Here is a 57,671-nt window from a genome sequence, read left to right on the forward strand (position 1 = left end):
CTGCGCCTTCGACCGAGACCGGGACGGCACCCGCTACTTCGAGCTGCAGGCGGACGTTGTTGCTGATGTTGCGCACCAGCCCTTGCGCCAGAAGGCGTCCACGAAGGGCTATTTCGACCGCTTGGCGCACTTGGCCCGACGCGGGAAGATCAGCGACGTCGGTGACGACGAGGCGACCGTTCGCGCCCACGACATAGCTGCCCGTCAGCACGTCCTTGTCGCCGCTTACGACAAGGCGGAGGCGATCGCCCGGCGCCAGAACATCCGGCATGGCTGTGAAGGCTGCGACATCAACCTTGCGAAATGAGTCGAGGCCAAAAGGCGCAGAGGCTGGCAGGCAGACGGGTTGCGACACGGTGCCAGCAAGACGCTGCTCGCGCTGGTACTGTGCGCCGGGTCGATTGGCTGGAACGGGCATGGTCGAGCAGCCCGCGACGGCGAGGCAGGCAGCTAGAGCGAAAAAGGAACGTTGCATGGACATGGTCAACTCCGGTTTGCCCGGTGTTGAGCAATGCGCGTGCCAATCGGCCCCAGCGCACGGGATCGTGGCAGAATGCATCGCTGGCCGCTGACCATTTTTGCAGATTGCGACCAAGGCCTTTGCAATTTGCAAACCTTTCCGGATGCATTATGCAAAACTACGTAAGTATGTTGCCGTATACCGCCGTTTAACAGTTGGCATGATCGTTGCTGCGGTCAGGCCACCACTCAACGTTTCTGGCAAAAGAGCATGACCCGCACACGCATCCTGATCGTCGAAGACCTTGCTTCCCTCTCGATCGCCTACGCCGCCAGGCTTGAGCAGGCGGGATATGAGGCGGTTGCGGTGGAATCGGGGGCGGCCGCCCTGCGCGCACTGGCCGAGCCCGGCGAGTTCGGCGCGGTTCTGCTCGACCTGCAACTTCCCGACCTCAACGGACTGGACCTGCTGCGCGCCAATCCCGAGATTGTCGAGCGCCAGCCGGTCATCGTTGCCACCGCGGACGGTTCACTTTCGCGCGCAATCGAGGCGATGCGGATCGGGGCGTTCGATTTCCTCGTCAAGCCGGTAGGCGCGGCCCGGCTCGTGTCGGTGGTAAACAGTGCGGTCGAGACCGGGCTTTCACGACCCGCCAGCACGCCCGCTCCGGCAATCGAGGCGCTGCCCGAGGCGACCAGTCCGGCAAAGCCGGGCGACGCGCCCCGCCCCGGAACGTTCGTCGGTTCCTCGCCGGTCATGCGCGAAGTCTATCGCCAGATCGATTGCGTCGCCCGCAGCCGCGCCACGGTGTTCATCACCGGCGAAAGCGGCACGGGCAAGGAAGTCTGCGCCGAGACGATCCATCGCAAGAGCGGTCGCGCCAAGGGGCCTTTCGTCGCGATCAATTGCGGCGCGATCCCGGAAAACCTGCTCGAATCCGAACTGTTCGGTCACATCAAGGGGTCGTTCACGGGAGCGGTCAGCGACCGTATCGGCGCGGTCCAGGCGGCGCACAAGGGCACGCTGTTCCTTGACGAGATCTGCGAGATGGCGCTGCCGTTGCAGGTCAAGCTGCTGCGTTTTCTCCAGACGGGCACCGTCCAGCGCGTGGGCGCCAACGGCACCGAGGACGTCGACGTGCGCATCGTCTGCGCCACCAATCGCAATCCCGAACGTGAAGTGGCCGAGGGTCGCTTCCGCGAGGACGTCTATTATCGCCTCGCCGTGGTTCCCGTCCACATGCCCCCCTTGCGCGAGCGCGGCGACGACATTGGCGAACTGGGCGAAGTTTTCCTGCAGCGTTTCGCGCGCGAGGAAGGCAAGCATTTCGATGCGCTTGGACCGGCGCAGCTTTCGGCGATGAAGGCGCACACCTGGCCCGGCAACGTGCGCGAATTGCAGAATGTGCTGCGCCGCGCCGCGGTTCTGCACGAAGGCCCGACCCTGCCGAACTCCGCCTTCCCGCTTGCCGCGCAACATGCGACAGGCGCGACGAGCGTGGCGCCGCTCCCCTCGGTGAGCAATGCTCCGGCAGCCGCTGCGCTGCACCTGGCGCAGGCTCTCCACGGCCTTTCGCTCGACGAGATCGAACGCATCGTGATCGAAAATGCCATCGACGTAGCCGGGGGCAGCCTGCCCGCCGCCGCGCGCACTCTGCGCGTCAGCCCGTCGACCATTTACCGCAAGCGTGAGCGCTGGGCCGGAAAGAGCCTCGACAGCTAGGGGCAGGTTAGACGCCTGCGGGCCGGTAGTCTGCGAAGTTGCCCGTGCAGGCATCGAGCATCGCGCTTGTTGCGGCGATGTCGGCACTGAGTGCGTTGGGCGGGAGCGGTTGCAGGCGGTCGGCCGGCGGAAACGTGCCGTAGCCTGCGAAGATGCAGTTCCAGCTCATCGCGGCGTAGTGCGGCTCATCGTAGGCAGCCTGATTGGCGGCAGCCATGTCCGCTTGCGTGAACCATGCGGTGAGCATTGCCTTGAGTTCGTCGGACAAGGCCTGGTTGGCGGCGTTTTCACGCCAGTAGGCGGTGTCGCGGCGCTGGTTGAGACGGTAATGCGCGACGATGTAATCGCGGATGCCCTCGTAGCGAACTGCGGCCTTGCGGTTGAAGTCCTCGCGATGGCGTGCGGAGAAGCCGCCGGCCTCGAAGGCCCGGACAAATTCCAGCGCCGTGGCGATGACGATGTGCAGAGCTGTCGCCTCCAGCGGTTCGATGAAACCCTGCGACAGGCCGGCCGCGAGGCAGTTGCGGCTCCAGCTGTGCTCCACCCTGCCGACATTCATCTGCAGGAACCGGGCGGGCTGGTCGCTTTCCTCCATGCCGATCGCTGCGCGCAGTTCGGCTTCGGCCTCATCATCCGAGATGTATTTCGACGAGTAGACGTAGCCGTTGCCGACGCGCGTCGTCAGCGGGATCGACCAGCGCCACCCGGCGCGCATGGCGATGCTGTCGGTCTGCGGGCGCGGCACCGATGCGTGGGGCGTGGGCATGACCACCGCCCGGTCATTGAACAGGTTTTCGCCGAAGGACCGGAACGGCACGCCCAGCGCCTGGCGGATCAGGACCGCGCGAAAGCCAGAGCAATCGACGAACATGTCCCCAGCGATCCGTTCGCCGCCTTCGCAGAGCAGCGCGGCGATATCGCCATCGGCCTTGCGTTCCACCTCGACGACCTTGAGCGGCAGATGGCTGACCCCGCGTGCGCAGGCGAAATCGCGCAGGTATGCGCCGAGTTTGTAAGCATCGAAATGATAGCCGTAGCTCGGGGCAAAAGGAAAGGTCGGGGCAGCGTGCGGCCCCTTCCCCGCGTCGGCCAACCGGCAGGCGAGGAACCACGGATCAGGATGGGCCGGCACATCGAAACCGCGGCGCGCGAGCGTGGTATTGAGCACGAAGCCCGGTTCGCTGTGGAGGTCGGTCGGGCCGGGAAAGGGATGAAAATAGGACTCGAATCCCGCTCGCTCGCTCCACCCCGCGAAGCGGATGCCCAGCTTGTAGGTGGCATCGCAAGCCGGCATCCAATCCGCTTCGGCGATACCGAGGTGATCGAACAGCGCCTTTAGCTGCGGGGTCGAGCCCTCGCCCACGCCGATGATGCCGATGTCCGGACTTTCGACGACGGTGACCTTGCCGCCGCGCGCGCCCCATTCCTTGTGCAGGAGGCAGGCGGTGATCCAGCCTGCGCTGCCGCCGCCGAGAATTACGACGTGCGGCGGCGTGGGTGCGCTCACCGGCGGACGACCATCGCAGCAAAGGGTGGCAGGGTGCCGGTGTCTGCGCCGTTCACGCTCATCAGAAGCTGCCCTTCCGCCATGCCCTCGGCGAGGCTAACCGACTTTTCGCCAAGATTGAACAGGCAACGCACCGTCTCGCCCGGAGCCTTGCGATCGATGATCAGAAGGTCGCCCTCTGCGCGGCAGTCTTCCACTTCACCGACGCTCAGCGCGGGATGGGCTTTGCGCAGGGCAATGACGTGACGGGTGTGGCACAGCAGCGAGCCCGGATCGCGTTCCTGCACGTCGGCGGCAAGCGCGTGGTTCGCCTCGCCCACCGGAAGCCAAGGCATGGCTGAACCGAAGCCAGCGTCATGCGCGGCAGCGACCCACGGCATCGGCGTGCGCGCGCCATCGCGCGAAAGCGTCAGCGGCCAGTTGGCGATGGCCTCGGGGTCCTGCAGCAGTTCGAACGGGATTTCGACTTGTTTGAGGCCCAGCTCCTCACCCTGATAGACGATTGCATTGCCGCGCAGGCACATCAGGAGAAGCGCTTTCATCCGCGCGAAGACCTCGCGATGCGGCGGTTCGATCCAGCGAGAGATAGCGCGCGGCGCATCGTGATTTTCGAACGCCCAGCTCGGCCAGCCGACGCCGGGGGTCGCCGGCCAGGCGGCAAGCGCCGCGCGGACGAGGCCCGGCGTCAGGCGATCGGCATAGAGGAAGTCGAAGCCATAGGCCGAATTGAGGCGCGTTTCGCCCGCCGTGAACAGCTTCATCTCGCGCTCGGCATCGTCGCCGCCGACTTCGGCGACGGTGAAGGTCGCATCGTATTGATCGGTGAGCGCGCGGATCCGCTCGATGAACGCCGGTATGTCGGCATGTGACTGGTTGTAAATCTTCGACTGGAAATCGAAGGGGCGTGTGCGGATCTGATCGGTGGCTGGCGCGGGCGGATTGTCGCGCAGTTGGGGATCGTGCATCGCGAAGTTCAGCGCGTCGATGCGGAACCCGTCGACGCCGCGCTCGAGCCAGAATTCGGCGACACCCAGCAGCGCCTCCTGCACCGCCGGGTTGTGGCAATTCAGCTGCGGCTGGCTGGCCAGGAAATTGTGCATGTAATACTGCCGGCGCCGGGCGTCCCACCGCCAGGCGGGGCCCCCGAACACCGACTGCCAGTTCGATGGTGGCGACCCGTCGGGCTTGGCGTCGGCCCACACGTACCAGTCTGCCTTGTCGTTATCCTTCGAGGACCGGCTTTCGACGAACCACGGGTGTTCGTCGGAGGTGTGGGCATAGACCTGATCGATCAGCACGCGCAGGCCGAGGGCATGGGCGCGCGCGATGAGTGCGTCGAAATCGGCGAGGGTTCCAAAGATCGGATCGACATCGCAATAATCGGATACGTCATAGCCGAAGTCGTTCATCGGCGACTTGAAGAACGGCGATATCCAGATCGCATCGGCGCCGAGACGGGCGATATGATCGAGCCGGCGCGTGATGCCGGGAAGGTCGCCGATCCCGTCGCCGTTGGCATCCATGTAGCTGCGCGGATAGATCTGGTAGATCACCGCCCCGCGCCACCACGGATGGTCCGCGAGCACTGCGGGCTCTTCGAATGAGGCGTGCGTATTCATCGTTCTCGTCACTGTCTTTCTTTGACGCGGCAGACCATCCAGCCAAAGGCCGGCAGGGCGACGCGCACACTGCCCGGTGCCTCGACGGAGGCAGGGCATGATCCTGCGAGGGTCTGGAGTGCGCCGGCCCGGTAGCCGATCGTGCTCCTCACATCGATCGGGTGGTCGGCGGTGTTGAAGGCGATGAAGTATTCCGCGCCGGTCGTGGGATCGAAGCGCGATACCGAGAACAGCCCCGGCCCTTGCGCATAATCGCGCACGACCTGTCGTCCGCGCGCAAGAGCGGGATTGGCGCGACGGATCGCGGCAAGGCTGGCGATCGTGCGGAACAGCGGGTGCTTCTCGTCGAAGTTGCTGGCCGCCGTCGTGGCACTCGTGCCGATCAGCGCATTGTCGTTGTAGGACGCGACCTGCGAGGGCATCATGTCCTCTCGCGAGGCCTGATCGCCACCATCGCCAACGAATCCCTGTTCATCGCCATAATAGATCACCGGCGCGCCGCGCAGGGTCAGCAGCATGGCATGGCCGAGCGTGACGCGGGCGAGCAGCTCGTCGGCGCCGATGCCGGGGCGGTCCTCGCGAAGCAGCGTTGAGAAGCGTCCCATGTCGTGATTGCCGAGGAACGTGGGCAGCGCGCGTGCGGCATCCTCGCCGCCTTCATAAAGCACGTCGCCATCGAACAGTTCGGCGAGCAGCACAGTGCCCTTGCCCTTGCCCAGCACTTCGCGGACGGCGGCCTGAAAGGAAAAGTCGAGCACGGCGGGAAGCATGTCGCGCCGCGTGTACTGCGCGATATAGCCGCTGTCGGGCGAGGAGCGGTAGACTTCGGCGAAAATCGCGAAATTGGGCACGCCGCGCGCCTTGGCAGCACTTTGGATGGCAGGCACGAAGGCCTGCCAGAAGCCGGGGTCGACGTGGCGGGCGGTATCGATGCGGAATCCGTCGATCCCGTAGCGGTCGATCCAGCCCTTGTAGATTTCGATCATGCCTTCGCGCACGCGGGGGTGCTCGGTGAACAGATCATCGAGACCGGAAAAATCGCCAAAGCGCGCGTCCTCGCCGGTGAAGGTGGAATCGCCGCGATTGTGATAGAACAGCGGATCGTTGAGCCACGCCGGGACTTTGACGCCGCGCTCGGCGTCCGGAACATAGGGCGTATAGGCCGACGCCGGATCGCTCAGCCTTGCGAAGTTTGCAGCGCTGCTGTCGGTGTCACCTGCAAAGCCAGAATTGATGGCCGCACCGCCCGCGCCGCCCTTGCGCGAATACGGATAGTCAGCGCGAGAGCGGTAGGCGTATTTCGTCGCCTCGCCTTCGCGATAGCGGATCACGTCGGCGGTGTGGTTGGTGATGATGTCCATGTAGACCTTCATCCCCATGCCGTGCGCAGCGGCGACCAGCGCCTTGAAGTCCGCCTCAGTGCCAAGGTGAGGATCAGGTCGCGTGAAATCGGTGACCCAGTAGCCGTGGTAGCCGGCGCTTTCCTGCCCGGCCGGCCCCTGCACCGGCTTGTTCTGGAAGATCGGCGCAACCCAGATCGCGGTGATCCCGAGCTTCTGCAGGTATGGGAGACGCGCGGTCAGTCCCTTGAGATCACCCCCGTGGTAGAAGCCCTTGTCGGCCGGATCGAAGCCCGTGCTGAGACGATCGCCGGTCAAACCGCCGCGATCGTTGCTCGGATCGGCGTTTTCGAAACGGTCTGGCAGGAGAAAGTAGACGACCTCATCCGAGGCGGTGCGTGCGCGCAAGTCCGCTTCGGGTTGCGCGGTGGCGCAGCCGGGCAGCATCAGTGCAGCAGCGAGTGCCAGAAGCGACGTCTTCATGCAGCAGCACTCCGTACCATCTGATCAACCACGTCGATGTGGCGCGGCATCTGACGCACCTCCTCGACGAGCTCCGCCTCGGTGCGGCCGAGCAGGTCGCGCAAGGCGTCTTCAGGCAAGCTCAGTGCCATGGGGTTGTAAGCGCGCGCCTCGACCCCCTGCCCCGCAAGAACCTGGAACCAGCCGACCTCGGTGAACAGTTCCTCGTGCTCGCGATGGATGAAGCCGCTGGCCTGCCATTGCGCGAGCTTGGCGGTGAGCGTTGCGGGCAGTTCCAAGTTGCGCATGGCATCCCAGAAGGGCTGTCCTTTGCGTTCGTTGGCCCAATAGTGGAGGACGATGAAATCGCGGATGCGCGTCCATTCGAAAGCGGACTGCGCATTGAAATGATCGACCATGGCCGGATCGGGACGGCCATTGGGCAACATCGCCAGAAAGCGACTGATTGCGCTTTGCACGAGGTGGATGCTGGTCGATTCCAGCGGTTCCATGAATCCTGCCGCCAACCCGATGGCGAGGCAATTGTGGTTCCAGTGCTTGCGCCGCATGCCAGTGGTGAAACGCAAGGGGCGCGGATCGCCGAGCGGTTCGCCGTCAAGATTGGCAAGCAGCGTTGCCGCGGCCTCGTCGTCCGAGATCATCGCGCTGGAGTAGACATGCCCATTGCCGATGCGGTGCTGCAGCGGAATGCGCCATTGCCAGCCGCAGGCGCGCGCTGTCGAACGGGTATATGGCGTGAAATCACCACCGCTGGCGCACGGGACGGCCAGCGCGCGGTCGCAGGGCAGGTAATGCGTCCAGTCGTCGTATCCGGTTTCGAGCGCACCTTCGATCAGAGCCCCCCGAAAGCCTGTGCAGTCGATGAAGAAATCGCCTTCGATCCGGCGTTCGCCATCGAGCAGAAGGGCGGAAATGTCACCGCTCCGGGCATCGCGCTCGACGGTCTGGATCAGGCCCTCGTGGCGCACGACGCCGCGCGCCTCGGCCTTGCGGCGCAGGAAAGCGGCATAGAGGCCGGCGTCGAAATGGTAGGCGTATGGCATCTCCGCCGATTGCGGGGTGCGACGACCACGCTGCATGCGCATGGTGCGGGCGGCGAGTTCGTTGAGCGAGTAGCGCTGAAGGGGCTTGGCAAAGCCCAGTTCCTTCGCGCGAAGCCAGTAGTGCTGGAATGGCAAGAGCCCGACCGGACGACCGATGGCGCCGAAGGCATGCATGTAGCTTTCGCCTTCGCGCTGCCAGCCCGCAAACTCGATGCCGAGCTTGAACGTGCCCTTGGTCTCGCGGATGAATACCGCCTCGTCTATGCCGAGTGCGGCGTTGAACAGATGGATTTGCGGAATCGTGGCCTCGCCAACGCCCACGGTACCGATCGCGTCGCTCTCGACCAGATCGATCTGCGTGCCCGGAGGCGCGAAGCGTGACAGTGCGGCGGCAGTCATCCAGCCGGCGGTTCCACCGCCCGCTATGACATAGCGCATGCCGCCTTGGCCTGAATTGAGCACGAACCTCTCCCGCCAGTTTGCGGTATCGTTGCCGGAGCCGGTTTACGGATCAAGCCTGCGTAGCGCTCCAAAGCGTAACGGCGGGCCGGAACTGATCCGGCCCGCCGCTTCGGAGGGAACTTAGAAGCGGTAGGAAACACCCAGCAGGTAGGTGCGGCCATAGCGCTCGTAATCGATGACGTGCGACTTGTCCTGATCGGCATAGTTGATGAACGGCTCGTCCGTCAGGTTCAGCGCCTGAACGGTGAGCGACAGACCGTTGAGGCTGCTGTTCTCACCAAAGCGATAACCGATCTGGGCATCGAAAATCGATTCCGGATAGGTCTGGCGGAAGTCGCGGCTGGCCGAGATGCCGATGAATTCGGCCAGATAGCTCGACCGGTAGCGGTGGCTGACGCGGGCTTCGAACCCGGACTTTTCGAAGTACACCGTCGAGTTGACGACCCACTTCGACAGGCCGGGCACCGTGGCGGTGAAGGTGTTGCCGGTCTGGCGATCGGTGATCGTCAGTTCGCTGCTGGTGTACGATACGCTGCTCTGGAAGCCGAAGCCTTCGAGAGCGGGCGTGAGCGAACGGAACGGCAGCGCAAGGCTGGCTTCGAAGCCGTAGATGTGGCCCTTGGCGGTGTTGTCCGGACCCGACACGAAGCCGGTCGTGTTGCTGCCTGTGGCAAGGAACGCCGCCCGCTGCGCCGCATTCAGGCTCGACACGAGGTACGAGAAGTCACGCGTGACCGAAGCGTTCGGGTTCACAAAGTCCTTGAGGTTCTTGTAGTAACCCGCGAGCGAAAGGTAGCCCTCACCGCCGAAGTACCATTCGTAGCTCATGTCCACGCCGTCTGCGAGGTACGGGCGCAGGCGCGGGTTGCCACCGCTGCCGCTGAAGATGGTGTTGAGCGGAAGCAGCGGCGAGTTCGAGATCGACGCATTCTGCGAAGCGTTGAGCTGGTCCATGCGCGGACGAGCCAGAGTCCGGGCAGCGCCGAAGCGCAGCTTCATCTGGTCGTTGAGCGCAAGGTTGAGGCTCAGGCTCGGCAGGACGTGGGTGTACTTGTCGCCATCGCTGACCGGGGTCTTGACGCTGCCGACACCGCCCGGCGAGTTGAAGCCGTCCGACGACTGATCGGTGCGGACAACCTGGACGCCGACGTTTCCGGTCAGCTCCATCGAGCCGACCATCGACTTGATGTCGGCGCGAACGTAGCCGGTGTAGACCTTCTCGTCGACGGTCCAGTCACCCGGGAAGGGCAGGCTCGAGCTTTCGACGCTGGTCTTGATGTAAGTGCCGTTGTTGAGCAGCACGAACGGATCGTAGGCGACTTGCGGGCCAATGCCGAGGAACGAGAGGGCATCGACGGTGCCGAGCAGCGCATCCTGCGGGATCGGCAAGCGGGTGACAGCACCCTGCGCGACAAAGGCGGACGGGCCCTTGAGGCTCAGGAAGTTCTGCGTGATGTCACGCGACTTCTGGCGATCGGCATAGGAGACACCGGCCACGATGCGGTCGAGGAATCCGCTCTCGATCTTGCCGACGGCTTCGAGCTTGCCCGACCACAGTTCGTCCTTGGTCTTGGTGTCGTTGATGAAGCCGGCCTGGACGATGCCGCCACCCCAGCCACGCGGATCGGTCAGCTGGATGAGGTTGGTGTCGCCATAATTGATCTGGCTGGCGAACGAGTATGGGAAGCCATTGCCGCTGCCGTTGCGCGTCGCGACAATGACATCGGACGGCGCTGCCGGGTTGGCGGCATAGCTGAGACCCGAGTAGCTCTCGATCTGCTGCAGGCGGCGATCCGACTTCGAGTAGGAAATGTCGGCCGTCAGGATGAGATCGTCGTTTTCGTACTTGGTGTTCCAGCCCGCGGCGAACGTGGTCGTGTCCTTGCGGTCATAGTCGTTGCGGACGACCGGCTGGACGCCGCTGAACGTAACACTGTCAGGGAAGCTGCCTGCCGAGTGCGAGGTGATCGTGGTGCCAGCGCCCCAGCCGGGGTTCAGCGGGAACTCGATACCGCGCTGCGGCTGCTTTTCCTTGTAGTCGGCATAGAACACGTCGAGCGAGCTGTTCCATTCGGGGCTCGGCTGCCATTCGAGCGTGCCGAACGCGCCGAGACGGTCAAGGAGGACCGACTTGGCGAAAGGCTTCATGCCGCCAAGGACGGTGTAGCCGGCATCGCTCGGGTAGCCCCAGGCGCGGAAGCGTTCGACCTGGCTCGGGCTCGACTGGTACGACAGACCGAGCGCGAGGCCGAGCGTGTCGTCGGCGAACTGATCGACGTAGGTGCCGGTGGCGCGATAGCCGTAGCCGCGGATATCAGGGTTGAGCGAGCCGCCTTCGTTGATTTCGGCGCGGGCCGAGAGCGCGACAATACGCTTCTTCTTCGAGAGCGGGCGGATCGTGCGCAGGTCGACCGTACCGGCAAGACCCTGGCCGATCAGGCCGGCATAGGGAGTCTTGTAGACCACGCCCTGGTCGATCAGTTCAGAGGGATACTGGTCATATTCGACGGCGCGGTTGTCGCCCGAGGATACGACTTCGCGGCCGTTGAGGAGCGAGGTCGAGTAGTCGGGGCCGAGGCCGCGAACCGACAGGCTCTGGGCGCGACCGTCGATGCGCTGCACAGCGAGGCCCGGCAGGCGGCCGAGCGTTTCGGCGATCGAAACGTCAGGCAGCTTGCCGATGTCTTCAGCCGAGAAGGCTTCGACAATGCCGATCTGCTCTTTCTTGAGGTTGACTGCGGTCTGCAGTGCCTGGCGGAAGCCGGTGACGACGATGCCGGGCTCTTCGGCCGCAGCTTCAGTCGATGCCTGGTCGGCAGAGGCGGCTGCGTCCTGCGCCTGTGCGACGGCGGGCAGGCTCACTGCCAGGGCAATGCCCAGAGCCGCGAAGCTGATCCCGCCGGTAAATTGCTTGCGATATGCCATCGATGTGCCCTCCAAACGCCGGACGTCGCCACATCGGGCGACCGGCTGATCCTGTCCCTGCTGAGACGACCGGGACCGATGCCCGACCGTTCGTTGCAAGGTCCTGATATTCCCGGCGATGGCATGGCCGATAGATGGTATACGTATACCATGCATGGACAGGCTATGCGGCGTGACCCTTTAGTCACACCGCAAATGCCCGGAAATATTGGGTTTGTGCGATCAGTCGAGGAAGAGATTGAGCGTGAGGCGGCCCTTCGCGGGATCGGTCGCGGGCATGAAGCCATCGGGTATGTCGGCACAGTGCAACGCATGGCCGCGATAGATCACCATGCGATTGAAGCGCCCGTCAACGCGATGAATCCGCTCGAAATGGGGTGAGTCGCCGCCGATGTAGCCGTCGGTGGGCAAGCCGCGCTCGGCGACTTCAGTTTCGAGCACGCGACGGTAGTCGTCGAAGCGCGCGGTATCGACGCTTTCGAACCCGGTCTCGCGCTGGCGATAGAAGCCCGTGCCGGTCGTTTGCGCAACATCGAGATAGAGCAGCACCGCCAGCCGTTCGGCCTCGAGCCCATCGAAATGGGGGAACCGCTGGATCGGCAGGAGCTGCGCCGCGGGGGTGGTGAGCAGGCTGAGATAACATTCAAGGAATCGCGGGGGCCGAGCTTGCGCAAAGGTTTCCTGCAGCATCGGCAAGAGCGGCAGGACGAGATCCATCGCGATGCGTTCGGACACGGCTGCGCGCAGACCCGGATAGAAAGGGCCGATCGCGCTGAAATCGTGCCTTGCCGCGATGGCCACGACCATGTCCGGATCCTCGAGCGCCTGATCGACGATGACAAGCGGCTGACGCTCGACACCGAACCATTCGGTGCGCAGCGCGGCGGCAGGCGAGAGAGAAAGTGGGCCCGACATCGCGCGAGGTTTAACGACGGCCCCGGATTTGCGAAGCCCCGCAAGATCGCTTCGAACGCGAAAACGGCTGAAAACCGCGATTTAGGCGATGAATGCAAACGTTTGGTATTCGTATACGTGTTGTCCGGAGACCCGCTTCCTGTCAGCCAGAGGGCACAGGAAATCGCGCCACAGATGCGCGATTCAAGGGACAGGACGATCGCAATGGAAAAGCCGCGCCAGGGTTTCTTCGGGCTCTGGAACATCAGCTTCGGGTTCTTCGGAATCCAGATCGGTTTTGCCCTGCAGAACGCGAACATGAGCCGCGTCTTCCAGACGCTGGGCGCGAGCATGGACGACTTGCCCGCCCTGTGGGTGGCAGCCCCGCTCACCGGGTTGATCGTACAGCCGATCATCGGGCACCTGTCGGACCGGACATGGTCGCGCCTCGGCCGCCGCCGCCCCTACTTCCTGACCGGTGCACTGCTGGCAGCGCTTGCGCTGTTCGTGATGCCGCTGGCCCCGAGCATGGGGGCGGCGCTGGTCTTTGCCTCGGCGATGCTGTGGGTGTTGGATGCGTCGCTCAACGTTTCGATGGAGCCGTTCCGCGCCTTTGTCGGCGACATGCTGCGCACCGACCAGCACTCAGCGGGCTACGCGGTGCAAACCGCCTTCATCGGCGCGGGCGCGGTGGTCGGCTCGATCTTCCCATGGCTGCTCGAGCATCTGGGCGTTGACAACATCGCGCATCCCGGTGCCCTGCCCGATACGGTCCGCTGGAGCTTTCAGGCAGGCGGTGCGGCGCTGCTAGTCGCGGTGCTCTGGACCGTGGTGACGACTCGCGAATACAGCCCCGAGGAGCAGGCCGCGTTTTCGGGCGAGAGCGAGACGCCGGTCGAAACGCCGGTGCGCGCGCTTGCTGCCAAGTCCTATGGATCGAGCGCGGTCTGGGCCGTGCTCGGGCTGATCGTGATCGCCATCGTCGAAGGCTTCGGGCTCGAAAAGGAAGTCTACCTGCTGGGCGGGCTGCTTGTGCTCTATGGCGCGCTCAGCGCTATCGCCATCTCGCTTGCCCGCAAGGGCCAGACCAGCGGCATGCTCGCCAGCATCGTCGGCGACTTTGCGGGCATGCCCGAGGTGATGAAGCGGCTGGCGCTGGTGCAGTTCTTCAGCTGGTCGGCGCTGTTCATCATGTGGATCAACACGACGCCGGTGGTCACGCAGTACGTGTTCGGGAGCAGCGACGCCGCCAGCGCCGCGTACAACGAAGGCGCGAACTGGGTGAACGTGCTTTTCACCGTCTACAACGGGGTTGCCGCCGGCGCGGCACTGTTCCTGTTGCCGTTTCTTTCGCGCAAGCTGGGACAGGTGATGACGCACTCCCTGTGCCTGTGCATCGGCGCAGCAGGGTTCCTCGGCTTCTTCGTGCTGCGCGATGCGCAGGCGCTGCTGCTCTGCGAGATCGGCATCGGCATCGCCTGGGCCTCGATCCTTGCGATGCCCTACGCGATCCTCGCCTCGAACCTGCCGCAGGCCAAGCTTGGCATCTACATGGGCCTGTTCAACGTCTTCGTCGTGATCCCGCAATTGCTGGTGGCGACCGTGATGGGCACCTTGATGAAAGCCTTTTTCCCGGGCGAACCGGTGTGGACAATGCTGTTCGCCGCCGCCGCCTGGATCGTCGCCGCGCTTGCCATGCAGCGGGTGTCCGCAGCCCTTCCCGCGCACCGCACGGAGACCGCACATGCTTAAGACCGTTCTGCCCGCCCTTGCCGCGACACTTGCCGTTGCATCGCCCGCTCTTGCCAAGAGCGATCCCTGGGCGGCCAAGCCCTATGTCGAACAGGCCCATGCCCCGTGGACGAAGAACGCGGTGCTCTACCAGATCAACACCCGCCAGTTCACGCCAGAAGGCACGTTCCGCGCCGCGCAGGCGCAATTGCCGCGGCTGAAGAAGCTGGGGGTCGACATCCTTTGGCTGATGCCGATCCACCCGATCGGCAAGGAAAACCGCAAGGGCACGCTGGGATCGCCTTATTCGGTGCAGGACTACTACGCGGTCAATCCCGAGTTCGGGACGGTTTCCGACCTCAAGAGCTTCGTCGATGCGGCGCACGCGCAGGGGTTCCACGTGATCCTCGACCTGGTGGCGAACCACACCGCCTGGGACAACCAGATGGCGAAGCAGCATCCCGACTGGTACGAAAAGGACTGGAAGGGTTCGTTCCGCCCTACGCCGTGGTGGGACTGGTCCGACGTGATTGACCTCGACTGGTCCAAGCCCGGCGTACGCGCACACGTCGGCAAGGCGATGGAATACTGGGTCCGCGAGGTCGGGATTGACGGCTATCGCGCCGACGTGGCCGGATACGTGCCTCTCGATTTCTGGGAGGCCGAACGCGCACGGCTGGAGAAGATCCGCCCGGTGTTCATGTTGGCCGAGTGGAAAAGCTCCGAACTGATGCGCCGCGCATTCGACGCGGTTTATTCGTGGGACTGGCATGTCACCATCAAGCAGATCGCCAAGGGCGAAGCCGATGCCACCGCGCTCTATGGTTATTACGCCGAAAACGAAAGCGCCTGGCCGAAGGAGGCGATGCGCCTGACGTATATCGAGAACCATGACAGCAATGCATGGGAAGGCACGACGGGCGAGAACTTCGGCCCGGCCCTGCCCGCCTTCGTCGCGCTATCCTTTACCGGCGAGGGCCTGTCGATGATCCACAACGGGCAGGAGGCGTGCAACGAGAAGCGTCTTGCCTTCTTCGAGAAGGACACGATCGACTGGTCGCAGGGCCAAACCTGCGCAATGGGCGCGTTGCTGCGCGACCTGATCGCGTTCCGCAAGGCCAACCCGGCGCTTGGCAACGCACAATGGGGCGCGCGGATGAACAAGGTCGAGAACGACAAGCCCAAGCAGCTGTTCGCCTGGGTCCGCCAGAGCGGCGAAAACAAGGTGCTCGGGCTGTTCAACCTTTCGGCCGAGCCGGTCACCGCCAAGCTGGCCGACGCCTTGCCCGCCGGAAGCTATACCGAATTCGGCACCGGCAAGACCGTGACGATCAGTGCCGGCGACACGGTCACGCTGCCGGCGTGGGGCTATCGCCTGCTGTCACGCGGCGCACACTAAACACTTGCTGGGGGGCAGGATGATGACGGGAAAGAGTGGTAGCTGGGCGATGATCGCGGCGTTGGCCGGGTTTCTGTTCGGCTTTGATACGGCGGTGATCTCGGGCGCCGAGCAGGCCGTGCAGAAGGTCTGGTCGATGTCCGACGCGCTGCACGGGCTGGCGATATCGTCGGCGCTGTGGGGTACGGTCATCGGCGCTCTGCTCGGCGGATGGCCGTCCGACCGATGGGGCCGCCGCCCGACGCTGATCGCGATCGGCGTTTTCTATGCGGTATCCGCACTCGGCTCTGCGCTTGCCTGGGACCCGCTGTCGTTCATCATGTTCCGTGTTCTGGGCGGGCTCGCCATCGGTGTCAGCTCGGTTACCGCACCTGCCTATATCGCCGAGATCGCCCCGCGCGAGCAGCGCGGGCGGCTTGTGGCGCTGTTCCAGACGATGATCGTGCTGGGCATTCTCGTCGCGTTCCTGAGCAACTACCTGCTCGGCAACGTGGGCGAGGACGGCTGGCGATGGATGCTTGGCGTGGTCGCGGTTCCCTCGTTCGCCTATCTTGCCGCAACCCTGAGCATTCCTGAAAGCCCGCGTTGGCTTTATTGCCACGCCGCGCGCGAGGCCGAGGCTCGCGCCATCCTGAACCAGATCAACCCTGCGACCGTGGACGAGACGCTTGCGGCCATCGCGCAGGAGGCCGACGAAGACTCGCGCACGATCAGCTGGAGCCAGTTCTTCTCGGGCGAGTTCCGCCGCCCGATCATGCTCGCCTTCCTGATCGCGATGTTCAACCAGGTCTCGGGCATCAACGCGATCATCTATTATGCGCCGCGCATCTTCGAGCTGACCGGTGCGGGATCGTCCACGGCGCTGCTGGCAACGGTGGGGATCGGCCTTATCAACATGGTGTTCACGCTGGCGGGGCTCATCCTGATCGACAGGGCGGGCCGCAAGTTCCTGATGTATCTCGGCAGCTTCGGCTATATCGTCTCGCTCGGCATGACGGCGTGGGGTTTTGCCAGTGGCCAGTTCGCGCTGGTCCTGCCGTTCATCTTCGCCTTCATCGCCGCGCACGCCATCGGCCAGGGCGCGGTGATCTGGGTCTATATCAGCGAAATCTTCCCGAGCGTCGCCCGCGCCAAAGGCCAGTCGCTGGGCGCAGGCACGCACTGGGTGTTTGCCGCAGGGCTGACGCTGGTGATGCCCGCGATCCTTGCGGCCGTGCCACCAGCGACGATATTCCTCGCCTTTGCCGGGATGATGGTACTGCAACTGGTGTGGGTTCACTTCGCAATGATCGAGACGCGCGGACGCAGCCTTGAGGACGTGGCGCGCGAACTTACCCGCCGCTGACCACCATCGGCTGCGCCGGTGCTATGATCCCGCCAGCTTCTTGCGGAAGAGCAAGCCTACGAGGCGTTGCTCGAGGACGCGGCCGATCAGCCAGAGCGCGGCGAAGAGCCCGGCAAAGACATAGGCCGAGGTCGGCTTGGCCTTGTTCTTGTCTTCGGCCTTGTCCTTGGCGTCCTTCTTCGGTTTCTCGGGCGCTGGTGCGCCCAGGAACTTGTCGATCGGGTTCTGGACCGGCACGACGTCCTTCTTCTTGTCCTTTTCTGCCGCTTCGGTCTTGGGCCCTTCAAGCTTGCCGACCTGGATTGTGAGCATGGCAAAGCCGAGGAACAACAGCGGCGCGAGGAAGCAGAACAGCAGCGAGCGGCTGGACAGGCGGTAGCGCAGCACGGCGCCGGTCGGCTCCTGCTCGATGCGCAGGACGCCGTGGTCGAACACGGACATCTTGTCTTGCGCGGGCTGGTCCTTCTTGGAAAAAGTCAGCGTATCGCCGCTCTGCTCGTAAGTGGTGCCGTACTCGTGAAACAGGGGATCGAGCCGCGCGAAGGCTTCGCTTTCGGACTGCCCCGGTGGGAGAGGAACGCTGCCCCTCACGTTCCAGATCCAGTCGATGAAGCGCAGGTTCAGGCGATGGCCTGTGGCGGTGACAGGCTGATGCTCACCCATGGCAAACGTGGAGGCCATCTCGCTCATTCCGCAGGGACCGATTCATGCACCGCAAAAGCATCGGTGCGGCTCGTGTCCTTGCCCCAGCGCTCCTTGATCGCCTTCCAACCCTCGGTGAAGGGGAACGTCATCTGTTCGCGGATGGTCATGCGGCGGCCGCCCTCCATTCCCAGCAGTTCTGCCTCGCCATCGATGCAGGTACCGAACATGCGGTCGATGAAAATGTAGGTGCCGGCATAATTGCTGCGGGTCGCTTCGAAATCCTGCGAGTGGTGCAGGCTGTGGTGTTCGGTGGTGTTGAACACGAAGCGCCACCAGCGCGGCGTGTTGAAGCGCACGTTGATATGCTGGTAGATGCCGGTGGTCAGCCCGATGGCGCCGGCGAGCAGCGCGGCGCGCGGGAGGAAATCAAAGAAGCCGCCGATCCCCAGGCCGATCAGGAAGAGTTCGATCGGGTTGCCGACCGCGCCCTTGTTGATGTTGAGCTGCGTGATGTAGTGATGCACCGAGTGCGGCAGCCACAGCGGGTACCAGTTGTGCATCCCGCGATGCATCCAGTACTGCCCGAAATCGAACATGAACGAGATGAGGAACGCCTGGAGCAGCAACGGCAGGCCGGTAAACCACTCCAGTTTGCCCCAGTCGAAGCTGTGCTGGACGGCCTCGATCACGGCATCGCTGCCGATGTACTTTTCGATCATGTTGAGGATGGTGTAGCCAAGGCCCACGTAGAACAGGTCGACGACCAGTTCCTTCCAGGTCAGCGTCCAGCTTTCGAAGCGGGGATTGACCCATTCGAGCGCGAGCAGCAGCAGCTTGAAGCCGATGCCGATCGCGGTCGACGCCTTGGCGATCGAATTGGGCGCATAGTACCAGAACAGCACCAGCGCAAAGAACGCGGTTGGCTGAAACCAGGTGAAGATGAACTGCTTGATCGGCCCGCCCTGGACGCGGGGTATGTTTTCCCAGCCTATGGTGACCGGGGCCTGGGACCCGATGATGCGGTTGCCTACGCGAACTCCGTCCATGCGCCTGTACTCGCGATCTGTGCCGGCGGTTACGGTTTTAACACCGATCCGCCGGGATGAATATGGAAACCCGATGCCGGCAACGTCGGGGCTATAAACCGATCATGCCAGACAGCATTGTGGTATAGCGGACATAGGCCTGATCTATGTCGAGCCTGACGAAACGCCGTCATTCGCTTCTCGGCGCGACGGGAAAGATGATGAAGTGATCGTGAACCTGGCTCTGGTCGGGAACGTCGAGCCTGGCCTTGAGTCCTTCGCGCAACTCGCCGATCATGCTCGCCGGAAGCTCCAGCCGATGCTCGCCCGGATGGGTTGGCGCCTCGTGACCATAGTCCTTGCCCGGTACTTGCGTCATCTCGATGTGCGCACCGAGCGCGGCGCGGATAGGGTGGCGCGCGGCGAAGGCCGCGAGCCGGTCGATACTGGCGCGGTTGTCATCAAGGAAGTTCACCGGGACGTAGAGGCGGCCGGGGTAAAGCGTGTCGCCCGAGAGCAGGATCTTCAACCGGCGATCGTAGACCATGATTGCTGCGGCCTGGTGTCCGGGCGTTGGCAGGATATCGAGCACGCGTCCGCCAAGATCGAACTTGCCCGCCGCGGCTGGCCACTTCACTATGCCGAAAGCTGCGGCGACATCTTCAGGTTTCAGCCCGATGACTGTGGTATCGGGACGATCACGGAGAGCGGCATCGCCTGCGACATGATCGCCGTGGCTGTGGCTGTGCGCGACGACGAGCGAAATCGACTTGCGCTTGTGCGCGGAAAGCCAGTTGGCGATCAGCCCGTCCACAGTGGGCCTTATCCGACCGCCTTCGGCCCCGGTGTCGACAAGCAGGACCTTGTCGCGCCCGAAGAGCAGGTAGAGGAACGGCGCTTCGAAATTGGTCGTTACCGATTGACGGATGACGAACGTATCGGCGTCGAGCGCCTGGACCTGCGTGGCAGGTTCCTCGCCATTGGTCCCGTCGATCCAGCGTTCGGCAAAGAGCATTGGCAGCAAAGGGCCCTTGGCCTGCGCTGCCGGAACGCCGGCCACACCGCATCCGACAAGCAGCGCCGCTCCGAGTGCGGTGTAAGGTCTGCCCCAACTCTTGCGTGCATGCCTTGCCATCGCTGCTCGTCCTTCGTGCGCTGCCATCGGAAGCCTGAAAGGAGATTGGGGCGCCACCCTAGCCGGACGGCGCCCCACCCCCTGCGTCGGTTCAGAACTTGAACCGCGCCTCGATACCCGCAGTGCGCGGGTTGATCACAGTGCGCTTGTAGTAGCGCAGCAGTACGCCATCATTGAGGCCAACGCGCGACCGGTCGTTAGCCACCGAAGCAACGGCGAATTTGTCGAAGATGTTGTTGGCGAACAGGCCGATGCTGTAGGTGTCGGTCTCGTAAGTCAGCGATGCGCGGTGCAGCACGTAGCCCGGGAGCTTGTCGCCATAGGCGCGATCCCAGCCGAGGCGCGTCACGACATCGCCGCGATAAGTTGCCGTCCAGTCAACGATCACGCTGCCATCGCGGAACGGTACGGTATAGGCCGCTCCAAGGCTGCCGCTGTGCTTGGCCGAGCCGGGCAGACGGTCACCGGCCAGCGCGTCAAGCTGGATCGGCGTGCTCGGATAGCTTCCGGCCGGCGAATTGACCGCGATGATCGCGGGCACGTCCTCGGTCAGCTTGGCATCGACATAGGAATATGTGCCCTGGATCGACAGCTCGGGGATCGGACGGATCTGGAACGACGTTTCGACGCCCTTCGATTCACCCTTACCGCCGTTGACGGTGATCCCCACGATTCCGTTGATCGTCGCCGAGTCCACCTGGATGCCTTCCCATTTGATCTGGAAGACGTTGACATTGAAGGTAAGCTTGCGGTCGAACAGCTGCGCGCGCACGCCGACTTCGGCGTTCTTGGTCGTATCCGGCCCGTACTGCATTTCGTTCGGCAGGGCGCAGACGTTCTGGAACGGCGGTGGCTTCAACGGAAGGACGCAAGGCGCAACGGTGTTCGGACCGCCAATGCGATAGCCCTTGCTGTAGGTCGCATAGAGCATGAAGTCGGGCGTGAAGTTGTAGGAGCTGTTGAACTTCCACACCCACCCGGTCTTCTTCGACGTGCCGCCCGCTGCCTTGAGATCATACGGGCTGACCGGATCGCCCAGCAACGGAACCGTGGCACGGCCCGCCACTTCCGAGGTGTAGCCGAAGTAACGCGCGCCGGCAGTTACCTGGAAAGCCGGGGTGACGCGGAAGGTGCCTTCACCGAACACGGCCTTCTCGGTCACCTTCGCGCGGTTGAACGAGGCGTACTCGACTTCATCGGGGTTGGGCTGAGTACCGAATTCGACCCACGGGTGATTGGGCACGTGCTCGATATAGTCACGCTGCAGTTTCTGCTGGTTGTAGAAGCCGCCGAGAACCCAGCTGAACGGACCGCCGTGACGCGAGACAAGGCGCACTTCCTGATTGAACTGCTTGCGTTCGCTCTCGCTCTCGTTCCAGCTCGAGAAGGCCGGGAAGGTTTCGTAGCCGTAATCGAGGTCGAGCAGCAGGTCGGTATTGTCCGACTGTGACTTTGAATTGACCTTGGTGTAGGCCGTGGTCGCGACGATATCGAAGATGTTGGCGACGTTGGCGTTGATTTCCATGCTGCCGAGGTGCGCATGGCGGTTCACGGGCTCCTTGTAGCGCCCGGCGCTCTCATACTTGCTGGTGCCGAGCACGCCATTGCTGTTGTACTGCCCGCCATCGGTCTTGGTCTGCTGATAGGCGTAAGTGAAGTTGACCTTCAGGTCCTCGTTCAACTGGACCAGCAGCTGGTTGCGCGTGGTGAAGGTCTTCTCGAAGTTGAGATCCTTCTCGCGGCGCAGGTTCGCGATGTAATCGGCGTCCGAAACGCCGGTCGTGCCGGAAGGCTGGGGAAGCGAGACGCCGGGCGTCTGCAGCAGCAGCGGATAATCGATGAAGCCCGGATCGTAATAGTAGCCGGTCGCCGAACGGAACGCGACGTGATCCCTGATGATCGGCAGGTTGATCACGCCATCGATCTGGTAGCCGACCTTGCCGCTGTGGTCCTTGCCATAAGCGCGGCCATGGACTTCGCCTTCGACCGCATCGGTGTTCGGGCGGTTGGGAATGTTGCGGATGGCGCCGGCGAGCGTGCCGAGGCCATAGAGCGTGCCCTGGGGCCCCAGCAGCGTTTCAACGCGCGCGATGTCGAGCAGCTTGAAATCGTAATAGAGCGGCACTTCACCGAGATAGAGACCCAGCGCATCGTCATAGGATGCACCCGATGTGTCGGAGTCCGAGGCGTTCAGGCCGCGCATGACGATTGTGCCGGTGTTTCCCGGACCGGTGTCCGAGATGGTCAGGCCGGGCGTGAAGTCGGCGATGTCGCGGACGTCGTCGATGCGCTGGCGCTCGAGCTGTTCTGCGCCGACCGCGCTGATGTTGATCGGCACGTCCTGCAGCGAGGTCGCGCGGCGGGTGGCGGTGACCACGATCTCGCCTGCGTCCTGTTCGGCTTCCGCCGCCGCTTCCTGGGCAAAGGCCGAAGTGGCACCCACGCCCATAAGCATGGTCGCGCCAAGCAATGTGTTGCGAAACATTTTCATAGTCACTCCGACCCCTTGCAGTGATTGCCAGTCGTCAGTGACATCCTTCCCCGTTTGGTGCTCTGATCCGGGCGATTGGGCCTGGTCGGCACCTTGGTGGCCGGGTTGCGGCCTGCTTGCTCGAAATTCCCCACTCATCGGCGCGGTCCTTGCGCCGGGTATCTCGCGCCGGGACGGACCTGAATGGCCGTTTCCCGGTTTCTGGGCATTACGGTATGGATATTACGGAACGCGTCAAGCGTAATAATTTTGCACTTGCTCAGTATGAACATGATCCGTGCTGCGTCGCACAAACCGGCTGAATTTGCGTGTTTCCGTAAAACTTATCGCTTCGTGCATAGCGAGAGAAACTGGCAAGAGAGTCAGCAACAGGCCGGAAAAGTGATTCGCGTCCCAATGGTGACCATCGCGAGCGGTTCCGTTCCCGTAACCTTTGGCTTCTGCCGATTCACGTGACCCGATTCCAGACCAGGACACTGCCCCGGCGCGATCTCTCCAGCTGCAACCGCGTTATTACTCTTTTTCGAAGATGTAATATTTTTCGATGGACAAGCCGTTCAAGTCCGATGATGCTGCAGTGCGAAAGGGGTCGAATCATGATCAAGCTTGTTGGCAAGGCCGGAAGTTCAGTTCTGATCGCTGGAGCGCTGATGCTGGCGTCGTGCTCGCAGTCGCCAGCCCCCCAGGCCGCGCCCAAGACGGAATTCAACATCGGCTGGTCGATCTACGCCGGCTGGATGCCCTGGCCCTATGCGCAGCAGGCCGGGATCGTGAAGAAGTGGGCCGACAAGTACGGCATCAAGATCAACCTGGTGCAGGTCAACGACTACGTGGAATCGGTCAACCAGTACACCGCCGGCAAGTTCGACGGCGTGACCGTGACCAACATGGATGCGCTGACGATCCCGGCGGCAGGCGGCAAGGACACCAGCGCGATCATCGTCGGCGATTATTCCAACGGCAATGATGGCATCCTGCTCAAGGGCGCCAATTCACTTAGCGCGATCAAGGGCCGTCAGGCTTATCTCGTCGAGCTTTCGGTCTCGCACTACCTGCTCGCGCGCGGGCTGGAGAAGGCTGGCTTGAAGCCGACCGACGTGAGGACGGTCAACACTTCGGATGCCGACATCGTCGGCGCCTTCGGATCGCCCGATGCCAACGCCGCAGTCGCCTGGAATCCGCAGCTTTCGGTGATGAAGGCGCAGCCAGGCGTGACGCAAGTGTTCAGCTCGGCAGACATTCCGGGCGAAATCCTCGACCTGATGGTCGTCGACACCGCCGTGCTCAAGGCCAATCCGAACCTGGGCAAGGCGCTTGCGGGTATCTGGTACGAGACCGTGGCGCTGATGCAGCGCCAGGATGCGCAGGGCAAGGACGCGCGCGCCGCCATGGCCAAGCTTTCGGGTGCAACGCCCGAAGCGTTCGACAGCCAGCTCAAGACGACATTCCTCTATGTCGACCCGAAGGCCGCCGTCGCCGCCACCGATGCGCCTGCCCTGGTCTCGACCATGACGCTGGTGCGCGACTTCAGCTTTACCCAAGGCCTGTTCAAGGGCGCAGCGTCTGCCGATGCGGTGGGCATGGCGTTCCCCGGCGGCAAGACCCTGGGCGATCCGGCGCACGTGACCCTGCGCTTCGACGACAGCTTCATGAAGCTGGCCGCCGACGGAAAACTTTGATCCGCACGCCCGGACCTCGCGCGACAAAGGAACGAACATGCGTTGGGTGAACCGTCATGTCGGACGGAACAACGGGATCCTGCTGGGATCGCTGCCGATCATTGCCCTGGTCATCGTCTACCTGCTTCTGGCCGGCCAGCGCCACGCGGCCAACCCGATGGACAAGATCCTGCCGCTGCCGACCGGCATGGCCAAGGCAATGTCCGCGCTGTTGTTCCAGCCCGATATCCTGACCGGACAACTGGTGTTCTGGGCCGATACCCTCGCCAGCCTCCAGCGCCTGGGGCTTGGCCTTGGCATCGCGACGCTGATGGCGCTCGTCGTTGGACTGGTGCTCGGCGTTCTGCCCCCGGTCCGCGCCACGCTCGGGCCGCTGGTGACGGGCATCGCGGTCATTCCGCCGATTGCGCTGCTGCCGATCCTGTTCATTGCGCTGGGCCTTGGCGAGACGGCCAAGGTGGCGCTGATCGTCATCGGCATTGCGCCGGTCATGGTGCGCGATCTTGCCGCCCATGTCGCCGCCTTGCCCAGCGAGCAGATCGTCAAGGCACAGACCCTGGGCGCGAATTCCTGGCAGATCATGATCCGCGTTGCCCTGCCGCAGGCGATGCCGCGGCTGATCCATGCGGTTCGCCTCGCGCTCGGCCCGGCATGGGTATTCCTGATCTCTGCCGAAGCGATCGCATCGGACATCGGCCTTGGTTACCGCATCTTCCTCGTCCGCCGCTATCTCTCGATGGACGTCATCATTCCTTACGTCGCGTGGATCGCGCTGCTGGCGATCCTGATGGACGTTGCGCTGACGCAGATCAGCCGCCGCGCCTTCCCCTGGGCCCATGGAGCGAGCCATTGACCTCCACATCCAGCCCCATCCTCAGCCTGAGCCACGTCTGGGTCGAATATGGCGACAAGATCGTGCTCGAGGACGTCAATCTCGACATCGTCGCAGGCTCGTTCGTCTCGATTGTCGGCCCCTCGGGCGCGGGCAAGAGCAGCCTGCTGCGGGTGATCCTCGGTCAAGAGCAGCCGACGCGCGGGAAGATCCTGCTCGACGGCGAGCCGCTCGCTCCCGAATGCGGACCGGACCGGGGCGTGGTCTTCCAGCGCTATTCGGTGTTCCCGCACCTGTCGGCGCTGCGCAACACGGTGTTCGGGCTTGAATGCCAAAAGGCGCCGCTCTCGGCCCGCCTGTTCGGTTCGGCGGCGAAGGCCGCGACGGCCGAGGCGACCGAAATGCTCGAGGCGGTCGGCCTTGGAGACTCGCTGCACCTCTATCCTGCGCAGATGTCAGGCGGGATGCAGCAGCGCCTTGCCATTGCACAGGCCCTGATCAAGCGTCCGCGCATCCTGCTGCTGGACGAACCGTTCGGCGCGCTCGATCCCGGCATCCGTGCCGATATGCACGCGCTGATCAGGCAGCTGTGGCGCGACTATTCGCTGACGATCATCATGGTGACGCACGATATCCGCGAGGCCTTCACGCTCGGTACGCGCGTGCTGGCGCTCGACAAGCGACGCCACGATCCGCACGCGCCGCACCGCTTCGGGGCGACCGCCGTCTACGACCTCGCTCTGCGCCAGGACCCGGAGCCGGCGACCGAACCCACGCCACCCGTTCCACTCGCCCAAGCCGCCAACAGCTAAGAAAGGGCACGAAGTGAGTACCGAACCCACGAGCCTTGCCCGGCTTTCGATGAGCCTCCCCGGCGAACTGTTCCGCCAGCTCGACGTCATGGTCGAGGAACGCGGGCTGCCGTCGCGCTCGCAGCTGATTGCCGAGCTGATCCGCCACGCGCTTGCCGAGCACGAAGCCTATACGCGCCCCGACGAGATGCTCGCTGGCACGATCACCATCGTCTATCGCGGGGACCGCGGCCGCGTGCGCCATCAGCTTGCCCAGACGCAGGCCGATTACCTCAAGGAGGTCATCTCCTCGCAGCACGTGTTCCTCGAAGACGATCAGTCGCTTGAAGTGCTGCTGGTTCAGGGCCCCGCCGTCCGCCTCAAGGAACTGTGCGATGCGCTGCGCCGGGTGCGCGGTGTCCACCAGCTCCAGCTTGTCACCACCACCGCCCTGCTGCCGCCGCTGTACGAGCCGGATGCGGGCGACACTTCGAAGGGAGCGGCCGCATGAGCGCGAACCTCGCCAATCCGCTCGCCGCGCGCGACCATGCGCGCAGCATGGAAGGCACGGTCGTCGAGGCCATGCCAGTCCTGCCGCCGGTGGCCAGCGATCTGCCCGAGGGCGTGGGCGCGGAAGACCTTGTCTGGGAAGAGACAATCGCGGCGGGGGGCTATGCCACGCGCCGGCTGGCGCGCGGCACGCGGCTGCGGCTGATCGATCTCAAGGGCGATGCCTGCGCCTCCATGCTTGTCTTCAACGCCGATATGCCGACCGAGCGGCTCAATGTGGCAGACACGGTCAAGGTGCAGTGGAACGCTTATCTCGGCCAGGGCAAGCTGCTTCTGTCAGACATGGGCCGCGTGATGATGAGCATCGTCGAGGATGACGCAGGCACGCACGATGCCTTCTGCGGCACTTCGAACGTCGCCACCAATGCCGCGAAATACGGCGAAGGGCGCAACAGCGGGGCCTATCCCAGCGGGCGCGACCGCTTCCTGCTCGGCGCGGCCAAGCACGGCCTCCAGCGCCGCGACGTCCACCCTTGCATCAACCTGTTCAAGGGCGCGACGATCCTGGCAGATGGCTCGATCGAGCCAGACGTGGGGCCGTTCGCGCCGGGCCGCAGCGTGGTCTTGCGCGCCGAGATGGACGTGATCGTGGTGATCGCGAACTGTCCTCACGTGCTCGATCCGCGCGTGGAGTGGAGCGTGACGCCGCTGCGCGCGACGGCATGGCGCGGGCCGGTGACCCCTGCCGACGACGCGATCCGCACAGCGACGCCTGAAGGCCTGCGCGCCTTCCTGAACGTCGAAGACTATTTCCGCCGCTGAGAAGGACCCAATCCACATGAGCGTCGATCCGCATATCGCCGGGCTTTCCGGCTCCATCGTCCACGACGAGATCGTACCCGCGCGCGCACCATGGCTGCATCACATTGCTGCCGGGCAGACGCTGCGCATCGTCGATCTCGAAGGCAACCAGGCGGTCGATTTCCTGCTCTATTCCACCGCTGACGATGCCGAGCGCTACAGTGCGCAGGACACGGTTTCGGCGCAAGGTAACCTGTTCCTGCGCGAAGGCACCGTGCTGCGCTCGAACGAGGGCCGACCGATGATGACCATCGCGGCGACCTCGGTCGATTATCACGACACTATCGGCGGTGCCTGCTCATGTGAATCGAACACGCTGCGCTACGGCCACCACACCAAGGCAGAGCACGCCTGCGTCGAAAACTTCCTCGAGGCCAACCTCAGCGAAGGGCGCGGCAAGCGCGACATCGTCTCGAACATCAACTTCTTCATGAACGTGCCGGTGGAACCCGACGGATCGCTCGGCATCGTCGACGGCATTTCCGCGCCCGGCCTCACGGTCGACCTGCGCGCCGAAATGGACGTCACTGTCGTCGTCTCCAACTGCCCGCAGATCAACAACCCCTGCAACGGGTTCAACCCCACCCCCGTACGGATGATCGTCACAGCATGAGCCAAAGCCCTGCCTTCGACACCGTCCTGATCGCGAACCGTGGCGCGATTGCCACGCGGATCATCCGCACGTTGCGCAGCATGGGCCTGCGCTCGGTCGCGGTCTATTCAGAGGCTGACGAGAATTCGCTCCATGTGGCGCAGGCCGACGAAGCCGTGTGCATCGGCGGCGCGCGCGCAACCGAGAGCTATCTCAACATCCCGGCGATCCTCGAGGCCGCACGCAGGACCGGCGCGGGCGCAATCCATCCGGGTTATGGCTTTCTCGCCGAGAACGTGGAGTTTGCCGAGGCCTGTGCGGCAGCCGGCATCGTCTTCATCGGCCCGACTCCCGAAAACATCCGCACCTTCGGCCTGAAGCACAGCGCCCGCGCATTGGCCGCGGCGCACGGCGTGCCGCTGGCCCCGGGCACCGATCTGCTCACCGACGAGGAAGAGGCCGCAAGCGCCGCGCAGGCCATCGGCTACCCGATCATGCTCAAGGCCACGGCGGGCGGTGGCGGCATCGGCATGCGCGTCTGCGAGGACGAGGCTGCGGTGCGCGAGGGCTTTGCCACGGTTGCGCGCCAGGGCCTCGGCAATTTCGGCGACGCCGGTGTTTTCCTTGAGCGTTACATTCGACGCGCGCGCCACATCGAGGTGCAGATCTTCGGCGATGGTGCCGGGACGATCGTCGCGCTGGGCGAACGTGATTGCTCGCTCCAGCGCCGCAATCAGAAGGTTGTCGAAGAGGCCCCTGCCCCGCTGCTGCCTGCCGCCGTGCGCGCCGATCTGATGGCCGCTGCCGTCCGGCTGGGACAGGCCGCAAACTACCGCTCCGCAGGCACTGTCGAATTCCTCTACGATGCAGAGCGCGAGGAGTTCTTCTTCCTCGAGATGAACACCCGCCTTCAGGTCGAACACGGCGTGACCGAAGAGGTCATGGGCGTCGATCTGGTGGAATGGATGATCCGGGGCGGCGGCGGAGACTTCGCCTTCCTCGACACACCGCTCGGCGCGCCTTCGGGCCATTCGGTGCAGGTGCGGCTCTATGCCGAGGACCCGGCGCTCGACTATCGCCCAACTTCAGGCACGCTGACCGCTGTAGATTTCCCGGCAGATATCCGCGCCGAGACCTGGGTCATGGCCGGCAGCACGGTCAGCGCCTGGTACGACCCAATGCTCGCCAAGCTGATCGTCCATGCCGAAACGCGCGATCTGGCGGTCGCGGCGATGCAGGCCGCACTTGAGGCAAGCCGCGTCGACGGGATCGAGACCAACTTGCGCTGGCTGCGCGACGTCGTCCGCTCACCCGCCTTCGTCAGCGGCGAGGTTTCCACCCGCGCGCTCGACGCCGTCGCCTACGAGCCGCGCAGCATCCAGGTCGTCAGCGGTGGTACGGCCACGACGGTGCAGGACTGGCCCGGACGCCAGCGCCTGTGGTCGGTCGGTGTTCCGCCATCGGGTCCGATGGACGACCAGTCGTTCCGCCTCGGCAACCGCATTCTTGGCAATCCCGAAGGCACCGCAGGCCTCGAGGTCACAATCACCGGCCCGACACTGGCCTTCAACGCCCCGGCGCGCATCTGTCTGACCGGCGCGGACTTCGGCGCGACGCTCGACGGCGTGCCCGTCGCGCGGGGCGTCGCCATCGACATTGCGGCGGGCCAGACGCTGGCCATGAGCCGCGCCTCGCAGGGCGGCATGCGCGGCTATATCCTGATCGCGGGCGGGCTCGACATCGCGCCCTACCTCGGCAGCCGCAGCACGTTCGAGCTGGGACAGTTCGGCGGCCACGCCGCGCGCCGGCTGCTCGCGGGCGACACGATCCACCTTGCCGGCGAAAGCGTTGCCGACGCGTTGCCGCAGGTCACCCTGCCCACGTTCTCGAACGATTGGTCGTTGCGTGTCCTTTATGGCCCGCACGGCGCACCCGACTTCTTCACCGACGAGGACGTGGACACCTTCGTCGCCGCCGAATGGCAAGTGCACTACAACAGCAACCGCACAGGCGTTCGGCTTGTCGGGCCCAAACCCAATTGGGCGCGCAAGGATGGTGGCGAGGCGGGGCTGCACCCCTCCAACATCCACGACAATCCCTACGCCATCGGCGCAGTCGACTTCACCGGCGACATGCCGATCATCCTCGGGCCGGACGGCCCGTCGCTCGGCGGCTTCGTCTGCCCGTTCGTGGTGATCGCGGCGGACCGCTGGAAGATCGGCCAGCTTTCGCCGGGCGACAAGCTTCGCTTCGTGCCCGTCAACGCGGTCGATGCGGCGATGGCCGACACGCTCCAGCGCAGGCTGCTGACCACGGGCGAGGCCCACGGCACCGGCCCTGCCCGTCCGATCGAGACGCTCTCGCCCATTCTCGGCGAAATTGCCGAAGGACCGCAGCGCCCGCGCACTGTCTATCGCCAGCAGGGCGATCGCAACATTCTGGTCGAATACGGCCCGATCGTGCTCGACATCGAACTGCGCATCCGCGTGCAGGCGCTGATGACCGAACTTGAGCGCATGGCTCTGCCCGGCGTGATCGACATCGTGCCCGGCATCCGCTCGCTCCAGTTCCACTTCGATGGCGAGACGATGACGCAAAGCGCAGCGCTGGCGACGCTGATCGCGGCAGAGGAGCGGCTGGGCGATCTGGAAGATTTCACCATCCCGTCGCGCATCGTCCACCTGCCGCTGAGCTGGCGCGATCCGGCGACGATCGAGACCATCGAGAAGTACATGGGCGCGGTGCGCGACGATGCGCCGTGGTGCCCGGACAACATCGAGTTCATCCGCCGCATCAATGGCTTGCCCGATGCCGCCGCAGTCGAGAACCTGATCTTCGAGGCCAACTACCTCGTGCTCGGCCTCGGCGACGTCTATCTCGGCGCGCCGGTCGCCACGCCGGTCGATCCCCGCCACCGGCTGGTGACGACCAAGTACAACCCCGCCCGGACGTGGACGCCGCCGAACGTCGTCGGCATCGGCGGCGCCTACATGTGCATCTACGGCATGGAAGGGCCCGGCGGTTACCAGTTGTTCGGCCGCACGATCCAGGTGTGGAATACGCACCGCCAGACCGATGCCTTCATCGAAGGCAAGCCGTGGCTGCTGCGCTTCTTCGACCAGATCAGGTTCTATCCGGTGAGCGCCGAAGAGCTGGCCGACTGGCGGCGCGATTTCCCGACAGGACGGCGCTCGATCCGGATCGAGCCGTCCGAGTTCCGCCTAGCCGACTATCGCGCTTTCCTGGCCGACAATGCCGAGGCAATCTCGACCTTCGAGACGACGCGCCAGGCCGCTTTCGATGAGGAACGTGCCGAATGGCAGCGGCGCGGGGAGTTCGACCGCACCGATCTTGCCGAGCCGGAGGTGACAGAAGCCGGCGCGGTAGAGGTGCCGGAAGGGTCAGATGTTGTCGAAGCGCCGTTCGGTGGCAGCGTCTGGAAAATGCTGGTCGGCGTCGGCGACGAGGTCGTCGCGGGCGAAACCATTGCGATCATCGAGGCGATGAAGATGGAATGTCGTGTCGAAAGTCCGGGTGCGGGCACCGTTTCGGCGCTATACGCACAGGAACGCCAGCCTGTGAACCCCGGTGCCCCCATCCTTGCGCTGGCGAGGCACTGATGACCGATCTTTCCCGCCAGAACACGATCGCCATCGCCGAAGCCGTGAACGCTGGCCAGACGAGTGCCGTCGCGATTGCCGAGGACGTAATCGCGCGGCTCGCGGTCTACGATGCGATCCAGCCGCAGATCTGGATCAGCCGCGCCTCGCCCGAGGAGCTTCGGGGAGCGGCCCGCGCCATTGACGCGCGTGTGGCAGCCGGCGAAGTTCTGCCGCTTGCAGGCGTGCCGTTCGCGGTCAAGGACAACATCGATGTTGCCGGGTTCGAAACGACTGCCGCCTGCCCCGCTTTTGCCTATGCGCCGAATGCGTCGGCCACGGTCGTCGAAAGCCTGCTGGCAGCGGGCGCGCTCTGCGTCGGCAAGACCAATCTCGATCAGTTCGCGACCGGCCTCAATGGCACGCGCAGCCCCTATGGCGCACCGCGCAACGCTCACAATCTTGCCTATGTCAGCGGCGGATCGAGCTCTGGATCGTCCAGCGCGGTTGCGGCAGGTCTCGTCGCCTTTGCGCTTGGCACCGATACGGCAGGTTCGGGCCGCGTGCCGGCGGCGTTCCAGCACCTGATCGGCTTCAAGCCGACCAAGGGCCGCTGGAGCAACACCGGTCTCGTGCCTGCCTGCCGCACGCTCGATTGCATCACCGTCTTCACCGAAGACACCGCCAGCGCGCGCCTGATCGACAGCATCGTTGCCGGTTACGATCCTGCGGATGCCTACTCGAAGCCGCTCGCCAATGTCTCGCGCGCGCGCAAGACCATCGGCGTACCGCGTCGCAATCAGCGCGCCTTTTTCGGCGACAGTGAATCGGAGTATTTCTACGACCGGGCGCTGGAAAAACTCGCAACCTTTGCCCATCTGGTCGAGATCGATTACGCACCGCTGCAAGAGGCCGCGCAACTGCTCTATGGCGGTCCATGGGTAGCCGAACGCGCCGCTGCGCTCTCGGGCTTGCTCGCCGATAATCCCGGCGCGATCGATCCGACGGTGCGCGAGGTCGTCTCTCCGGGGCTGGAAACGAGCGCGGTCGATCTGTTCAACGGCATTTACCGCCTGGCCGAACTCAAGCGCCATGCCGACGCGCTGTGGGAGACCATCGACCTGATGGCCTTCCCGACCACGGGCACGACTTATCGCGTGGCTGAACTGCAAGCGTCACCCGTGGCGCTCAACAGCGCACTCGGATTCTACACCAATTTCGTGAACCTGCTCGACATGGCGGCGCTGGCTGTGCCTGCGGGCGTACGTACGAATGGCACGGGCTTTGGCATCACCCTGATCAGCCCGGCCGATACCGACATCGCGCTGCTCGATGCAGCCGACGCCTACCTCTCGGTGGCCGATCTTCCGCCACCACCCCCGCTCGATCTGGAGGGCAGAATGCAGACCGTGAAACTCGCCGTCGTTGGTGCCCACCTGAAGGACATGCCGCTGCATTGGCAGCTGACCTCGCGCGATGCGACTTTCGTCTGCGCGACCGAGACTGCCCCCAACTACCGGCTCTATGCCATGGCTGACAGCGTGCCGCCCAAGCCAGCGCTGGTGCACAGCGCGGACGGCGCGGCGATTGCGCTGGAGGTCTACGAACTTGGCGTCGCCGAATTCGGCAGCTTCGTGGTCGAAGTGCCCGCGCCTCTCGCCATCGGCACGGTCACGCTGGCCGATGGCACCAGCGTCAAAGGCTTCGTCGCCGAACCGCGCGCAATGGCCGGTGCCGAGGACATCACCGGCCTTGGCGGATGGCGCGCTTACATCGCACGGACATAAGCGACACAGCACTACCGTAAGGAGCGAGACATGCGGACTATCAAGGCTTTGATCCTGGCGCTGGCAGTTTCCGCGATCGCCCAACCCGTCATGGCCAAGGCCCCCAAAGGCGAAGTAATCCACGTTCCCGATTTCGGGGATTTTCTTGCGGTTGACGGCAAGACCGTGTGGATGACCAATCGTGGCCGTGTCGAACAATGGTCACGCAAGGGCAAGTTGGCCGCCGTCCCGCTCGAGCGGCCATGCGGCGCGCTGACGATGGCATTCGGCGACCTGTGGGTGGCGGACTGCAAGGCCGGAACGCTCAACCGGATCGATACGCGCACAGCCAGGATCATCGCCAGCATCCCGACGGGCATCGGCAATCCCGACGGCGAAACCAACGTCGTCGCAGGAGCCGGATCGGTCTGGGTGGCGAGCGACACCAAGGGCAAGATCACGCGTGTCGATCCTGCCACCAACGCGGTCGTGACCACCATTACCGCCGATCCCGAGGCCTATTACCTCGCGTTCGGTTTCGGCGCGGTCTGGGCGGTGAGCGGGACGCAGAATTCGATCACAAAGATCGACGCCGCGACGAACGCCGTGGTCAAGCGCACTGCGCTGGGCAAGATGCCGGGCTTCCTGGCCGCGGGCGAAGGCGGCGTATGGGTGCAGGAACAGGGCGACGGCACGGTCGCGCGCATCGATCCCGCGACCGGCGAGGTGACCGGCCGGGTGAAGGTCGGCGCGGTGCTCAAGTATGGCGATATCGATACCGGCGGCGGCAGAATCTGGCTGCGCACCACCGAGGATCAGGAGTTCGTCGTGATCGATCCGGCGACGATGACCGTCAAGGCACGCATCGGCAAGGCGTCGGGCAGCGGCGCGTTGCGCTACACGCCGCGCGGGGTCTGGACGACCGCGCATGACAACCACACGCTGGTCTGGTGGGCAAAGCCCGGCAAGATCGGAAAATGAAGAGCCATCCGTGGCCCGTCAGCGGGCCACGGAATGGAGTCTGATGCCTCAGCGCGCTGCGAGGCGGATCGAACGGACCGGTGCGGCGCTGGCCAGACGGGCGTCGATCTGCGAGCGGACGTCAGCAACGACAGCGGTGCGGCACTGCTGCGCCTTGCTTTCAAGCGCAAGGTGGACAGCCGAAAGCTGATCACCGCACACGGCGCGGGCGGCCTGATCGAGGCGGATGGCGAGGCGCTGCTGGCCGTCAGCCGTCGAAAGATCGAGGTCGGCGAGAGTCAGGATCGCCTTGTCCTGCGCGAAGGGGGATTCCGCGGCGGCAACAGCCGAAACCGAGGATGCGAATGCGAGAGTGGCGAGCGCCACGAGGCCGATTTTCAAGGTCATCTCCTGTGCTTCAAAAGGGCGCCACTCTTCGGCGGCTGCCGTTCATATAGCGTCAGGTGACGAAACTTACAATATTGAACCCAAATTTGTTGTTTTATTACTCTGCGCGTTGCTGGTTATTACTTGGCGCGGACCACAAGCATCGCCAACTTCTCGGTCCCGCCAAGAAGTCCGATGGGCAAGTCTGTCTCGGTCGAGGCTTCCGCGATCGACACCGCAATTGTTCGCGCGTAAGGTTCTGACCACGCGCGCACAGTGCGCACCGGCACGCGAACCCGCCATTTTCGGGCGCCTTCGGCTGCAACGGCGTGGCCGTTCAGGCTGACCGGCGCCATGGCATCCGTGCGCCAACCGCTGACCTGCACGCAGCTTTCCACCCCGCATTTCACGACGCGCGTCGTCGGCCCGGACCTGGCGAGAGCAGGCCCGGCGCTGACGCCGATGAGGAGCGCGGTCAGTGCAAGCTTACGAAGTCGTGTCACGGCTTGATGCTCCTTCAATCGATCACGATGCCGGCGCGTTCGAAAAACTGGCGAACCGGCTCGAGCACTTCGGCATGGCGCTTCCATCGCGCGATCGAGTCGGCGTAGATCGGTCGGCGGACCTGGGCGGCGCTGGGCGTTGAAACCGGCGCGGCATTGGCGTGGAAGGCGAGGCATTCATCCGCCCAGTCGAGCCCGCAATGGGCGAGCAGGCGGCGCGTCTGACTCTCCTGATCCGAGACAAGGTCTTCGTAGCGGACCTCGAGCACGCGGCCGGGCAACGCTTCGCGCCAGATCGCCATGAGCCGGTCGAACCGGGCGTAATAGGCCGCGATGTCGAGCAGGTCGTAGCTGTAGTCGTAGTAGCGCGAACTGACCGCGAAGAGATTGCGGAAGTTGGCCAGCACGGTGTCCATCGGATTGCGACGCAGGCACACGATGCGCGCCGATGGCAGGGCGCGGGCGATGAAGCCGGCGTAATGGAAGTTGCCAGGGAACTTGTCGGTGAAGCGCAAGGCCGGATCGCGACGGTGATGCGCCGCGCGCTCGAGGTAATCGCGCCCGATCGCGGCGATATCTGCCGATGCTGCGGCGGCGATGGTCTCGGGATCCATGACGGTCGGGCTGCGCGTTCCTGCCGCCCGCTTTACCGCCAGCGGCATGGCCTGAAGCTCGCCCGCGCTCTCGACCAGCGGATGCGATGACACGATGCGGTCAACCAGCGTCGTGCCGGTGCGCGGCATGCCGATGATGAAGATCGGTGCCTCGCCTGAAGTTTCGCTTGGCGTTGCTGCTTTCAGGGTCGGCCAGGTTGCTTCGATTGCGTCGAAAGTCGCGGCATCACGACCGAAATCGTAAGGCAGGCTGCGGCGGTGTTCGGCATTCGCGGCGCAGAGGCGATCGAGAGCCTCGTCCGGTTCGCCGATATCCTCCAGTTCCTTGGACAGCGCATAACCAAGGAGCAGGCGGTCGCGCCCTTCAGGTGCACCAGCCAGTGTGCTGCCGAGGCGCGCGACATGGTTTCGCGCAGGCGTCTGCTTGCGCAGGCTGGCCAGAAGGTGGTGCGCACGGGCGTGGGCCGGTGCCATCGCGATCAGCGCTTCGAGCGCCGCGTCGGCCTCATCCGTGCGGCCGAGGAAATTCAGCGTCACGGCCTCGTTGTAGCGATATTCGGCGTTGCGGGGTTGCAGGCGGACAGCTTCGGCAAAGTGGCCAAGCGCGGCGGCGTGATCGCCGAGGCGGGCATAGACGCAGCCCATCGTGTCACGGCTGAGTGCATCGGCAGGCGGCGCTGCTTCGGCTGCGCGAAGCGTTTCGGCCGCATCGCCATCGCGGCGCACCAGCGTGAACAGCTTGGCAAGGTGCGCGCGATATTCGCCGCGCGGGTCTATCGAAACAGCTGTCCCGATGTGCTCGATGCCGCTGCGAATGCGGCCAGCGCCGGATTCGGCAATGCCGAGCAAGAAGTGCCCCTCGGCATTGGAGGGTTCCTCGGCAATCAGGGTGGACGCAACGGCATGGGTCGTCTTCAGGTCACCCCGAACCAACGCGTCGCGCGCTGTTGCCATCATGCCGGAGCTGCTGGGGTTCATGCCGCGGCTGCGCCTCCGATGCCGTCGCCATCTGCAACGTCCTTGTCATTTCCCGCGCGGCGCGCCTTGTAGCGGTCGATCAGCGGCTGGAACGGGAACAGCGTCTGCTCCCAGATCGACAGGCGACGACGTTCGTCCTGCCCCACCAGCACGCCTTCGCCTTCTCGATAGGTCCCAAAGATGCGATCGAGCAGGATGAGCGAATTGCCGTAGTTGCAGCGCGTGGCTTCGTAGTCGGTCGAGTGGTGCAGACTGTGGTGGCGGATCGTGGTGAAGACGTAGGAGTACCAGATCGGTGGATCGGAGCGGACATTGGCGTGCGCGAAGGTCGAGATGACGCCGGTGGTGTTGAAGGCGGCGAACAATGCGGTGTTGTCGAAATCGAACAGCGCCACCACGCTCAGCGTGATCAGGAACAGCTCGATGGGGTTGCCCACCGCGCCTTTGGCGGCATTGAGCTGGGTGATATGGTGATGCGGCGCATGAGTCAGCCAGAACGGCGTCGAATTGTGCATGAGCCGGTGCATCCAGTACTGGCCGAATTCGATCAGGAATACGACGGCAAGCACTTGCACCAGCCACGGCAGTTGCATCATCCACTCGGTGTGGATGCCGAGCGCCGCCTTGGCAGCCTTCAGGGGGTCTTCGGCCAGCTTGACCGTCAACCAGGCGATGACTGTTGCGCTGAGGACCGAGTAGTAGAGATCGGTCGCGAACTCGCGCTTGTTCATCCGCCAGTCGGCGTGCCGCTCGTGGACCATTTCGAGCAGCAGGACGACGATGACGATCAGCGCCGATGTGACGGTCAGCGTCCAGGGATTGTCGAGCAGCGCCTTGGGACCGAGCGACCAGAACAGCCAAACTGCCGCGACCATCGCGGGCGGGAGATGATTGAATACAGTCGTCTTGATGCTTGTGGACACGACGCAACTCCATTCCAGGACCGGAAGGCTGCGCTGCAACGCGTCATAAGGGCAGACGGAAATGCCCGATGAAAGACATAGACTGGATTTATGACCGGCGCGCCGCGCGTACGCGGCGGAAGACTTCATCCCAGAAAAGCTGGGTTGCCGTGTCGCGCGCGGGCCGCGTGCGGGCGAGCAGATAGATGTCGTACGTCGGCTCGAAGTCTGCGTGCAGCAAGGGCCACAAGGTGCCGCGCGCCACTTCCTTCTCTGCCGCAAGCACGGGCAGAAAGCCTATCCCGACGCCGAGCGTGATCAGTCGACGCGCCTCATTGATGTCTTCGGCCAGACCCGTGATCTTGGTTCCCAGCCGATAGCGGCGACGCAAGTTGGTGATCAGTTCGATCTCGTCCTCTCCGGTCAGGACGAAGCCTTCGTCCTTGAGATCGCTCAGGCGGCTGACGCGGTGGCCGAAATAGGGGCTCGATCGCGAGCAATAGAGCTGTTGCCGTTCCACCAGCAGCGGTTCGTACATCAGGCTGCCGCGCACGCTGCTGTCGTATCCGACGCCGATCTCGACATCGCCCTGTTCCAGCGCATCCAGCACTTCGCGCCACGGCGAGACGCGAATTTCGATGTGGATTGCGGGATGGCGGCGATGGAAACTGGCGATGGCTTCATCGAATTCGGCCGAGACAAGGCCGGAAACGATCTGGATGCGCACGAAACCCTCGACGCGCTTGGTCGCCTGCGCGATCTGGTGCGGCATCATCCGCGCCGATTCCAGCATGTCCTCGCACAGGGCCATCATCGCCTTGCCCGCCGCCGTCATTTCGACTCCCGTGGCCGTGCGATGGAGCAGCGTCGTCCCGACATGATCCTCGAGCCGCTTGAGCGCGGCGCTGATGCTCGGTTGCTGGCGGTTGAGCTGGCGCGCCGCAGCCCCGATCCCGCCCGCGCGCACGATATCGACAAAAGTACGCATCAGGTTCCAGTCGACCCTGTTGGCGAACTTCTTGTCGATCAGGGGCACGCGATCGCTCATGCCGGAGACTTTCCTTGGGCAACAGCCACGCAACACGCGCGCGAATCTGCCGCAACTTTCGAGACTTGCGGCAGGTCATAGATCAAATCGATGCAAAACATAAAGATGCCCTGACTATCGTTATGACCTACCCGCCCTACCCTCGACACCATGACCGAGACAACTGTCCTTCCGCTTGTCGACATATCCCTGCTGGGCAGTGCGCGCCTCGAAGACCGGCTGGCGGTGGCGCGAGCACTCGACACGGCCTGCGCCGAGGCGGGGTTCCTCTATATCAAGGGTACGCAGCTTGATCCTGCGGTGATCGAGCGGCTGCTCGCGCGGGCCAAGGCTTACTTCGCGCAAGGGCACGACACGAAGATGCAGAGTTACATCGGCCTGTCGGAGAACCACAGCGGATATGTGCCGGTGGGCGAAGAGCAGTTCGCAACTGCGACCGAGGACCTCAAGGAGGCCTACGACGTGAACTGCGATTACCGGCAGTCCGACGGACGCCGCCCGTTGCTGGGGCCGAACATCTGGCCCGCCATGCCCGGCTTTCGCGAAGATGCACAAGCCTACTACGCACACGTTACCGGCATCGGCCGCCTGCTCTTTGGCGCCTTTGCACTGGCCCTGGGCCTTGCAGAGGACCATTTCGACGGGCTCGCCATCAATCCGCCGAGCCAGCTTCGCGTGATCCACTACCCCCATGATCCCGGCGTCCGCGATCGCCCCGGCATCGGATCGCATACCGATTACGAGTGCTTCACGCTGCTTCATGCCACCGCGCCCGGCTTGCAGATCGTCGATCGCAGCGGTGCGTGGATCGACGTGCCGCTGATCGACAACACGCTGATCATGAACATCGGCGACATGATGGAGATCCTCTCCAACGGCCGCTACGTCGCCACGCGGCATCGCGTGAAGAAGGTGGCGCAGGAACGCTACTCCTTCGCGCTGTTTCATTCGCTCGATTATGATCAGGTAATCGCCCCGGTCGTGCGCGGTGAAGCACCCCGCTACGAGCCGCTGATGGGAGGGGAACACCTGTTCAACCAGACCGCGCAGACGTTCGCCTACCTCAAGCGCCGCATTGCCAGGGGCGAACTCGTCCTCAACGAGGCTGTGCCGCTCGATTCCTTCGGTCGGCGTGTGGCCGTGCAGGCATGACGCTGGACGAGTTGCTGGCAACGCTGCCCCCTGCGGGGCTCGACGACATCGCGTTCCCGCACCGGCTGCTCGGCGCGTTCCGCCGCAAGAGCATCACCTTCTGCAACGGGATGACCGACGAGACGACGCCGGTCTACTGGTTCCAGTCACGCAGCTTCACCATCGACCTGCGCCTGCCAGACGGGCCGGAAACGCCGCTGACCGATAGGCAGGGCTGGATCGGCGATACGCTTTGGGATGAGGCGACGCGGCAGATGTCGTGGGACGTCGGTCGCAGTTACCAGCCGCGCAACCAGTGGCCCGAGCCGGCCAGTCTCGGCTTCATCGGCAATGCCGTGCTCGAATTCGCGCCTTCGGGCGCTTATGTCGAGGACTGGCGCCAGTTATCGACGCGCGGGCCGTTGCTCGGCCTGCGCCTCGTTAGCCTTGTCGAAGATGCAAGTGGACAAAGTCACGCGATGGACGGCGGGCTGATCGTCGCTGGCGACAACATCGCCTTCGCCTGCTCTCGCCTTCCCGCCATCGACAAGGCCCTCGCAGAAGCGCCCGACCTGGCCCGAGCGCTTTCCGATGGCATCGCGAGCGCATCGCAGATCGAGAGCTACGAGGTCTCTCTGGCGCTTGGCGGAGACACGGTAACCGCGAGCACTCTGCCCCGCCGCCTTGGCCAGCCGATCCTGCCGGTGGACGCCTTCGCGATCGACCGCGATGGCGCCGTCACGCTTCCATGGCAGTTGGACGGCAGAGACTGCCATCTGCGGTTCGCACGCGATCTGCATGTGCCGGACTTCGCCTTTGCCAACCAGACGGCCTGCTCCCCGGAGGCATCGCGCTGGCTTGCGCAGGGGAGCGGCCACCTCCTGCGCAATGCCGCGATGCTTCGTTAGCTTTACTCTGGCTTGATGTGGAAGATGCGCTCGGCATTTCCGTGCGCGATCTTGGCGCGATCCTCGTTCGACAGGGGCGCGGTGCGCATGAAATCGGCCGCAGGCTCCATCGGCTGATAGGGATAGTCGATGGCCCAGAGGATGTTGTCCACGCCGATGCGCTGGATGCAGTAGTCCAGCGCCAGTGGGTCCTCGACGCCACTCGTCGTGAAGACGAAATTGCGCTTGAAGTATTCTTCCATCGTCAATTCGGTGCGCGGCGCGCGGTTGGCAGCCTGCGCGCGACTGTTCATGTAGGTCAGGCGCCATATCCAGAACGGCAGCGCCTCGCCCATGTGGCCGATGCAGATCTTCAGCTTGGGGAAGCGGTCGAACAGTCCGCTCGTCATCATCCGCACGGCGTGGGTGCCCACTTCCATGCCGTAGCCCCACATCGCAGAGTCCATGCCGTAGTGCTGCAACGGCCCTTTGAAGCCGTAGGAGGCGGCGCGGGGATGGATGTAGATGCACCGGTCCAGCGCCTCGGCGGCTTCGAGCACCGGCCAGAACTTGGGATCGTCGAGATATTCGTCGTTGGTGTGCGAGTTGACGATGAAGCCGTTGAGGCCAAGCTCTGTAATCGCCCGCTCCATTTCCCGTGCCGCGCGCTTGGGCGAATGGGGTGCAAAGCTGGCGAGGCCGGCAAAGCGCGTGGGATGACGCTGGCAGATATCGGCAAGCCGGTCGTTGGCGATGGTGGCAAGCTCGGTCGCGGTATCTGCGTCGAACATCTGCACGCCGGGCGCGGTCAGCGACAGCAGGTGCATGTCGATGCCAAGTTCATCCATCTGCCTGAGGCGGCGATCTTCCACATCGAGCAGGCCCTCGAGAAAATTCATTCCGTCGTAGCCCTTGCCATCGGGGCTGTCATAGACACCGGCAACGAGTGGGCGGTCGAGGCTGAGCGTCGGGCTGCGCGAGACGTCACGGAGCGCGGCCGCCACTTCCGGCACCGAGAACGCCTCTTCGGTGGCAATGAGTCTGAGCTTCGTCATCTGACCTGTTCTCTCCCGGATCGGGCGACCAGATTCGGCTCGCCCCAATCGTACCATGACGATGGTTCGCGCCACACGCCCCCGCAACCCTGCAAAAGGCCGGTGTGCACCGTGTGACATGCAAGGGCCGTCCGTCGATGTCTGTCAGAAGGGAACCGGCGTCTCGACGCGCCGCTCGACACCCGGACTGGCGCCTAGACGATCGCGTGTTGCGCTGCTTCCGGATTGCGCAGGCCGAGTTCTGTTTCCATGATCTGGCGCATGGCGAATTTCTGGGCCTTGCCGGTCACGGTCATCTCGAACTTCTCGACGACGCGAATGTGACGGGGCACCTTGTAATGCGCGATCCGGCCACGGCAATGCGCCAGTATGTGTTCGTGCGTCAGATCGCTGCCGCTCTTGGGAATGATCCAGGCGCAGACTTCCTCGCCAAACCTGGCATCGGCCACGCCGAACACTTGTGCGTCCTGCACCGCAGGATGGGTCAGCAGGAATTCCTCGATCTCGCGCGGGTAGATGTTTTCGCCCCCGCGGATGATCATGTCCTTGATCCGACCGGTGATGCGCACATACCCGCGCTCGTCCATCGTCGCGAGGTCGCCCGAATGCATCCAGCCATCGCTGTCGATCGCCTCTGCCGTCCTGGCGGCATCATCCCAATAGCCGAGCATGACCGCATAGCCGCGCGAGCAGTATTCGCCCTGTTCGCCGGTCGGCAGTGTCTCACCGTCCAGCCCGACGATCTTTGCCTCGGCATGGGGGTGGACCCGTCCGACCGTGCCGACCCTCTCGGCCAGCGGATCGTCCGTGGCGGTTTGCGTGGTCAGCGGGCTTGTCTCGGTCATGCCGTAGCCGATGGTGACCTCGGTCATGTTCAGCCGGTCCATGACCTGCTGCATCGTGGTGACGGGGCACGGCGAGCCCGCCATGATCCCTGTCCGCAGGGTCGAGACGTCGTAATCGTCAAGATCGGGCCGCGCCAGCATCGTGATGAACATCGTCGGCACGCCATAGAGCGCGGTGCAGCCTTCGGCCTGCACGGCCTCGAGCGTTGCCTGCGGATCGAATGCCTCGCCCGGATAGACCATTGCCGCGCCGCTCGTCAGCGCAGCAAGGTTGCCCAGGACCATGCCGAAGCAGTGATAGAGCGGCACCGGGATGCAGATGCGGTCGCGCACGCCGATCCGGATCGTGCGGGCGGTGAAATGGCCGTTGTTGAGGATGTTGCGGTGAGTGAGCGTGGCGCCCTTGGGAAACCCGGTCGTGCCGCTGGTGAACTGGATGTTGATGCCGTCGTCGGGAGCAAGCGATGCCGCTGCGGCAGCGAGCCGGTCGTCATCGACGGAGGCGCGACAATCGAACCATGCCGCAAAGCCATCGTGCCGTTCGCTGCCGAGCACGATGACATGCTGCAGCATCGGCAGCTTTTCACGTCCCAGTTCGCGCAGCATTGCGACATAGTCGCTTGTCTTGAACCGGGCGGCGGTGACCAGCACCGTGCAGCCGACCTTGTTGAGCGCATATTCAACCTCGCTGGTGCGATAGGCCGGATTTATCGTGACCAGAATGGCACCGATCCGCGCCGTGGCAAACTGCAGTACGGTCCACTCTGCGCAGTTGGGCGACCAGATGCCGACGCGGTCGCCCTTGCGCACGCCGCGATCGAGCAGGCCGGTGGCGATCCGATCGACTTCGCCATCCAATTCGCTCCATGTCCAGCGGATCTGCTGGTGAAGCGATGCCAGCGCAAGCTCATCGCCCCATTGCTGCGCAGCATCGCGCAGGGCCTGGCCGATGGTCTTGTCGAGCAGAGGCTCGTTCACCGCGCCTCGCGCGTAGGAAAGCTGCGTCATCGCTTGATATTCACCACTTGCGTCTGCGTATATTCCGCCAGGCCTTCAGACGATTGCTCCACACCCAGCCCGGACTGCTTGAAACCTGCCATCGGGATATGCGGCCCGATCGCGATGTGCTGGTTCACCCAAACCTGCCCGCTTTCGATCCGCGCCGCAATATCCGCCGCGCGCCCGACGTCATTGGACCAGACCGAACCACCAAGACCGTATTCCGAGGTGTTGGCGCGCGCGATGACGTCCTCGACATCCTCGACATCCTCGACATCCTCGACATCGTCGAACGTCGGGGACCGCTCCCGGTTGCGGGTTTGATTACCTCTGCGATCAGCAGCTTGTAGTCAGGCATCATCCTCTCCCGGCTGCTCATCCGGCAGCCTTGTCATGCGGTTTTCAAAACTTTGCGCCGACGCTCACGCCATAAGTGCGCGGATTGCCGACGTGGTTGTAATCGAAGCCAAAGCCCGCCAGCAGATCGACCCGCGAGGTAAAGTAGAACTTGTTGGACAGGTTCTTGCCCCAGACCGAGGCATTGAACCGGCCATCGGCGCTCTCCCAGTCTATATGGCCGCCGACAATGGCGTACGAAGTCTGCCGCAGGCGAGGTACGTTGAGCACCTCGAAGAACTGGCTGGTCTGGTAAGCGATATCGGGATGGAGCGAGATCTTGCCCATGTCGTCGTCAACCAGCGTGAGGTCGATCGTCGTGTTGAAGGTGAAGCTTGGCGCGTTCGACAGGCGGTTGCCGGACACATCCACCCCGCTGACGGTTCCGCGCTGGATCTTGGTTGCAAGGACACCCATCCCGGTGTGAAGGGTCAGGCGATCGCCCGCCCGCACCGTCAGCTCGGCTTCGCCGCCGTAGATGCGCGACTTGGGTATGTTCAGCAGGGTCTGCGCCGCCGTTGCCGGATCGACGTTGATGAACTGCTGGTTACGATAGTCGTAGTAGAACCCGGCGAGATTCAGCGTGACCTTGCGATCAAGGAACTGGGTCTTGGCACCAAGCTCGTACGAGGTGACCTTCTCGGCCTTGGCAACAGACAGCTCTGACGGATCGAAGAAGGCCTGCGCGTTGAAGCTCGGCGCGCGATAACCCTTGCTGACGCTGGCGTAGAGCAGGTTGCCGCCCGCCAGCTTGTAGTCGAACCCGATCTTGCCGGAGATATTGTCCTGCGAATATTCCAGCGCGGACAGCGGGATGAGGTTGACGATCAGCGAACCGTCAACGCCCAGCGCATCGGACTGGAAACCGGTCTGCTTTCCGGTATCGTGCGTGTAGCGCAATCCGCCGCGCACGGTGAAGGCATCAGTCAGCGCGTATTTGACGTCGGAATAGACGGCAAAGCTCTTCTTCAACTGGTCAAAGCGGTTGCGGAACAGGCAGGCGAGCGGCAGGCCCACCGCGCAGTCGTTGGCGGTAATGCCGGGCAGACCGTCTGAATCAAGGTCCTTGCCGATCTCGAAGGTCGTCTCGTTGTAGACCTTCTCGCGGTGGAAATAGGCGCCGAGGATGAAGTCGAACGGACCGCCGGTATCGCTGGTCAGGCGCAAGTCCTGCGCGAACTGGGTGGCGCGGTCGGTATAGGGGATTTCGAGCAGTTCGCTCGCGGTGCCGTCGGTGTCCTCGTAAAAGAACAGGTTGCCCTTGTCCCACGCGGTGATGCTGGTGATGGCCAGCGTGTCCGAGACGTCGACCGTGCCGGTCAATGCCACCGAATAGGTGCGCGCCTTGCGTTTCGTATCGAGGTTGGATGCAATCTCGCGGCGTTCGAGGCCCGGCCGGTTCACCGCCTCGGGCTGGGCATAGATCCCGTAGTTCTGCGGGTTTTGATAGCTCGTCGAGGCGCGCAGCACGAAGCGTACGCCTTCCGACGGTTCGACGTTCAGCGTGGCGCGGACTGCGTATTCATCGGTGGAAGCAAGGTCCGGCTTGCCCGGCACCACGTTCTTGAACCAGCCATCCGCGCGCGAGTAAGTGCCGGCAACGCGCAAGGCTGCCTTCTCGCCAAGCGGCACGTTGATCGCGCCATTCAGATCGACGCGATCGTAATTGCCGTAGCCTGCATTGACGTAGCCGCTGGTCTCGCCCAGCTTTGCCGTGCTGGCGATGATGTTGACCGCGCCGCCGGTGGTGTTCTTTCCATAAAGCGTACCCTGCGGCCCGCGCAGCACTTCGACCCGCTCCAGATCGTACATGGCAACGCCAAGGAAGGCGAAGTTGCCCTTGTAGACTTCGTCGTAATAGGTCGCGACCGGGCTCGACTGGTTGAGGCTGTAGTCCGACATGGACACGCCGCGCAACGCGAAGATCGGCGTGTTGTCACCCACGATCGACGTCAGCTGCAGGTTGGCGACCTTGGTGACGAGGCTGTCGACGCTGCTGACGCGCGCCTTGGCCAGAGTGTCGCCGCTGATCGCCGATACCGAGATCGGCACCGACTGCAGGCTTTCGGAGCGCTTGGTAGCGGTGACGACGATCTCGCCATCAGGCACCGCTGCTTCGGTCTGCGCATCCTGCGCAAGTGCCGGAGCGGCCTGGAGAAGTGTTGCGATGGCTACCCCAGCCAGCGCGGTTCCACGGAAAAGACGTTCCCTCATCATTGCCTCCCATTCAGGGCTGGTGTGCGCGTGTTCTGTCCTGCGTAAAGCCTTCGACCAGTCGCGCTCTCATTCCGGCGCGTTCAAGGCGAAGGGGATTTCGGCGCAACTGCCCGATTTCGTCCGGCGTATAAGGACGGAAATCGGTGGGCATGTGCTCCGGATCGAAAGTGTAGAGTGTCCAGTTGACGAGATTTGCCAGCCGGGTGTCGTCAAGATCGACGGTCGAAACACCGGGCACGCGCGCGAGAAACTCACGCCCGCCCGGAACCGCAAGAAACCGCGCGACCATGTTCTTCATCGGCGGGTTCGAACGATCGTCGCCGCTGCCGTCGGGGCGGTGGCAGCCCTGGCACTTCAACATGTAATCGACGCGTGCTTGCGCCACGTTCGCAACGCCGCGCATCTGCGGTTCGCTCGCCCGGACTCCGGCGCCAGCCGCCAATGCGGCAAGCAGCGCGGCAAGCCCGGGCGCGATGTGCTTCATTTCCCGCCTGCCGCAGCATGAAGCTTGGCAACCTCGCCCGCGGTCATGGCTGACCCTGCCGCACGGTGGGTTGCGATTTCGCCGGGCGTGAAAGGCCTGAACGCAGGTCCGGTCTTCGCAATCTGCGTGCCGACGTGGTTGAGCACGGCGGCCGTGCCTGCATCGTCCAGCACTTGCGCAGGCATGACGCCGCGATAGGCCTTGCCTTCGACCGTGATCGGCCCGGCGAGGCCCCGGATCACGGCCAGCGCAATGTAACGCCGCCCGGCAGGCTTGGTGGCCAGCGTACGGAAATCAGCCGCCAGTGGAGGATAGGCACCGGGCACGCCCGCGCCGGTCTTGGTATGGCAAGCCGCGCAGCGCGCGAACAGCGCGGCCCCATCTGGCGCTGCGCTTGCCGGCAACGTGACAGCTCCCAGCGCCATGGCAGAAAGCAGAGCTGCGAGTGCCTTCATTTGGGCACATCCAGCGCGACGCCGACGATGACGGCGGTCGAGCAGTTGTAGACGCTGCTCTCGGTCCCGAGGCACCAGTTGTAATCGTTGTTCGATTGCGGGCGCACTTGCGGGCGATCGCCTTCATTGCGGTTGCACAGGCACTGTCCACACGACGAGGTGCCGCAACAGTCGTTGTAGCTGATCACGTAGGCGCGATTGTCGGCAGGGTTCGTGCAGGTTCCGATCCAGGTGATCGGCGACATTTCCGTTCCCGGCGGACAGGTGCTGACCGAGCCGCCGCAGCACGAACACAGGAACCCGTCGATCGCGCAATAGCGCCAGTAATCGCAACTGGTCTGGTCACCGGGGTCCTGCAGGTTGCCCGAGGACAGCGGCGCGTGCGTCCCGCCGCCTCCGCCGTGCGGGGAACCGCTCGCCGCGCGCGCCACGGGCAGGACCGGAATGGCCGCCGCCCCGGTAATCGCAGCACCAAGCCATGCCAGCGTGCTGCGACGCGAGGTGCGACGCGCGACCCCTCGCGAAAGGCGCTCGGTCCACTTGTCGAAACCGGCCATGGCTCAGGCCTCCTTCTGGCGGCGGGAGAGAAAGTCCTGGATCGAGGCGACGCCGCGCTCCTTGGCTTCGAACAAGCTTTCGAGATGCTCGCGGCTGTTGACGAGGCCAAGCGAGGCGACCCGGCCCTGTTCGTCGAGCAGAACCGCATAGGGCAGCTTGGATACGCCGAAGGCCCGGCCTAGCGCTTCTGAAAGCACCATGGGAACGCCGCCGAGGCCATGCTGCCGCACAAGATCGCGGTATTCCGACTTCGATCCGTCGCCTGCGATCACGATGTCGAGCCAATCCGCTTCTGCGCCGCTGGCCGAGCGCACGACCGGCAACAGGGACTTGCATACAGGGCAGTCCGGTGAGGCGAAGAACAGCAGCTGGCTGCGTCCTTCGCGCTTGCCGCCGATCTCGATCGGGGCGCCATCGATCGTGGCGACAGTCATCGGACTGGCAACCTCGCCGACGTTGACCTTCTGGTGCAGCGTGAGGGCACCTGCCGGCGCAATGCGTTCATGCAGGATGCCGACCTGCCGCGCGAGAGCCGCGATGAGCAAGGCCTGCACGATGACCGCGGTCCACAACAGGATCTGGGATGTCAGCATCACGATTTCCTCCAGCGAGGATGGGGAATGGCCAGAAGTTCCGACCCGGCGAGGTAGAGCGCCAGCAGACCGGCGGCCGCGAACGGCGTTTCGATTTCAAATGTGGCAAGGGGCAAGGCACCGGCGACGAGCGCCAGAACCGCCAGCGCTGAGGGCCGGGCGATCAGCATGCCGCCGACCGCCTTTTCGCGGGCAACCAGATCGCACCCGCAATCCAGCACGCGTCCGCGCTTGCGCAGCAAGGCCAACGCGTAACCCGCCCATAGCAGGGCTGCGAGCAGACCGCCGGTCAGATGCGTCGCCGGAACGAGCAGGCATGCGGCAGCGACGAGTTCGATCGTTCCTGCCACAATCAGCGCGAGTATCCCTTGCCCGCGCATGCCCGTCAGCACGCCGGCGACTTGCGCCAGCCGTACGTGCGCCAAGGCCTTGTGCAAGGCCGAGGAGGCCAGCAGCAGGGCGAGAAAGAGGGTGAGCGCACTCATTTCAAGGCACCGTGATCAGGATGGGATTGGCGCCGCCCGCTGTCCCGAGCGTGCGCACGAAGGCCCCGCTGCCCGCATCATGGACGTCGATCACGCCGTCTCCGCGCGCCACGATCAGGTGGGGCGTTGGCTCGCGGGTCACGCCGATCGCGGTTGCGGTCGCTCTCAGGGGGATGCGGGCCACGCGCACCTTGGTCGCCGGGTCCACAACCCATACTTCGCTGCCGCCATCCTTGTGGCTGCCTTCGCGGCCATTGGGGCTCATCAGAACGTAGAGTTTGCCCGCGCCATCGGCGGCAATGACCTGCCAGCCGCCCGGACGCCACTCGGGCGCACCGCCTTCTGCCGTGCCGACGTTGAACGTGCCCGGCATGGCCCTGGCGACATCGCCTGAAAAGTCGAAGCCCTGAACTTGTCCGTGATAGCTGACGAACCAGGCCTTCTGGCCGGTCCACGCCGGCGTACCGAACAGGGGCTGGTTGTCGATGTCGTGGACGCCCTCGATCGTTTTCGAGGAGGTGACCCGTCCGTCCGGTCCCAGTGCGACCGAGAGCATCGCGCCATCGGCACAGAAGCTGGTGAACCCGCGCGCGCCGGTCGGATAGAGCTGCGCGCAGCCCGGCAAATCGACTTCGGCAATGACCTTGCGCGCATCCAGATCGAGCACGCTGACAGATTGCGCCGGAGTGAAGTTGGCGACCAGCGCCCACTTGCCGCCATTGGTGAACTGGAACAGCTGGGGATAGGTCACCGATTGCTGGCGCTTGCCGCCCGGCATCACGATTTCGCCCTTGGGCTGGAGCGTGGCCATATCCCACAATGTGACCGCATCGGTGCGTTCACCACGTGTCAGGCGCGAATAGAATGTCTCGGACGTCAGGATTTCACCCCGGCTCGGCGAAGCCAGCATGTTGGCGAACTGCGCCGCGCGAACCATGCCCCGCACCGGACGGTCCGGCGAAGCCGTATCGACGATCATGACGCGCCCATCGACGATGGCGTTGAAGTGGAAATCGTGGATCAGCACCCATGATGCCGGATATTGGGCCGGAAGTTTGAGCACGGCCGGGATCGGCTCTTCGGCCAGCGGCGTGGGGAACGGGACCTTTGCCGCCGGAGCAGCGGCGAGCGCCGCACCGGTGGTGGTCAGGGCCAGGGCCAGCGCGAAAAACCTCATGCGACGAACTCCCATGCAGCCCGGCGATGGTGTGCCGTTTGCAGGCCCATAGTCTCAAACCAGCAACAAAACTGTCAAGTGACCTAAATTTGTCAGGTGACAGATTTTGAAAGGCACTCTATCCTGTGATCTCGTAGAGGCAGAAAGCGCGATGAAGCAGCAAGATAACGTGCCGCACTATGTGACGGACATGGTCTTTTCCGAGCGGGAGGGCGGCTATGCCAAGGGCAACGAGACCCGCGAACTGATCTTGCGAACTGCGCTCTCGATCCTGATCGAGGAGGGATACCGCGCCATGTCGATGCGCCGAGTCGCCGCGGCCTGCGACATGAAGTTCGGCAACCTCACCTACCATTATCGCAGCCGGGAAGACCTTGTGCGCGAGCTGATGGAAGCGGTCATCCGGAGTTACGAGCTGGAGTTCGTATCGATCATGCACATGCCGGGTGTTCCGGCTGAGGAGCGTCTGCGCCGCGTGTGCATGCTGGTGCTTGACGACATCCGCTCGAAGAAGACGACGCGCTTTTTTCCGGAACTGTGGGCACTGTCGAACCACGATCCGTTCGTGCTGGAACGCGTGCAGGACCTCTACGTGCGCGCCCGAGCGCCGTTGCTGGAAATCGTCACCGAAATGCGCCCCGACCTGCCGGAATCCGAACGCGAACTCGTCGCCCTGTTCATCTCAGCTTCGATGGAAGGCATGACCATCTTTGCCGGTCACGAAAAGCCGTTCGAAAAGCGCATGCCCGAAATCGAGCACCTTGCGGTCCTGTCCTTCTGCAATCTGGTCAAGACGCTGAAACCAGGCGAATTGGCGCAAAGGCTTTAGCGTCAGGACCCGATCAAGGCACCAACCAACGCTTTGCACCCCACCCAAGCGGCGCAGATGTGACCCGAAAGGGCTTGGCCGTCAGCCTTCTCAAGCCGGGTGTGCACGCAATCGAACAAGTTTTGGCGGTGGGAAGTCGACCGGGTTCCAACCTTCTCTGGCACATACGCCATTGGTTATATTGTCCTATAGGTATTTTTCGAACGGCGTTAAGGGCCAAAACTATACCCATCTCTAAAGTCTCACCTATGCTGCACCTGCATCCATCTCGCTCCCATAATGGCGCTCGCCGTTGATCTTCACCAACACCTCGTCGAGGTGCCAGCGCCAATGTCTGAAACCGCGTATCCGGCTCACCCGTTGGCGCCGGATCTCTTAATCGCGCATCGATCCAAAACGATTCCACCAAAACCGTACCGTCCCGTGACAAACGTCAATCCCACGCTCGAACAGCAGGTCCTCCACATTGCGCAACGATAATGGGAACCGCACATACATCATAACCGCCAGGCGGATAATCTCGGGCGAAGAGTTAAAGTACGGGTTCGCGGATCTGCTCATAAAGCCGACTTACCGCCCTAAGAGTCTGACTCAAAAGTCCATTTAGGCTTTGGAAAGTCTAGCAATTCTGCAGTTAGCATACGGATTGAGGCGACGATAGCCCATGCGGTTGAGCTTTCGATGGACCGCTCCCAATCTTTGGCGAGGCGGCGGCAACGGCCGAGCCATGCGAAGGTGCGCTCGACGACCCAGCGGCGAGGCAATAACTCGAAGCCCTTTGCCGTGTCGGAGCGCTTGATGATTTCCAATGACCAGTCGCCTTGCTTACGCAGAGCGTCCCTTAGCTTGTCTCCGGCAGAACCGCCATCGGCGAAGAGATGGCGCAGCCACGGGAACCGGGTACGGATGGCCTTGAGCACATCGACGGCACCGTCTCGGTCCTGGATATCGGCAGCATGGACGAGGATAAAGATCAGGAACCCACAGGTGTCGGTGACGATATGCCGCTTGCGCCCCTTTACCTTCTTGCCCGCATCATAGCCGGAAATCCCGCCGCCTTCGGTGGTTTTGACCGATTGGTTGTCGATCACACCGGCGCTTGGGCTGGCCTCGCGTCCCAGTTGTTCACGAGCCGTCATCACCAGCAAATGGTTGATCGTGTAAGCAGGCCGCTGCTGCGCCAAGCATAGAAGTAGCGCTGTACAGTCGAGAGTGGTGGGAAATCCTTGGGCAGCATTCGCCACTGGCAACCGCTTGTCCCGACATACAGGATCGCGTTCAACACCTCCCGCAGATCTGTCGAACGAGGTCGCCCGCCCCGCCTTGCTGGTGGAAACAGCGCCTCAATCAAAGCCCACTCTTCATCACGCAAATCGCTTGGATAGCGCAGCCCGGCACGGCTATGCTGCTGGCGGGTTATATCGGTTCACATCCTGTCCTCCGAGGTCTATGCAAACCCCCGGAATCAAAGATGTGACAATGCGTCAAACGCAATCGATTGATATCACACAACTACTTTTGAGGACGGGCTCTAACCGTCGGCCGGCCATTTTGCTCTGACAACGCCTTCCGCATTGACAGTCAGTCAGACGTACGACATACCGGCGGCGTGTTGAGGAGACTGAACGTGACTGGTTGGCAATATCGCAAGGGCGTGCATGATCTCGGAGCCGGCACTTATGCCTATTTGCAACCCGATGGGAGCTGGGGCTGGAGCAACGCCGGTCTGGTTTCGGATTCCGGACAGTCGCTTCTGGTCGATACGCTGTTCGACCTGCGGCTGACGGGCGAAATGCTCGACGCGCTGCGCGATGCCGTTCCGGCCGCCGCCCGGATCGACACGCTTGTCAACACGCACTCCGACGCTGACCACATTTACGGTAACCAGCTGCTCAAAGGGGCGCGCATCATCATGTCCGATGCGGGCGCCGAGGAATTCTTTAAGGTACAGCCCAGCCTGATCCACGAAATCGTGACCAACCCCGAACGGTTCGGGCAGGGCGGGGAATACCTGCGTGAAAAGATGGGCCCGCACCTGTTCGATTTTTCGCAGATTGTCCTTACTCCGCCGACCGAGACCTTTGCGCTCGAAAGCGAGATCATGGTCGGCAACAAGAAGGTGGTGATGCGCAACGTGGGGCCCGCGCACACGGCTGGCGACGTGGTGGTGCACGTGCCCGATGATGGCGTCGTATATACCGGAGACCTGTTGTTCGTTGGCGGCCATCCTGCGGTTTGGGACGGCGACGTGGAAGGCTGGATCCGGGCGTGCGATTATATCCTGTCGCTGAACGCGACGGCGATCGTGCCCGGGCACGGGCCGGTCACGGACAACCAGGGCGTGATGCGTTTTCGCGATTACCTGCAGATGTTGCTGACGGAAACCAGGCGCCGCTTCGATGCGGGTGTCCCGCTGGAGGATGCGGCACTAGAAATGGCGCTGATGCAGGAATTCGCCGACTGGCATCTGCCCGAGCGGATCGCAGGCAGCGTCAATTTCCTCTATGGCAAGCTCGGCAGCCCCGAAGCGACCGATAATATCGTCGAGACCTTCGCCAAGCTGGCGCGCAATGCAAAGCGCAGCGCGGCTGCCCGCCACGACCCGCGCCACGAACACTGCTGCCACTGACGCGAAAGGTCATCCCGCCATGCGCTTTGTCAGCTATCGGCATCGAGGCCGAGCCAGCTATGGCGTGCAACACGCTGATGGTTTCGTCGTCGACCTGCCACGGGTCGGCGCCGATGTGGGCAAGGCGCCGCCGGCAAGCCTGCAGGGTCTGATCGAGTGCGGCGGGGACGGGCTTGATCTCGCCGCCGGCGCCCGCGCCGCTGCGCCGCCGCACGCGCGGCTCGCATCGGAAGAGATCGAGTTACTTGCGCCGCTGCCGCAACCGGTGCGATTGCGCGACGCAAGCCTATTCCTCGAGCATATGGAAGCCAGCCTCGGCAAGATCGGCAAGTCTCTCGATCCGGCATTCCGCGCCCAGCCGATCTTCTACAACGCCAATCATCTGGTCATGCATGGGCCGGACAGCGACATCTTCTGGCCGGCCGAATCGACCTGGATGGACTACGAACTGGAAATCGCGTGTGTCATCGGCCGGGCTGGCAGCCGGGTCTCGCCCGAAGAGGCGCGGCGGCACATCTTCGGCTTCACCATCTTCAACGACTGGTCGGCCCGGGATCTGCAACTTGGCTTCATGGCCGCGGGTCTCGGCCCCTCGGGGGGCAAGGACTTCGCCAGTTCGCTAGGTCCCTGCGTCGTCACGTTGGATGAGCTGGGCGATCCGTACGATCTGACCATGACGGCGCGGGTAAACGGGGTGGAATGGTCGCGCGGCAGTACGGCATCGATGTTCCACAGCTGGGAGGACGCCATCGCGGCATGGAGCCGGCTTTCCCCGCTTGTCCCGGGTGAGGTCATCGGCTCCGGCACGGTACTTGGGGGGTGCGGGTTCGAGCTTGATCGCCGCCTGTCAGATGGGGACGTGGTCGAACTCGATATCGAGGGCATCGGCACGTTGCGCAACCGGGTTGTGGTCGCCCCTGCGGATGCGGCGCGGTAATCCCCTTGCCTTGATCTTTGTCCCAATCTGGGGTTGGGTTCCCGCGCATCCGGTTTCGGCATGCAACAACCCTGACCCAAGGACCGAGATCGAATGGCTGCTCCCAAAGGGGATTCCCGCGAACGACTTCTGAACAGCGCCGAAAAGCTTTTTTCCGAACGCGGTTTCGAAGGCACGTCCACGCGCGACATCGTCAGCCTTTCGGGCGATACCCTTGGCACGTTGAGCTACCATTTCGGCAACAAGGAAGTCCTGTTTGCCGAAGTGGTGCGGCGTCGTTTCGACGAACTGGGCGAGGTGCGCCGCCAGATGTACCGCGAATTGCGTAAAAAGGCCGGCGGCAAGCCGCTTTCGCTGGCGGAAACGGTCACGGCGATTGTCTATCCCTTCGTGCGGCAGGCAATGTGCGGCGGGCCGATGTGGGAGAGCTACACCGCACTGGTCGGCCGGCTGATGTACATTCACAGCGAGCAGCACGTCCGCCTCGTAGGGGAGTTGTCCGATCCTATCGGCAGGGAAATGCTTGGCTGGATCCGCGAGGCCATGCCCACGGCCGATCCGGTAGACCAGGCCTATGCGTTCCAGTTCATCATCGGCTGCATGATCGACAGCGTTTCGCGCAGCATGAATGCGCGGACGGTCCGCCTGTCACAAGGTGCTTGCAAGCCGTTCGATTTCGAAGCCGTCAGCCAGCGCGTGCTGCGCTTCTGCATTGCCGGTGCAGAAGCGCTGATGGCCAAGGATTAAGCCGCACCCCCGCATTTCCGTGGGCTTCCACAGGGCGACTTGACAGTCAGTCAGACGAACGACATACTTATGGTCGCAAGCGAAGGCGGGTAGAGAAGTGCGTTCGACGCTCATCGGCCTTCGCCACACGATAACCATCTGGAGGGGGTATCCGACTATGACACGCAAGTCCTATTTCATGCAGTGCGCGCTTTTGGCCGGTGGACTGTGGGCTATGCCCGCGCTGGCCCAGACCGCCGCCGAGGCTGCCGATGCGCGCGCAGCCACGGACGCGGCCAGCACCGGGGACATCGTCGTGACGGCGGAGCGTCGTTCGCAGAGCATCCAGCGCGTGCCCGTCTCGGTGACAGCGCTCGATGCGCGCGAACTGGCGCGGGTGGGACTCAACAACGCGACCGATGTAACCAGCCGCGTGCCCAGCCTCCGCTTCGCCACGCTAGGCGGCTCGTTCGTGGCGTACAACATCCGCGGCGTATCGCAGAACGACTTTACCGATCACCTCGAACCGCCGATCGCGCTCTACGTCGATGACAGCTATCTCAGCACGCCCTCGCAGACCAGCCTGCCGGTGTTCGACATGCAGCGCGTGGAAGTGCTGCGCGGCCCGCAGGGCACGCTGTTCGGGCGCAATGCCACCGGCGGTCTGATCCACTTTGTCAGTAACCAGCCGACAAAGGACACCCAGGGGTACGTCGATGTCACCTTGACCGACGAGCTCAGCGGCAAGCTGGAGGCGGCAGTCGGCGGTTCGATCACCGACAATATCCAGGGCCGCGTTGCCGTGACGATGCTCAGCCGCGAAGGCTACGTGACCAACAGCGGGCCCGATGGCGGCAAGCTGGGGTCGGAACACTATGTGGCCGCGCGCACGATCCTGGCGATGCAGCCCACCGACACGACCAATATCAACCTCAACTTCCGCTACTACAAGAACTTCGACCAGACCGGATCGCCGGTCACCTTCCGCCCGACGGTGGTAGACGGCCAGGGGCTGGGGCGCTTCGTCGGCGCCGATGAAAATCCCTATGGCACCTGCAATGGCTGCGCGGCGCCGTTCTACGCGGGCTACCTGCAGAAGAACATCTATGATGGGGGCTTCAGCACCAAGGGGAACTTCGGTCGCGAGGTCTACGCGGGGACGCTCAAGATCGAGCAGGAACTGGGCTTTGCCAAGCTGATCGCGATTTCCGACTATCAGCACCTGACCAAGGACTGGTTCGAGGATACCGACGGCACGCCGGCCGACATCGTTCGCGACGTTCACGACCAGCAGCTGGAACAGTTCACGCAGGAATTGCGCCTGACCCAAGAGTCGGGTGCCTTCCGCTGGAACCTTGGCGGATACTACTATCACCAGAAGTCCGACACGGTGAACAACTACACGTTGTTTGCCGGCGTGTTCGACCCCATCGGCACCGCGCATATTCGCTCGCGCAGCCTCGCTGTCTACGCGCAGGGTGATTACGACCTGACGCCTGCGCTGACGGTGACGGTGGGCGCGCGCTATACCAACGACAAGCGCAATATCGATTTCACGCTGTCCGACAGCGGCGTTCCGCTGCCGCCGTTCAAGTTCAACACCTCGACCTACCCCGATCTGGCGCACCAGTCGGACAATCTATATTCCTACCGCGCAGCCGTGCAGTGGAAGCCGGACAGCCGCACGATGCTGTTCGCCAGCTTCAACCGCGGCACGAAGGGTGGCAACTTTGCGCTGCCGTTCTTCCTGCCGGCCGCGCCGGGCATCATCGCCTTCAAGCCCGAAGTCCTCTATTCGTATGAAGTCGGTGAGAAGTGGACATCGAGCGACGGCGTGTTCCGCGTGAACGCCACGGCGTTCTACTATGATTACAAGAACTACCAGGCCTATATCTTCGCGGCCGATCCAGGCTTCAATCCCGTGGGCACCATTCGCAACCTGCCGGCCAAGGCAAAGGGCATCGAACTGGAACTGACTGCCAGACCGGTCACCGGGTTGACGCTGGGCGCCAACCTCGTCGGTATGGACTCCAAGATCCGTGGCGTTGTCCTGCCCAATGGCGATGTCGTGGACCGCAAGCTTCCTCAGGCGCCTTCGTTCTCCGGCAACGGCATGATCCGCTATGAATTCCCCGTGCTGGGCGACAAGGTGGCAGCGATTCAGGGCAACGTGGTGTGGCAGGGCAAGATGTCCTTCACCGCGATTTCCGCGCCCGACGAACGCGAAGGCGCATGGCAGTCAGGGGACCTGCGCATCAGCCTCGGCTCGCAGTCCGGTTCGTGGGAAGCCGCGATCTTCGCCAAGAACATCTGGAACAATCATCACCGCATCTGGGCTTACGACCTGAGCACCTTCGGGACGGCTGCGCAGATCTATGCCCGCCCGCGGTCGGTCGGCGTGTCCTTCCGCCACAACTTCAACTGAAGCATACTACTCTCCCGGAGCCGCGAACATGGGTGTCGAAATGAACCAACTGGAACAGGCGTGGATGGACTTGGAGCACAAGCGTCTCGCCACGCTCGACCCTGCTGAAAAGGCGGCCATTGCAGAGGCCCAAGGTCCGATCGAGGAGCAGATACTGGCAAGCGCTTCGCCAGTGAACGCGCAACCCGGCCCGTTTCCGACCACCACCCGAACCGGGGTGCAGCCCCGGATCCTGGTGGTCGGCGGCGGGGTCGGGGGAGTGTGCTTCGGCGTCCGGCTGCGCCAGCAGGGCTATACAGACTTCACAATCCTCGAAAAAAGCGACGACGTGGGCGGCACCTGGCACCACAACACCTATCCGGGTGTTGCCTGCGACGTTGCATCCTATTTTTACAGCTACACCTTCCGCCCCAACCCGCGCTGGACGCGGATGTTCGCGCCGGGAAGCGAGATCAAGCAATACCTCAACGACATTGTCGACGAATTCGGCCTGCGGGAGCGGGTGCGGCTGGGCGCGGAGGTCGCCTCCTGCACCTGGCGCGACGGGGCATGGCAGGTCGTGCTGGCCAGCGGTGAGGAACTGGTCGCCGACATC

At 63.7% G+C, this 57,671-nt stretch carries 48 protein-coding genes and 1 pseudogene (2 of these 49 only partly in view); 21 read left to right on the top strand and 28 right to left on the bottom strand.

The genetic code is table 11. The features are described 5' to 3' along the window. A protein-coding gene (locus tag AC2A04_RS14860) for a polysaccharide biosynthesis/export family protein (protein ID WP_484213142.1) crosses the window boundary here: on the bottom strand, positions 1 to 475 show its 5' end (the start). Its footprint begins 710 nt before the window's first position; only the first 475 of its 1,185 coding nucleotides appear in the window; it begins with the start codon at positions 473 to 475; its stop codon lies off the left edge, out of view. A gap of 255 nt (positions 476 to 730) precedes the next feature. Between AC2A04_RS14860 and AC2A04_RS14865 the strand changes: the two genes are divergently transcribed. After that, complete coding sequence (locus tag AC2A04_RS14865) at positions 731 to 2,182, top strand: sigma-54-dependent transcriptional regulator (RefSeq protein ID WP_484213143.1); 1,452 nt, start codon at positions 731 to 733, stop codon at positions 2,180 to 2,182. Between the two features lie 7 nt (positions 2,183 to 2,189). Here AC2A04_RS14865 and AC2A04_RS14870 read toward each other — a convergent pair whose 3' ends face one another. The 6 genes from AC2A04_RS14870 to AC2A04_RS14895 all read right to left on the bottom strand — a co-directional run bounded on the left by AC2A04_RS14870 (position 2,190) and on the right by AC2A04_RS14895 (position 12,476). After that, positions 2,190 to 3,689, bottom strand: a complete 1,500-nt coding sequence (locus AC2A04_RS14870) for a tryptophan halogenase family protein (RefSeq protein WP_484213144.1) — start codon at positions 3,687 to 3,689, stop codon at positions 2,190 to 2,192. After that, positions 3,686 to 5,308, bottom strand: a complete 1,623-nt coding sequence (locus tag AC2A04_RS14875) for an alpha-amylase family glycosyl hydrolase (protein ID WP_484213145.1) — start codon at positions 5,306 to 5,308, stop codon at positions 3,686 to 3,688. Before AC2A04_RS14875 ends, AC2A04_RS14870 begins: the two co-directional genes overlap by 4 nt. An 8-nt stretch (positions 5,309 to 5,316) precedes the next feature. Further along, complete coding sequence (locus AC2A04_RS14880) at positions 5,317 to 7,131, bottom strand: alpha-amylase family glycosyl hydrolase (protein ID WP_484213146.1); 1,815 nt, start codon at positions 7,129 to 7,131, stop codon at positions 5,317 to 5,319. After that, positions 7,128 to 8,612 (bottom strand): tryptophan halogenase family protein, encoded by a 1,485-nt coding sequence (locus AC2A04_RS14885; RefSeq protein WP_484213199.1) that lies wholly within the window; start codon positions 8,610 to 8,612, stop codon positions 7,128 to 7,130. The genes AC2A04_RS14880 and AC2A04_RS14885 overlap by 4 nt, the downstream gene beginning before the upstream one ends. 144 nt (positions 8,613 to 8,756) lie before the next feature. Then, the gene (locus AC2A04_RS14890; RefSeq protein ID WP_484213147.1) at positions 8,757 to 11,561 is read right to left on the bottom strand and encodes a TonB-dependent receptor; all 2,805 of its coding nucleotides are present in this window, start codon (positions 11,559 to 11,561) and stop codon (positions 8,757 to 8,759) included. Positions 11,562 to 11,783: 222 nt separating this feature from the next. Next, the gene (locus AC2A04_RS14895; protein ID WP_484213148.1) at positions 11,784 to 12,476 is read right to left on the bottom strand and encodes a DUF6445 family protein; all 693 of its coding nucleotides are present in this window, start codon (positions 12,474 to 12,476) and stop codon (positions 11,784 to 11,786) included. Positions 12,477 to 12,680: 204 nt separating this feature from the next. Here AC2A04_RS14895 and AC2A04_RS14900 point away from each other — a divergent pair, with 204 nt between their 5' ends. Genes AC2A04_RS14900 through AC2A04_RS14910 form a run of 3 tightly spaced genes read left to right on the top strand, consistent with a single transcriptional unit; the run spans position 12,681 to position 16,930 of the window. Continuing rightward, positions 12,681 to 14,207: an MFS transporter gene (locus AC2A04_RS14900; RefSeq protein ID WP_484213149.1), complete on the top strand. Its 1,527-nt coding sequence runs from the start codon at positions 12,681 to 12,683 to the stop codon at positions 14,205 to 14,207. Next, positions 14,200 to 15,585, top strand: a complete 1,386-nt coding sequence (locus AC2A04_RS14905) for an alpha-amylase family glycosyl hydrolase (RefSeq protein WP_484213150.1) — start codon at positions 14,200 to 14,202, stop codon at positions 15,583 to 15,585. Before AC2A04_RS14900 ends, AC2A04_RS14905 begins: the two co-directional genes overlap by 8 nt. 22 nt (positions 15,586 to 15,607) lie before the next feature. Next, complete coding sequence (locus tag AC2A04_RS14910) at positions 15,608 to 16,930, top strand: sugar porter family MFS transporter (protein ID WP_484213151.1); 1,323 nt, start codon at positions 15,608 to 15,610, stop codon at positions 16,928 to 16,930. Between the two features lie 21 nt (positions 16,931 to 16,951). Here the strand turns inward: AC2A04_RS14910 and AC2A04_RS14915 are convergent, their stop codons facing one another. The 4 genes from AC2A04_RS14915 to AC2A04_RS14930 all read right to left on the bottom strand — a co-directional run bounded on the left by AC2A04_RS14915 (position 16,952) and on the right by AC2A04_RS14930 (position 22,226). Then, positions 16,952 to 17,554, bottom strand: coding sequence for a hypothetical protein (locus tag AC2A04_RS14915; protein ID WP_484213200.1), 603 nt, complete (start codon positions 17,552 to 17,554; stop codon positions 16,952 to 16,954). 62 nt (positions 17,555 to 17,616) lie between these two features. Further along, complete coding sequence (locus AC2A04_RS14920; protein ID WP_484213152.1) at positions 17,617 to 18,621, bottom strand: sterol desaturase family protein; 1,005 nt, start codon at positions 18,619 to 18,621, stop codon at positions 17,617 to 17,619. A gap of 169 nt (positions 18,622 to 18,790) precedes the next feature. Further along, positions 18,791 to 19,615 carry an MBL fold metallo-hydrolase gene (locus AC2A04_RS14925; RefSeq protein WP_484213201.1) on the bottom strand — a complete coding sequence of 275 codons (825 nt, stop codon included), beginning with the start codon at positions 19,613 to 19,615 and terminating at the stop codon, positions 18,791 to 18,793. Between the two features lie 211 nt (positions 19,616 to 19,826). After that, positions 19,827 to 22,226: a TonB-dependent receptor gene (locus AC2A04_RS14930; protein ID WP_484213153.1), complete on the bottom strand. Its 2,400-nt coding sequence runs from the start codon at positions 22,224 to 22,226 to the stop codon at positions 19,827 to 19,829. Positions 22,227 to 22,822: 596 nt separating this feature from the next. Between AC2A04_RS14930 and AC2A04_RS14935 the strand changes: the two genes are divergently transcribed. Genes AC2A04_RS14935 through AC2A04_RS14975 form a run of 9 tightly spaced genes read left to right on the top strand, consistent with a single transcriptional unit; the run spans position 22,823 to position 33,837 of the window. Continuing rightward, complete coding sequence (locus AC2A04_RS14935; RefSeq protein ID WP_484213154.1) at positions 22,823 to 23,905, top strand: putative urea ABC transporter substrate-binding protein; 1,083 nt, start codon at positions 22,823 to 22,825, stop codon at positions 23,903 to 23,905. Between the two features lie 37 nt (positions 23,906 to 23,942). Beyond that, on the top strand, positions 23,943 to 24,758 hold the full coding sequence (locus AC2A04_RS14940) for an ABC transporter permease (RefSeq protein WP_484213155.1): 816 nt from the start codon (positions 23,943 to 23,945) through the stop codon (positions 24,756 to 24,758). Beyond that, the gene (locus AC2A04_RS14945) at positions 24,755 to 25,549 is read left to right on the top strand and encodes an ATP-binding cassette domain-containing protein (protein WP_484213156.1); all 795 of its coding nucleotides are present in this window, start codon (positions 24,755 to 24,757) and stop codon (positions 25,547 to 25,549) included. Before AC2A04_RS14940 ends, AC2A04_RS14945 begins: the two co-directional genes overlap by 4 nt. 49 nt (positions 25,550 to 25,598) lie before the next feature. After that, positions 25,599 to 26,039, top strand: coding sequence for a CopG family ribbon-helix-helix protein (locus AC2A04_RS14950; RefSeq protein WP_484213202.1), 441 nt, complete (start codon positions 25,599 to 25,601; stop codon positions 26,037 to 26,039). After that, positions 26,036 to 26,860, top strand: a complete 825-nt coding sequence (locus tag AC2A04_RS14955; protein WP_484213158.1) for an urea amidolyase associated protein UAAP1 — start codon at positions 26,036 to 26,038, stop codon at positions 26,858 to 26,860. Before AC2A04_RS14950 ends, AC2A04_RS14955 begins: the two co-directional genes overlap by 4 nt. 16 nt (positions 26,861 to 26,876) lie before the next feature. Then, on the top strand, positions 26,877 to 27,512 hold the full coding sequence (locus tag AC2A04_RS14960) for an urea amidolyase associated protein UAAP2 (RefSeq protein WP_484213159.1): 636 nt from the start codon (positions 26,877 to 26,879) through the stop codon (positions 27,510 to 27,512). Beyond that, complete coding sequence (gene uca / locus AC2A04_RS14965; RefSeq protein ID WP_484213160.1) at positions 27,509 to 31,111, top strand: urea carboxylase; 3,603 nt, start codon at positions 27,509 to 27,511, stop codon at positions 31,109 to 31,111. The genes AC2A04_RS14960 and uca overlap by 4 nt, the downstream gene beginning before the upstream one ends. Continuing rightward, positions 31,111 to 32,877 (top strand): allophanate hydrolase, encoded by a 1,767-nt coding sequence (gene atzF / locus AC2A04_RS14970; protein ID WP_484213161.1) that lies wholly within the window; start codon positions 31,111 to 31,113, stop codon positions 32,875 to 32,877. The genes uca and atzF overlap by 1 nt, the downstream gene beginning before the upstream one ends. Positions 32,878 to 32,907: 30 nt before the next feature. After that, complete coding sequence (locus tag AC2A04_RS14975; RefSeq protein WP_484213162.1) at positions 32,908 to 33,837, top strand: Vgb family protein; 930 nt, start codon at positions 32,908 to 32,910, stop codon at positions 33,835 to 33,837. A gap of 48 nt (positions 33,838 to 33,885) precedes the next feature. Here the strand turns inward: AC2A04_RS14975 and AC2A04_RS14980 are convergent, their stop codons facing one another. The 5 genes from AC2A04_RS14980 to AC2A04_RS15000 form a co-directional block, all read right to left on the bottom strand. Continuing rightward, positions 33,886 to 34,224 (bottom strand): UrcA family protein, encoded by a 339-nt coding sequence (locus AC2A04_RS14980; RefSeq protein ID WP_484213163.1) that lies wholly within the window; start codon positions 34,222 to 34,224, stop codon positions 33,886 to 33,888. Positions 34,225 to 34,343: 119 nt separating this feature from the next. Next, a complete protein-coding gene (locus tag AC2A04_RS14985) occupies positions 34,344 to 34,706 on the bottom strand; it encodes a hypothetical protein (protein WP_484213164.1) in 363 nt (120 codons plus the stop codon). A 14-nt stretch (positions 34,707 to 34,720) separates the two neighbouring features. Beyond that, a complete protein-coding gene (locus AC2A04_RS14990) occupies positions 34,721 to 36,298 on the bottom strand; it encodes a tetratricopeptide repeat-containing sulfotransferase family protein (RefSeq protein WP_484213165.1) in 1,578 nt (525 codons plus the stop codon). After that, positions 36,295 to 37,173 carry a sterol desaturase family protein gene (locus AC2A04_RS14995; protein ID WP_484213203.1) on the bottom strand — a complete coding sequence of 293 codons (879 nt, stop codon included), beginning with the start codon at positions 37,171 to 37,173 and terminating at the stop codon, positions 36,295 to 36,297. Before AC2A04_RS14995 ends, AC2A04_RS14990 begins: the two co-directional genes overlap by 4 nt. Positions 37,174 to 37,309: 136 nt before the next feature. Continuing rightward, positions 37,310 to 38,248, bottom strand: coding sequence for a LysR family transcriptional regulator (locus AC2A04_RS15000; RefSeq protein ID WP_484213166.1), 939 nt, complete (start codon positions 38,246 to 38,248; stop codon positions 37,310 to 37,312). A gap of 150 nt (positions 38,249 to 38,398) precedes the next feature. Here AC2A04_RS15000 and AC2A04_RS15005 point away from each other — a divergent pair, with 150 nt between their 5' ends. Next, positions 38,399 to 39,400, top strand: a complete 1,002-nt coding sequence (locus AC2A04_RS15005; RefSeq protein ID WP_484213168.1) for an isopenicillin N synthase family dioxygenase — start codon at positions 38,399 to 38,401, stop codon at positions 39,398 to 39,400. After that, positions 39,397 to 40,287 (top strand): hypothetical protein, encoded by an 891-nt coding sequence (locus AC2A04_RS15010; protein ID WP_484213169.1) that lies wholly within the window; start codon positions 39,397 to 39,399, stop codon positions 40,285 to 40,287. The genes AC2A04_RS15005 and AC2A04_RS15010 overlap by 4 nt, the downstream gene beginning before the upstream one ends. A gap of 2 nt (positions 40,288 to 40,289) precedes the next feature. Here the strand turns inward: AC2A04_RS15010 and AC2A04_RS15015 are convergent, their stop codons facing one another. The 10 genes from AC2A04_RS15015 to AC2A04_RS15060 all read right to left on the bottom strand — a co-directional run bounded on the left by AC2A04_RS15015 (position 40,290) and on the right by AC2A04_RS15060 (position 49,530). Further along, positions 40,290 to 41,321 (bottom strand): amidohydrolase family protein, encoded by a 1,032-nt coding sequence (locus AC2A04_RS15015; protein WP_484213170.1) that lies wholly within the window; start codon positions 41,319 to 41,321, stop codon positions 40,290 to 40,292. 194 nt (positions 41,322 to 41,515) lie between these two features. Beyond that, positions 41,516 to 43,174, bottom strand: a complete 1,659-nt coding sequence (locus AC2A04_RS15020; RefSeq protein WP_484213171.1) for an AMP-binding protein — start codon at positions 43,172 to 43,174, stop codon at positions 41,516 to 41,518. Then, a complete protein-coding gene (locus tag AC2A04_RS15025; protein WP_484213204.1) occupies positions 43,171 to 43,410 on the bottom strand; it encodes an aldehyde dehydrogenase family protein in 240 nt (79 codons plus the stop codon). Before AC2A04_RS15025 ends, AC2A04_RS15020 begins: the two co-directional genes overlap by 4 nt. A gap of 157 nt (positions 43,411 to 43,567) precedes the next feature. Then, entirely contained in the window at positions 43,568 to 45,775 is a 2,208-nt protein-coding gene (locus tag AC2A04_RS15030; RefSeq protein WP_484213172.1) for a TonB-dependent receptor, read from the bottom strand. 13 nt (positions 45,776 to 45,788) lie between these two features. Further along, positions 45,789 to 46,262, bottom strand: coding sequence for a cytochrome C (locus AC2A04_RS15035; protein ID WP_484213173.1), 474 nt, complete (start codon positions 46,260 to 46,262; stop codon positions 45,789 to 45,791). Continuing rightward, a complete protein-coding gene (locus AC2A04_RS15040; RefSeq protein ID WP_484213174.1) occupies positions 46,259 to 46,717 on the bottom strand; it encodes a c-type cytochrome in 459 nt (152 codons plus the stop codon). The genes AC2A04_RS15035 and AC2A04_RS15040 overlap by 4 nt, the downstream gene beginning before the upstream one ends. Then, the gene (locus AC2A04_RS15045) at positions 46,714 to 47,274 is read right to left on the bottom strand and encodes a methylamine dehydrogenase light chain (protein WP_484213175.1); all 561 of its coding nucleotides are present in this window, start codon (positions 47,272 to 47,274) and stop codon (positions 46,714 to 46,716) included. Before AC2A04_RS15045 ends, AC2A04_RS15040 begins: the two co-directional genes overlap by 4 nt. 3 nt (positions 47,275 to 47,277) lie before the next feature. Beyond that, complete coding sequence (locus tag AC2A04_RS15050) at positions 47,278 to 47,868, bottom strand: thioredoxin fold domain-containing protein (protein ID WP_484213205.1); 591 nt, start codon at positions 47,866 to 47,868, stop codon at positions 47,278 to 47,280. Further along, entirely contained in the window at positions 47,868 to 48,353 is a 486-nt protein-coding gene (locus tag AC2A04_RS15055) for a MauE/DoxX family redox-associated membrane protein (RefSeq protein WP_484213176.1), read from the bottom strand. The genes AC2A04_RS15050 and AC2A04_RS15055 overlap by 1 nt, the downstream gene beginning before the upstream one ends. A gap of 1 nt (position 48,354) precedes the next feature. Continuing rightward, the gene (locus tag AC2A04_RS15060) at positions 48,355 to 49,530 is read right to left on the bottom strand and encodes an amine dehydrogenase large subunit (RefSeq protein ID WP_484213177.1); all 1,176 of its coding nucleotides are present in this window, start codon (positions 49,528 to 49,530) and stop codon (positions 48,355 to 48,357) included. A 151-nt stretch (positions 49,531 to 49,681) separates the two neighbouring features. On the opposite strand from AC2A04_RS15060, the gene AC2A04_RS15065 reads away from it, so the two are divergent. Beyond that, complete coding sequence (locus AC2A04_RS15065; protein ID WP_484213178.1) at positions 49,682 to 50,359, top strand: TetR/AcrR family transcriptional regulator; 678 nt, start codon at positions 49,682 to 49,684, stop codon at positions 50,357 to 50,359. Positions 50,360 to 50,635: 276 nt separating this feature from the next. Here the strand turns inward: AC2A04_RS15065 and AC2A04_RS15070 are convergent. Continuing rightward, positions 50,636 to 50,920: pseudogene (locus tag AC2A04_RS15070) on the bottom strand (IS6 family transposase); the annotation flags it as partial. A 17-nt stretch (positions 50,921 to 50,937) separates the two neighbouring features. Then, positions 50,938 to 51,779, bottom strand: a protein-coding gene (locus AC2A04_RS15075) for an IS5 family transposase (RefSeq protein WP_484213206.1) whose coding sequence is annotated in 2 segments (ribosomal slippage) — positions 50,938 to 51,524 and positions 51,524 to 51,779 — 843 coding nt in all. Because the reading frame shifts where the segments join, the coding sequence is not laid out codon by codon here. A gap of 207 nt (positions 51,780 to 51,986) precedes the next feature. On the opposite strand from AC2A04_RS15075, the gene AC2A04_RS15080 reads away from it, so the two are divergent. The 5 genes from AC2A04_RS15080 to AC2A04_RS15100 all read left to right on the top strand — a co-directional run. After that, positions 51,987 to 52,988 (top strand): MBL fold metallo-hydrolase, encoded by a 1,002-nt coding sequence (locus tag AC2A04_RS15080; protein ID WP_484213179.1) that lies wholly within the window; start codon positions 51,987 to 51,989, stop codon positions 52,986 to 52,988. A 64-nt stretch (positions 52,989 to 53,052) separates the two neighbouring features. After that, on the top strand, positions 53,053 to 53,925 hold the full coding sequence (locus AC2A04_RS15085) for a fumarylacetoacetate hydrolase family protein (RefSeq protein ID WP_484213180.1): 873 nt from the start codon (positions 53,053 to 53,055) through the stop codon (positions 53,923 to 53,925). 93 nt (positions 53,926 to 54,018) lie between these two features. Continuing rightward, a complete protein-coding gene (locus tag AC2A04_RS15090; RefSeq protein ID WP_484213181.1) occupies positions 54,019 to 54,672 on the top strand; it encodes a TetR/AcrR family transcriptional regulator in 654 nt (217 codons plus the stop codon). A 157-nt stretch (positions 54,673 to 54,829) separates the two neighbouring features. Then, entirely contained in the window at positions 54,830 to 57,076 is a 2,247-nt protein-coding gene (locus AC2A04_RS15095; RefSeq protein ID WP_484213182.1) for a TonB-dependent receptor, read from the top strand. A 28-nt stretch (positions 57,077 to 57,104) separates the two neighbouring features. Continuing rightward, on the top strand, positions 57,105 to 57,671 hold the 5' portion of the coding sequence (locus AC2A04_RS15100) for a flavin-containing monooxygenase (protein ID WP_484213183.1). Its footprint extends 1,068 nt past the window's final position; only the first 567 of its 1,635 coding nucleotides appear in the window; the start codon lies at positions 57,105 to 57,107; its stop codon lies beyond the right edge, outside the window.

The organism is Novosphingobium sp. HNCC26DJ243, from assembly GCF_057180545.1.

Coding starts and splice junctions, on each gene's coding strand:
- AC2A04_RS14865 (WP_484213143.1), top strand. CDS start 731: ATGACCCGCACACGCATCCTGATCGTCGAAGACCTTGCTTCCCTCTCG.
- AC2A04_RS14875 (WP_484213145.1), bottom strand. CDS start 5,308: ATGAATACGCACGCCTCATTCGAAGAGCCCGCAGTGCTCGCGGACCAT.
- AC2A04_RS14880 (WP_484213146.1), bottom strand. CDS start 7,131: ATGAAGACGTCGCTTCTGGCACTCGCTGCTGCACTGATGCTGCCCGGC.
- AC2A04_RS14885 (WP_484213199.1), bottom strand. CDS start 8,612: ATGCGCTATGTCATAGCGGGCGGTGGAACCGCCGGCTGGATGACTGCC.
- AC2A04_RS14890 (WP_484213147.1), bottom strand. CDS start 11,561: ATGGCATATCGCAAGCAATTTACCGGCGGGATCAGCTTCGCGGCTCTG.
- AC2A04_RS14895 (WP_484213148.1), bottom strand. CDS start 12,476: ATGTCGGGCCCACTTTCTCTCTCGCCTGCCGCCGCGCTGCGCACCGAA.
- AC2A04_RS14900 (WP_484213149.1), top strand. CDS start 12,681: ATGGAAAAGCCGCGCCAGGGTTTCTTCGGGCTCTGGAACATCAGCTTC.
- AC2A04_RS14905 (WP_484213150.1), top strand. CDS start 14,200: ATGCTTAAGACCGTTCTGCCCGCCCTTGCCGCGACACTTGCCGTTGCA.
- AC2A04_RS14910 (WP_484213151.1), top strand. CDS start 15,608: ATGACGGGAAAGAGTGGTAGCTGGGCGATGATCGCGGCGTTGGCCGGG.
- AC2A04_RS14920 (WP_484213152.1), bottom strand. CDS start 18,621: ATGGACGGAGTTCGCGTAGGCAACCGCATCATCGGGTCCCAGGCCCCG.
- AC2A04_RS14925 (WP_484213201.1), bottom strand. CDS start 19,615: ATGCTCTTTGCCGAACGCTGGATCGACGGGACCAATGGCGAGGAACCT.
- AC2A04_RS14930 (WP_484213153.1), bottom strand. CDS start 22,226: ATGAAAATGTTTCGCAACACATTGCTTGGCGCGACCATGCTTATGGGC.
- AC2A04_RS14935 (WP_484213154.1), top strand. CDS start 22,823: ATGATCAAGCTTGTTGGCAAGGCCGGAAGTTCAGTTCTGATCGCTGGA.
- AC2A04_RS14940 (WP_484213155.1), top strand. CDS start 23,943: ATGCGTTGGGTGAACCGTCATGTCGGACGGAACAACGGGATCCTGCTG.
- AC2A04_RS14950 (WP_484213202.1), top strand. CDS start 25,599: ATGAGCCTCCCCGGCGAACTGTTCCGCCAGCTCGACGTCATGGTCGAG.
- AC2A04_RS14955 (WP_484213158.1), top strand. CDS start 26,036: ATGAGCGCGAACCTCGCCAATCCGCTCGCCGCGCGCGACCATGCGCGC.
- AC2A04_RS14960 (WP_484213159.1), top strand. CDS start 26,877: ATGAGCGTCGATCCGCATATCGCCGGGCTTTCCGGCTCCATCGTCCAC.
- uca (WP_484213160.1), top strand. CDS start 27,509: ATGAGCCAAAGCCCTGCCTTCGACACCGTCCTGATCGCGAACCGTGGC.
- atzF (WP_484213161.1), top strand. CDS start 31,111: ATGACCGATCTTTCCCGCCAGAACACGATCGCCATCGCCGAAGCCGTG.
- AC2A04_RS14975 (WP_484213162.1), top strand. CDS start 32,908: ATGCGGACTATCAAGGCTTTGATCCTGGCGCTGGCAGTTTCCGCGATC.
- AC2A04_RS14980 (WP_484213163.1), bottom strand. CDS start 34,224: ATGACCTTGAAAATCGGCCTCGTGGCGCTCGCCACTCTCGCATTCGCA.
- AC2A04_RS14990 (WP_484213165.1), bottom strand. CDS start 36,298: ATGAACCCCAGCAGCTCCGGCATGATGGCAACAGCGCGCGACGCGTTG.
- AC2A04_RS14995 (WP_484213203.1), bottom strand. CDS start 37,173: ATGGTCGCGGCAGTTTGGCTGTTCTGGTCGCTCGGTCCCAAGGCGCTG.
- AC2A04_RS15000 (WP_484213166.1), bottom strand. CDS start 38,248: ATGAGCGATCGCGTGCCCCTGATCGACAAGAAGTTCGCCAACAGGGTC.
- AC2A04_RS15005 (WP_484213168.1), top strand. CDS start 38,399: ATGACCGAGACAACTGTCCTTCCGCTTGTCGACATATCCCTGCTGGGC.
- AC2A04_RS15010 (WP_484213169.1), top strand. CDS start 39,397: ATGACGCTGGACGAGTTGCTGGCAACGCTGCCCCCTGCGGGGCTCGAC.
- AC2A04_RS15015 (WP_484213170.1), bottom strand. CDS start 41,321: ATGACGAAGCTCAGACTCATTGCCACCGAAGAGGCGTTCTCGGTGCCG.
- AC2A04_RS15020 (WP_484213171.1), bottom strand. CDS start 43,174: ATGACGCAGCTTTCCTACGCGCGAGGCGCGGTGAACGAGCCTCTGCTC.
- AC2A04_RS15030 (WP_484213172.1), bottom strand. CDS start 45,775: ATGAGGGAACGTCTTTTCCGTGGAACCGCGCTGGCTGGGGTAGCCATC.
- AC2A04_RS15035 (WP_484213173.1), bottom strand. CDS start 46,262: ATGAAGCACATCGCGCCCGGGCTTGCCGCGCTGCTTGCCGCATTGGCG.
- AC2A04_RS15040 (WP_484213174.1), bottom strand. CDS start 46,717: ATGAAGGCACTCGCAGCTCTGCTTTCTGCCATGGCGCTGGGAGCTGTC.
- AC2A04_RS15045 (WP_484213175.1), bottom strand. CDS start 47,274: ATGGCCGGTTTCGACAAGTGGACCGAGCGCCTTTCGCGAGGGGTCGCG.
- AC2A04_RS15050 (WP_484213205.1), bottom strand. CDS start 47,868: ATGCTGACATCCCAGATCCTGTTGTGGACCGCGGTCATCGTGCAGGCC.
- AC2A04_RS15055 (WP_484213176.1), bottom strand. CDS start 48,353: ATGAGTGCGCTCACCCTCTTTCTCGCCCTGCTGCTGGCCTCCTCGGCC.
- AC2A04_RS15060 (WP_484213177.1), bottom strand. CDS start 49,530: ATGAGGTTTTTCGCGCTGGCCCTGGCCCTGACCACCACCGGTGCGGCG.
- AC2A04_RS15065 (WP_484213178.1), top strand. CDS start 49,682: ATGAAGCAGCAAGATAACGTGCCGCACTATGTGACGGACATGGTCTTT.
- AC2A04_RS15090 (WP_484213181.1), top strand. CDS start 54,019: ATGGCTGCTCCCAAAGGGGATTCCCGCGAACGACTTCTGAACAGCGCC.
- AC2A04_RS15095 (WP_484213182.1), top strand. CDS start 54,830: ATGACACGCAAGTCCTATTTCATGCAGTGCGCGCTTTTGGCCGGTGGA.